This is a genomic window from Mycolicibacterium stellerae (genome assembly GCF_003719305.1).
Taxonomy (GTDB): Bacteria; Actinomycetota; Actinomycetes; order Mycobacteriales; family Mycobacteriaceae; genus Mycobacterium; species Mycobacterium stellerae.
Window position 1 is genome coordinate 1 of sequence record NZ_RARC01000030.1, and the last position, 54,013, is coordinate 54,013.

Below are 54,013 nucleotides of genomic sequence, written 5' to 3' on the forward strand. Positions count from 1 at the left end.
CGCCGCGTCAACTCGGCGATCGCGGCCAGCCGGCGCGCACCGGCGATCGCCTCCTGGCGCACCCCATCCTCGATCGCGGCGATGACGTCTGCATCGCTGGCCGCCGCGAACTCCGAATCGAACATATGTACGAATGTACTCTGAGTCCCAGACGAAACCACCAGGTCAACCGCTGCCTGTGGATGAAATTACGACTGTGGATAACTCAATCGGCGGGCCGCGAAAGGCGCACCAGCGGAATCGTGCGATCGCCCGCTCTGCCTTCATAGTCGCCGTAGCCGGCATACATATCGAGCGCGAGGTCCCACGCTCGATCACGCTCGGCGGGGTCGGTGATTTCGGTGGCCATATAACTACCGCTGCGCGAGCCCGCGAGCACCTCCACCTTCGGGTTCGCGACCAAGTTCCGGTACCAGGCCGGGTGCGTCGTCCTGCCGTAGTTCGACGCGATCAAGATGAGATCATCGCCGTCGGTGAGGTACAGCAGCGGAAGCGTGCGCGGCTGGCCGGTCTTGGCGCCCGTCGTCGTGAGCATCATGACGGGAACGGGGTACACCGAGCTGACCCGCCCTCCGGTGAGGCGCAGCAGCGGCGGGTCCAGCCGCGGTGCGATCTGCTTCATGTACCAATCGCCGACCGGCATTCGCGCGAACTTCTCCAACGTTCGCTCGTACAGACCCATATGGCGACGCTGCTGGGGGCTCATAGCCGATTACCTTGCCAGCCCGGACGCCCTCAGGACCTGCAAAAGCGCATCAACGGCCGGGGTGAACGCGTGGTCCGCGGGCGCGGCGAAGCCGACGATGATCCCGTCGGGGTTCGGCACATCGGGACCGGCGAGTGGATGGCGCATGATTGCCAGGCCTTGCACCGTGATGCCTGCCTGGCCCGCGCGGCGCAGCACTTCGTGTTCGGTCTCGTCGGGCAGGGTCAGGACGAGGTTCACGCCCGCCGAGAGACCGCTGATGCCGACGTCGAATCCGGACAACGCCTCGACGAGCGTGTCACGCCGTTTGCGGTAGCGCATCCGCATGCGTCGGATGTGTTTGTCGTAGCTACCGCGCGCGATGAAGTCCGCCATGGTCAGCTGTGTCAGGGCGTCGACGTAGAACTGCTGCCCACCCGCGGCGTCCAGCACCGCGTCAATCATGTTGTCCGGCACCACCATCCAGCCCAGCCGCAACGCCTGTGACAGGCTCTTGCTCGCCGATCCCATGTAGATCACCCGGTCCGGGCACAACGCCTGCAGGGCGCCGATCGGCTGGCGGTCGTACCGGAACTCGCCGTCGTAGTCGTCGTCGAAAACGTAACCACCGGTGCGCTGAGCCCAGTCGACGACGGCGGTGCGACGCTCGGCGTGCAGCGGCATTCCGAACGGGCTGTGGTGCGCAGGCGTCAACAGCACCGCAGGGGTGTCCAAGCCGTCGAGTTCGTCGACTACCGCGCCACGTTCGTCGACGCCGATCGGCACCGTCGGCACGTCGAGTGCGGCGAGCGCGTCCCGGAAGATGAACAGCCCATAGGCCTCGACGGCGATCGGGCCCCGCCCGCGGAACACCTTTCCCAACAGTTCGACGGCATGGCGAACGCCTGCACACACCACGACCGACTCCGCCGACGTGCGTACGCCACGGGCCCGGGTCAGATACTCGGCCAGCGCGTCACGCAACTCCGGTCGGCCGCGGGCATCACCCATGCGGAGGGCTTCGGTTGGTGCCGTCGACAGCGCCCTGCGGGCCGACGCCGCCCATTCGGTCCGCGGGAACTCCGACACGTCGGGGGAGCCGGCCATCAGGTTGTGCACCGGTGTCGCCCGCAGGCCGCGGCCCCGCGGGGGCGCCTGCGCTCCACCCGTGTTGAGCACCCAGGTCCCCGCGCCCTGCCGTGACGCCAACCAGCCTTCGTTGACGAGTTCGGCGTACGCCTCGGCCACCGTATTGCGTGACAATCCCAGGTCGGCGGCGAGACTGCGGGACGGCGGAAGTATGGAACCGGGGGCCAGTCGACCCGACCGCACGGCGTCGCGCAGCGCCCCGAGCAGGAGTTCTCGCGTGCCGCGCGCCCCCGGCTTGATGATCTCGCGTAGGTCGAGGTGCAGGTCGCGACTACCGGAATTGGCCCATGAAGTCACCATGGGATTGAACCATGTATATGGGTCTATTCGCTCTACTCTCGAAGACATGACACAGACACTCGAAACCCAGAAGGTCGCCGACAAGCGACTGAAGATCTACAAGTCCTCGCCGGAGTTGCTCGACGCGATGATGGCGCTGAGCACCGCGTCCGCCAGGGATGTCGAGCCCGAACTCGGCGAGCTCATCAAGATCCGCGCCTCGCAGATCAACCACTGCGCGTTCTGCCTCAACATGCACCTCGTCGACGCCCGCAAGCACGGTGTCAGCGAGCAGAAGCTGGACGTGCTCGCCGCGTGGGAGGAGGCGGGTGACCTGTTCAGCGAGAGGGAGCGTGCGGCACTCGCCCTCACCGAGGCGATCACCGAGATCGCCGATGGAGTCCCCGATGACGTGTACGCCCGGGCCGCCGAGGTCTTCGACGACCGCGAGCTCGGCCAGGTCATCGCGATGGCCGTGACGATCAACGCGTGGAACCGAATCAACGTGACGGTCCGCACGGCGGTGCCCCGCCGCTGATACTGAAGGGGATGGACACCCGGTCCGGTGCGGAGATCGTCGTCAACGGCGACGTGGTCGACAAACTGCATCGGCCGGGCACAAACCCGATCGCATTGCGAACCCGGCTCCGAATCGCCGCGGAGTCGGGTTCTTTTCTGTCTCCGCTCAGCACGTCCCCACAGCCGGTGGATGCGCGGTGGCGCACTAGCTGGCCACGGGTGGAAACCGTTGTGCCACAACCCGACCACTTGCCGTGGGCCGAGGCGGGTCGGCTACTCGCGCAACTGCACACCGAATCGATGCCGGCGCGGGTGCCGCCGCACGGGTGGCCGCAGCGGCTACGACGTGCCGTCGACATTGCCCGCGAACACGACGTCATCCGTCAAGCGGCCGCCGCATTGCCCGCCGCGGCCTGGCGCGGTGGCTCATCGGGCCGGCCGTCGACGTTGGTGCACGGCGACTGGCATCTGGGCCAGCTCGGCAGGCGATCAGCGACCGAGCCGTGGCTGCTGATCGATGTCGACGATCTCGGTGTCGGCGATCCGGCATGGGATCTCGCCCGCCCCGCCGGCTTCTGGGCCGCGGGCCTGATCCCCGACGACGACTGGACGCAGTTCCTCAACGCGTACCGCGACGCGACCGGCCCCGCGCTGCCCGACGGCGACCCGTGGCCGGTGCTCGAGCCGTTCGCGCGAGCGGCTGTCGTGGCGGCCGCAGCCAATCATCCCGACGATGACCTGCTCGTCGCGGCGTGCGCCAGGATGGGCTAGCTGGAGAAGAACAGCCTGCCGAAGCCCTGCTTGCGGTAGTGCTTGTTGCCGCGGTGCCCCCAGCCCGGGCCGTAGTCGTACCCGTAACCGGGCTGCTGTTGCGGGGGCGGCGGTGGCGGTGCGGCCGAGACGAACCGGTTCTCCATCTGGGTGAGCGATTCGAGCTCGCCGAAGTCCAGGAAGATGCCCTTGCAGGTGTCGCACTGCTCGAGGTGGATGCCGTTGCGTTCGTAGGTCTTCATCACCCCTGCACACTTCGGGCACAGCAGCATGTTGCCTGTAGCTGCAGGGGGCGGGGCCTTCGGGGGTTCATACGGCGGGATGGTCATGGTTCATTAACGCGCGGGCATCCTGTGAAGTGCCTGAAATCGGCTAAACCCAGTACGGCACGCGCGCGCGGTACTGCCGCATGGCGATCCCGGCGAAGACCCAGCCGACAACGGTCAGCACCAGTACCACCACCCAGTGCCGTAGCTCCTGCTCCGCACCGAGCAGCGGCGCCCGCACGATGTCGAGGTAGTGCAGCAGCGGGTTGAGCTCGACGATCTTGGCCCACTTGCCTGCGCCCTGCTGCTCGAGTGTCGCCTCGTTCCAGATGATCGGCGTCATGAAGAACAGCAGCTGCACGAGGCTGAACAACAGCGGGCTGATGTCGCGGTAGCGGGTGGACAGGATGCCGAAGCACAGCGACACCCACACGCAGTTGAGCACGATCAGACCAAGCGCAGGGATGACCGCGAGGTCGGCCCACGACCACGGCTTGGGGAAGACGATCGCGATCACCACGAAGATCACGATGTTGTGCGCGAACAGGATGATCTGCCGCCAAACCAGCCGATAGACGTGCACCGACAACGGCGTCGGCAGCTGTTTGATCAAGCCCTCGTTGGCGACGAACACGTCGGCGCCCTCGATGATGGCCGCGTTGATCAGGTTCCAGATGATCAGGCCGAGCGTGACGTAGGGCAGGTGCTCGGACAGCTCGAGCTTGAACAGCTTCGAATACAGCCCGCCCATCGCGATCGCTGTGACGCCCGTCGCGATGGTGATCCAGAACGGCCCGAGCACCGACCGGCGGTAGCGCTGCTTTATGTCCTGCCAACCCAGGTGTGCCCACAGCTCGCGGCGCGCGAACCCGTCGACGAGGTCACGCCGCGCCCGCGACATCGTCCTCGACTGTGCAGCCGCATCGGTGAACGTCATGGCTTCTCGAACCTCTCGCGCCTGCCCAAGCGCCGCAATCGAAGCCACTCTCGTAGCCCTGCGGGGTCCCTCCGGGTCACGAGAAAGTACCAGCCGTAACGCAGCCACTCCTGAAGCAGGAGCTTGCGCATTCCCGGTTGAGACTGCAGATAGCCCCTATTGCGGTAGGTGTAGTGCCGCTTGGTCGGATTGTCTGGATACTGCGCGTGCATGCGCCCACCCAGAATGGGCTTGAATTCGTCGCCGCCCTGCGGGTGCAGGTATATCGCGTGCAGGCAGGTGCCGAACGGAAGCCCGGACCGGAGAAGTCGACGGTGCAGTTCGGTTTCGTCACCGCGGAAGAACAGCCGCAGATCCGGTACACCGGTGGACTCGAGCGTGGCAGCGCGAAAGAGCGCGCCGTTGAACAGGTGCGCGATGTTCGGCATCAAGTCCGGTAGCACCGAGTCCGTGCGTAATTCGCTCACCCTGCGACGCCACACCAGGCCGCGTCGCAACGGGAACGCCAGACGCTCCGGGTCGTCGAGGTCGCAGATCATCGGCGAGACCTCTGCCAGTCCGTGCCTCTCGGCGCACGCCAACAAGGTCGCAAGCACCTCGGCGTCCTGCGGGCGGCCGTCGTCGTCGGCCAGCCAGACCCAGTCGGCCCCTAGCGCGAGTGCGTGCAGCATGCCCAGCGCGAAACCGCCTGCGCCACCGAGGTTTCGGCGGGAGCCGAGATAGGTGGTCGGCACCGGCTGGCCGGCCACCAGATCGCGCACGCGCTCGTCGTGATCGTTGTCGACGACGATGAGGTGGTCGACAGCGCGGCTCTGGGCGGTCAGCGCGTCCAGAGATTTGGTCAGCTCGTCGGGACGCCGATGCGTGACCACCACGGCGATGACGGTGTCGGTCATGTGGCTTCGCGGGCGTTCTCTTCGAGCACCTCGCGCACATGGTGGGCGGCGTCCTCGCCCTCGTATGCGCGCACCACCTCCTCGATACCGCCCGCCATCTTGATGGTGCCGTGGTCGATCCACATCGCGGTCGTGCACAGCCGGGCCAGGAACTCGTTGGAGTGGCTGGCGAAGACGAGAATGCCGGAGCGTTCGACCAGGCCCTTCAGCCGCGACTGCGCCTTCTTGAGGAATTCGGCGTCGACGGCCCCGATGCCCTCGTCGAGCAGAAGGATCTCGGGGTCGATGCTGGTGACCACGCCCATCGCCAGCCGAACCCTCATGCCGGTGGAGTACGTGCGCAGCGGCATCGACAGGTAGTCGCCGAGCTCGGTGAACTCGGCGATCTCGTCCACCTTGGCCACCATCTGCTTACGCGTCTGACCCAGGAACAGGCCGCGGATGATGATGTTCTCGAAACCCGATATCTCGGGGTCCATGCCGACGCCGAGATCGAATATCGGTGCGACGCGACCCGTCACGGTCGCGACGCCGCGGGTCGGCTCGTAGATGCCCGACAGCAGGCGCAGCAGCGTCGACTTGCCCGCACCGTTGTGGCCGACCAGACCAACGCGGTCGCCAAGCTCCAGCGACATCGTGATGTCCCGCAGCGCCTCGATGACGACGACGTTGGACTCGTTGCGTCCGATCGTGCCGCCCGCCTTGCCGAGGAACGCCTTCTTCAGGGAGCGTGCCTTCGCGTCGAAGATGGGGAACTCCACCCACGCGTTGCGCGTCTCGATATGTGGTGCTGCCACCCAGACCGCCGCTACAGGTACTGCCCGGTCCCGGGCGCGGTGGGCCCGCGCTGACCGGGCGCGCTCATGCCGGGGGGCAATGCACCCTGGCGCATCTGCTCCAGCTGCTGACGGGCCGCCATCTGCTGGGCGAACAGCGCGGTCTGGATGCCGTGGAACAGCCCCTCCAGCCAGCCCACCAGCTGCGCCTGAGCGATTCGCAGCTCGGCGTCCGAGGGAACGGAGTCCTCGGTGAACGGCAGGGTCAGTCGCTCCAGTTCGTCACGGAGTTCGGGTGCCAGCCCGTCCTCTAGCTCGCGGATGCTCGTCTTGTGGATATCGCGCAGCTTGGTGCGGCTGGCGTCGTCCAGGGGTGCGGCTCGGACCTCCTCCAACAGCTGCTTGATCATCGTGCCGATGCGCATCACCTTGGCAGGCTGCTCGACCAGATCGGTCAGCGACTTGCCGTCGGCATCATCGCCTGGCTGCACTATCGGCCCATCGCCGCCGATGATCTCGATGTTGTCGTCGTCGGTGTTCGCACTCATTCCGCTCCGCATTTCCCTTACGCGCCGCGCCATTCATAGATGCGGGCCTCGCCGTTGTCGTAGATCATCTCCCACGACCGTGATTTCTCTAGCGACACTAGCCCGTCTGGCATCGCGAACTTCAGCACCACCGGTGTGCTGGTGAGCACGTACCGGATATTGAGCGCTTTCACCGCCTCTGCGATGCGCGGGTCGGTGTCGGCGTCGTCGGCGTAAGCCCAGAAGATGAAGCGGTGGTAGCCGGGTCCCTGTTGGACGGGGAAGTCGTAGTGCGTCCACAGCGGATGCAGCCCCGAAACCGCATACATCCATGCCGTTCCGTCGGTGTTCGCGTTGCCGATCACGGTGTCGCGCGCGCCGGGCAGGGTTGCGAGGTAGGCGAACGCTTCGAGGTCCTTGTCGTCGATTATCACCGAGTCGTACTTCTCGCCGAACAGGAACTTGTGCCGCGGCACGTAGGCGACGGCGGTGACCACGGTGACGAGGATCAGCGCGGCGGCGATTGCACCGTTCCAGACTCTCGGCCGCCCCTTGTCGCCCGTGAGCAGGCGAATGCCGCGGACGGCGGCGCTGACCGCCGCGAACAGAGCAAGGCCTGCGGCCGGGGCCAGCAGCATCGCCACCACGGCCGAGAGCCTGCGCGGGTCGCTGTAGAAGAGGTCGCTGAACTTGCCGGTGAGCGTGCCGAGCGGGCCGCCGAACGGCGCCGACGAGTGCACGATGCAGACGACCAGCCCGAGCCAGACGACTAGCGGCCACCAGACTTTCTTGGCGAGGAAGATCACCGCGCCGACGCCGGCCGCCACGATCAGCACCCACTGGATGGGGAAGTCGTTGAGGTGGCGGGTGTGCTGCACGACGGCGTCGATCAGGCCACGCTTCTTACCTTCGTGGGTGACGAACGCGTGCCCCTCGATGATCTCGGCCTGCTGCAGCACGCCGACGAACTGCGGTAGCAGCAGACACACCGTTGGCACCGCGATGAGGGCAAGCGCGATGAAATCCGGGAGCCTGCCGCGAACCGGATGCCACAGTGCGTCCACCAGCCACCAGGCCACCACGAACAGGACTGTCACCACGCCGCCGGTGATGTGCACCGAAAAAACCCCGAGCAACGCCAGCACGGCCAGCGGGATGCGGTCACGGTGGCGGACCGCCGACATCACCAACGCCATCGTCGGCACGGCGACGCCGTACGCGGCGAGGTTGGGCATCGATGCGGTGTCGAACTCGACGTAGGGGATCGCGGTGAAGGACGCCGAAAGCGCCGCCGCCGTCGCGGCCGCTCCTGCGGTCTGCCACTCGGTGAACTTGGCGCGCAGCAGCTTCCAGGTCAGGGTCGCGGCGCTCACCGGGAACAGCCAGACCGCCACCGCGAGGGAGTTGATCGTGTAGGCGGTGGTTGGCGCGGCACCGGTCAGCTGACTGAACACCGCGGCGACGGCGTGGAAGGTCGACGGATAGTAGAGCGCGTCATGGGTTTCGACGTTGCGCAGCTCGCCCATGTGGGTCGGTGAGGCCTGCCCGGTGTCGAGGATGTACCGGACGGTGTTGGCGTGCCACACGGCGTCCCATGTACTCGGTATCGACTGCCAGTGGGGTAGTCCCTTGACCGCCGCCAACCCGATCAGGGCGGCGCCGAGCAGGACGCCCGCGGCGACGACGAACGCGGGCCCTCGGGAGGGCGCCAGCGCCTCGGCATCTCGATCACGGTAGCGGCTCAGCAAATTCGGCAAACAAGCGGCGACCGCCGTGACCACAGCCAGAGCAAAGAACGCTGTCCACGCGTTCCACGGGATTCCGACGGCGCCGAACGGGACAATCGCCAGCGCGACGACGCCGTAGGTCAACGCGGGCCCCGTGGCGATTGCAACCGATGCGGGCACTCGAGCGGCGCGCGCGACGATGGCTCCGGGCGCTACCAGCACCAACACCGCTAGTAGCACTTCGAAGGCCAACCTCACTGCACTAGTATGGCTGCCCAGGTGACCCTGTCCGGCACTGCCCACACCGGTGTTGGGCACCCACAGAACGCGGTCGGTTTGCGGACTTCACAGGCTCTCTAAGGTGGCTGGCATGGCATACGACGTCGCCCGGGTGCGCGGACTGCATCCGTCACTGGGCGATGGGTGGGTGCATTTCGACGCCCAGAACGGCATGCTGCTACCCGACTCCGTTGCCACCACCGTGTCGACGGCGTTCCGGAACTCGATGACGACGACGGCCGGACCGCATCCGTCCGCCAAGCGAAGCGCCGCTGTACTCGAGGCGGCCCGCCAGGCGGTTGCCGACATGGTCAACGGGGATCCGCGCGGTGTGATCCTCGGGGCCGACCGGGCCATCCTGCTCAACTCGTTGGCCGACGCATCGTCGTCACGGGTCGGATTAGGCTATGAAACGGTCGTCACCCGGCTGGACGACGAGGCAAACATCGCGCCCTGGCTACGTGCGGCGAATCGGTATGGCGCCAAGGTGAAATGGGCCGAAGTCGACATCGAAACCGGCGAGCTGCCGATCTGGCAGTGGGAGAACCTGATCACCGAGGCGACCCGGCTGGTCGCGATCACCTCCGCTTCGGCGACCTTGGGCACCGTCACCGATCTGCGGGCCGCCACCAAGCTGATGCACGCAGACGGCGGCCTGGTGATCGTCGATCATTCGGCGGCCGCACCGTATCGCCTCATCGATATCGACGAGATCGATGCCGACGTCGTCGCTGTCAACGCCCTCGCGTGGGGCGGCCCGCCTGTCGGCGCACTCGTGTTCCGCGACCCCGACGTCATCAGCTCGTTCGGTTCGATCGCGCTCAGTCCGTATGCCACCGGCGTCGACCGCCTGGAGATCGGTGCGCATCAGTACCCGCTGCTGGCCGGCCTCGTCGCCAGCATCGAATACCTCGCTTCCCTTGATGAGTCGGCAAAGGGGACCCGACGGGAACGGCTCGCCGTCTCGATGGATTCCGCGTCGTCGTATATGGCGAGGCTGTTCGACTATCTGTTGATGTCGCTGCGGTCGCTGCCGCTGATCATGGTGATCGGTAAACCCGAGACGACGATTCCCGTGCTGAGCTTCGTGGTCAGGGAAGTGCCCGCGGAAGCCGTTGTGCAGCGGCTGGCGGACAACGGTGTGCTGGCGATCGCCAACGCGAGTTCGCGGGTGCTGGACGTGATCGGCGTCAACGACATCGGCGGTGCGGTCACGATCGGCCTCGCGCATTACTCGACGACCGCCGAGGTCGACCAGCTGATTCGCGCGCTGGCGTCGCTCGGCTGACTCGGTATCTTCGTCCGGCTAGCCGTCCACGCGCAGCAATACCTTCCCGGACACATCGCCGGAATTCAGCAGTTCATGGGCGGCCGCCGCCTGGTCGATCGGGAACTCCGCACCGATGATCGGACGGACACGGCCGTCGGCGACCATCGGCCACACGTTCTCGACGGTTGCGGCGACGACCTCGCTCTTGCTGCTCGGACCGGCCACCGGCCTGCCCCGCAGCGCGGTGGCGATCACCCCGGCCCGCTTGCCGAGCAGCTTCGCCACGTTCAGCTCGGCCTTGATACCGCCCTGCATGCCGATGATGACGAGCCTGCCGTCGTTGGCGAGCGCGTCGACATTTCGGTCAAGGTAGGAGGCGCCCATGATGTCGAGGATCACGTCGGCACCGGCGCCGTCCGTCGCATCGCGCAGCCGCGCCACGAAGTCCTCTTCGCGGTAGTTGATCAGGATCTCTGCGCCGAGTTCCTTGCACAGGTCGAGTTTCTGGGTCGACCCGGCGGTCACCGCGACTCGGCAGTCGAGCGCCCGCGCGACCTGGATGCCGTGGGTTCCGATGCCGCTGGCCCCGCCGTGAAACAGCGCCACGTGGCCGGCCGTCAGGCCTGCAGTCATCACCACGTTGGACCACACCGTGCACGCCACCTCGGGAAGGGCGGCCGCATGGGGCAGCTCGACGGCGTCCGGCAACGGCATCAGCTGACCCTCGGGCACGGCCACGAACTCGGCGTAGCCGCCGCCCGCCAGCAATGCACAGACGGGTTGCCCGATTTGCCAGCGATCGACTTCTTCGCCAACCTCGGCGATGGTGCCCGAGACCTCGAGACCCAAGATGTCGCTGGCTCCGGGTGGAGGTGGATATTTGCCTGCGGCCTGCAGCAGGTCGGCTCGGTTGACACCGGCGGCGCTGACCTGCACCACAACCTCACCTGCAGCGGGGCTGACGTCTGGGACTTCTTGCCAAACCAGGCGGTCGGATGAATGAGCGATGATCGCGCGCATTTCTAAAACCCTACCGCCCGCGGATTCTCGCCCTCGGCTATGCGTATGTCGTTTACCATGCCGAAGATGGAGGGCATGATTGCCGGGCGTACGGCTGGTGATATGCCCGGCCTGGACATCGCCGAACAGCGGTCGTGGCAAAACTTTCTCGACTCGGCACTGCGCATGTACGCGACCCTGAACCGGGCGTTGGTGGAGGCGCACCGGCTGACCCTCAACGATGTGCGTCTGCTGGACATCCTGGACAGATCGCCGACGGGTTCGGCCCGCATGGGTGATCTGGCCGAGGGGCTGATGTCACTGCCGAGCCGGGTGACCCGACAGATCCGCCGGTTGGAGGTGGCGGGCCTGGTGCGCCGTGGCGCCAGCCCCGACGACGGCCGCGGCGTGCTGGCCACCATCACCGACGAAGGCCGCCTTTCGGTACGCAAGGCGATGGTCACGTACGGGGATGGGGTGCGCGAGAACTTCCTCGGCAAGCTGTCGCGGCCCCAGATCGCCGCGATGGGCGAGAACTGCCGTCGCATCAGCGTCGGGCTCAAGGAAGCCCCGTCGGCCGCGAAGGTCGGAAGGGTCTGACCCTTTAGGCTTACAGATGGTGGCGTGGCAGAGCGGCCTAATGCACTCGCCTTGAAAGCGAGAGACGGCCAAGACCGTCCGGGGGTTCAAATCCCTCCGCCACCGCCGCGCCGCTCGATCGGTTCGAGGTAGATGAACGCAGGGCCCGTCCAGGGTGAGCTCATGTACCAGTTCGGCAGGCCGGGCGGGAAACCGTCTCGCGACCAGGCCAACCGGTATTGCGCAGGCCGCGGTCGCTGGCTCCGGTCGAGCCGGGAGAAGTTGGCCTCCAGCAGGAAGCGCATCACCGGCCCGGCCTCGCGGATACGTTTCTCGATCAGCGGCAGCGTCCGTCCCGGGTCGGAGAACACGTCGACCACCGAGCAGTCGCACGCATAGGCGACGGTGCCGATCTCGGGCGGCGACTTCACGGTGGCATCGCCGACCAGCTCGCCGATTTCGTCCCCCGCGGCCATGTACTGCTCGGGGATCGCCCAGTTGCCGAAGATCACCGGATGCGCCCATGGCACGCCGAGGCCGCGGAAGGACACGACGGCACCGACGGTGAGCGCCACTGCCACGGCGACGGGGGCGGCGTGCCGCACTGCAGGGACGCCCGTCGGCACTGCCCTTCTGAGGACCAGGGCGAGCCCGAATACACCGGTCACCCCGAGCGCGACCGTCGCCGTCACGTAATACCAGTGGTAGGGCGGAACCCCGAGCAGGCAGTACGCGCCGTAATCCGCGAGACCGCCGAGCCCAAGCGCCACCAGCGGCCAATGCTCGGTGGGCAGCCTGCCGCGCAGGCCGATCGCCAACATGCACAGCACCGTGAGCAGGCCGACGGCGGCGGGGACGAGGGCAAGGCACAGCGGCAACGTCATGCCCCCCTGCCACATCTTCCACAACCCGTTGGCGAACGTCGCGTCGCCGAACGACTTCTGCAGCGTCTTGATCACCAGGGTGGTCGGTATAGCGGAGCCGAAGTGGTACCAGCTGAACACCCACCACGGCAGCGCCAATACGAGTGCGGTGGCAGGGGCCACCCAGAAGCGCCGCCGCAGTGCCGGGGTTGCCAGATACATGATGGCGACAACGATCGCCAGGTCGGGCCGGGTCAGCACGAGCAGACCCGCCAATACCCCGAACGCGGCCCGGCGACCGTGGACGGCCTGCGCGGTCAGCCCGGTGAGGAACGCGGCAATGGGGACGACCTCCAGCCCGATCGCCGAGTTCACGAATGGGTTGGCGAAGACCACGAGGAGCGCGGCGAGCGACCAGGCACCCGAGACGTTGAGCCGCCGCGCTACCTGGGCCGCCCACACGGCCATCACCGCCGACAGTGCGGCGGTGAGGATCCCAAGCCCGACGACGGGCCGAAACGCACCGGTCACAGCGCTGATCCAGGTGGCCACCGCCAACAGCATCACGTTCAACGGTGAGGTCGCGGTGTTCGACTCCTCGGTGGGAATCATTCCCCAGTGCAGATGTTCGGCGACGTTGCGGGCGTAGCTCAGCGTGATGTAGGCGTCGTCGATCAGGCCCCGGTACGCGGCGAACATGACGACCGCGCCCGCCAGTGCCCCGGGCAGGGCCCACCACAAGTCGCGTCGGGTGGTCGCGCCCGGATCTTCGGTCGTGGCCATCGCCGGGGATCCTATGTGTAGGGCTACGGTTGTCGCATGCTTGACCGGTTCAAGGTGGCGGCCCGGGAGAAGTTGCAACGAGCGATTGCGGAAGTCGTGGCTGCCGAGCAGGCCCGAGCCCGAGCGGAGTTGGCCGATCAGCACGCCGAGGTGGTCGCCGCGCTCGACCGCGTGAACGAGTCGATTCGCGCCGTCGTCACCCGCATCGCGGACACCGAATACCGTGCTCGACGGGATCTTTCCTACGCGCAGGACGCCCGGACCGCGCAGGACAGCGCGGACTTCGTTGGTGAGCACATGTCCAAGTCGAAGGTGTTCTGGGAGCCACCGGACACCCTGCGATTCGCTCTCGGTGAGATCAAGGGGCCGGGACTGGCTCTCGAGTTCGGTGTTGCCACCGGCAACACGCTGAAGATCATCGCCGAGACGGTCGCAGGCGACCGCAAGGTCGTCGGGTTCGACGTGTTCACCGGCCTGCCCGAAACCTGGCGCACGGGGTTTCCGGCAGGCGAGTTCGCGCAGGAACCACCCGACGTTGCCGGCGCCACAGTGGTGGCGGGCCTTTTCGAAGACACCCTGCCCGCGTTCCTCGCCGACAACGACGAACCGATCGCGTTCGTGCATGTCGACTGTGACCTGTACTCGTCGTCGAAGACTGTGCTGGATCTGGTAGCCGACCGGCTCACGCCCGAAGCGGTGTTGGTGTTCGACGAATTCTTCAACTACCCGGGCTGGCGCCAGCACGAGTATCGGGCCTGGACCGAATTTATCTCTCGCACAGGACGATCGTTTGAGTATCTGGCGTACACGGGCAACAACGAACAGGTCGTGGTGCGCCTGCACTGATCAGCTGTTGTAGAGCCGCGCCCAGTTCTCCCGGCTTATCAGCTCAGGAAGTGCCTGCCGGTATTGCTCCTGCAGCGCCGGGGCCTCTGCTCGGAGCTGTCTGAGCGCCTTCGTCATTCGTTTGGTCAACTTGCCGAGCTTGCGCTTGTCGCGTAGTCGAATCCGCACACCTGATTGCGAGGCATCCGTCACCACTGCTTGGTCGAACAACGAGACGTGCCACCACTGATTGTCTTCCGCGGCGATGGCAACCGGTCCGGGGATGGTGCGCCCGAGCCACTGGAACAGCCAGCGTTTGGCCAGCACGAGGTTGACTCGTTCCTTGCGGGGCAGTGGGCCGCGCGGGTGGATTCGTGGGACCGCGCCGGTGAGTTCCCCGATCTCGACCGCCGGGTGGACGACGGTTTCGGCGAACTCCTTGCGCTCGGTGCGGATTGCGGCCAATGCGGCGGCACCGCCGTCCCGCAGCACCTCGGGGCCGGCCAGGAAGTCCTCGATTCCGCGAATCATCGTGTAAGCCATGCCGTATTGCATCGATACGAGACCTTCGGTGATCTCGCGTGCCAGCCAATTACCGGTCGTCTTCGCATCGATGGTGCCGTGCAGCGCATGGGTGATCAGCGAGTTGCGGACGCTGAAGTAGCGGAAGAACTCGTCGCGGTCCTTCCAGTCGAAGTCGGCATGCCAGACGCCGGCGTTGGGCAACGTCGTCGTCGGGAATCCGGCGTCCAGGGCGCGCAGCCCGTACTCGATGTCGTCCCACTGGAAGAACATCGGCAGGGGCAGCCCGACGGCGGCGATCACTTCCGACGGGATGAGACACGACCACCACGCGTTGTACTCGGCGTCGATGCGCTTGTGCTGCTTGTATTTGGTCATATCCGACTTGTGCAGTGCCCTTGGCGCCCACCGGCCCGCCCGCAGCCGTGGGAGTTGAGTCTGCTCGGCGCTGACATGCAGCTCGCGGGTGTTCTTCAGGTAGAGCATCTGTGCGCCGACGATGGTCGGCGACGGCGTCAGGTTCGCAAACGCGTTGAGCCGCAGGATCGTCTCCGGCTCGCAGAGGATGTCGTCATCCATCAGGATCACGTTCGCGTGATCGGCGACGCTGGAGATCTCGTACATGCCACGCGAAAAGCCGCCCGCTCCACCGAGATTCGGCTGCCGCAGATAAACGAGCTTGTCACCTAGTTGGGCGGTGACCTCGTTGAACAACGGGCGCGTCTCGACCGCATCGGTGCCCTGGTCGACGACGTAGATCGCGTCGATGCCCGCCAGCAGGCCCTTGTCACCTGCGACGGCCGCGACGTTGGTGGCGCAGTCGTCAGCCCTGTTGAAGGTGCAGATGGCGATCGCGGCAGGCCGGATGGTCGGCGGAGCAGGAGCCGTCCACTCCAGATCGGTGATGGTCACCGGTCCGCCGATTGCGGTGCACTCCATCCACAGCGCCCCGCCGTCCACATACTCGTTCAGCGCGGCCGTCAGCACCACGGTGCCGGTGCTGTCGACCTCTGCGCTGTCGATGGTCCTGGCGCCGCCGTGGATATCGGAGCCGCGAAGCAGCACGCGGGCATGCGTCGACGTGTCGAACACCAACTTCAACTGAACCTCGCCCGCAGTGGTCCAGCGCTGGAAGTAACTGGCAGGCAGCCTGCCGAAGTAGGTGTTGGTGTCGACGGTCGCGCCCTGTTCCAGGTTTAGCGCATAGCGCTCCCGGTGCGCCCGCCCGTTGACGATCCGCGCGTACATATCGTCGGTCACCTGCGCGCTGGGGCCGGTGAATAGGCCACGCGCCACGACGAGCCGGTCGGGTGCGGCGTGCTCGGTGAGCGTCCGCTTCAGCGCGTCGGGGGTCGCCTGGCCCGGCTGGGCCGCCCCGCGCTCGGTCATGCTGCTCCTACTGCTTGAAATCCCCCGACGGAGCCTAACAAGCTTCGAGGATCCCCTTAAGTCGGGCGAGATCGTTGCTGGTCGCGCGCCTGATGGCGGTCGCCAGGATCGGGGGAGCCAGCCCTGTGAAGGCCGTCGGTTCTCCGCGGTTGCGCACGGTCACCCACGTTGCGTCGTCATCGGCGTCGGCCCAGGCGTAGGTCGTCTCCATGCGAAACGGGTTCTCGTCGGATCGCATGACCAGTCGTTCTGCGGCGACGAAGTCGAGAACTTCGTAGATGTACTCCAGCCTGCGGCCGAGGAATTCGCTGGTGAAGCGGAACCGGGAGCCGACAGCCAACGGCGGGTCCGTCTCCCATTGCACCGCTTTGATATTGGCGCACCAGGCGGTGACGTTGTCGGGGTCGCAGCAGTACCCGGCGACGTCGAGACGCGCCCGGTCGATCGTCGTATGGACCTCGACATCGACCGTCATCGGGCCGCCCTCGCAAGCACTCGGACTCCCGCATCGATCTGGGTCTCGGTGAGGTTGGCGTAGCCGAGCAGCAGCCCAGGTGGGGCCGCCGCGGGGTCCGCGTAGCAGGGTGCGAGTGGCTCGACGTGCACTCTCATGGCCGCCGCCCGCCGGACCATGTCGGCGATCGGATATCCGTCGGGAAACCGAACGGTGAGGTGGACGCCCGCGGCGGCACCGAGCACCGTCGCCTGCGGAAGGTGTCGGGCCAGGGCGGCCAGCAGCGCGTTGCGACGGCTCAGATATCGGCGGCGCATCTGGCGTAGATGGCGGTCGTAGCCGCCGGTCGTCAGCAGCGCGGCGAACGCGATCTGGTCCATCACCGAACTCCCGGTGTCGGCAAGGCCCTTCGACAGCCTGATCGTGCCGACCAGGTGCGGGGGCAACACCATCCAGCCGATGCGCAAACCCGGCGCGAGTGTCTTGCTCGTGGAGCCGACGTAGATCACCCGGTCCGGTGCGATGCCCTGCAACGCGCCGACGGGCGCGCGGTCGTAGCGATACTCGGCGTCGTAGTCGTCCTCGATGACCAGATGACCGGCGCGGGCCCATTCCACGAGTGCGGTGCGTCGCGCTGCCGAGAGCACCACGCCGGTCGGCGACTGGTGCGCCGGGGTGGTCAGAACGGTCTGCGCGCCGCTGTCGGTCAGTGCGACGATGTCGAGGCCGTCCTCGTCGACCGGCACGGCGACCGGCTCGATACCGTTGTGCCGCAACACCATGCGATGCAGCCAGAAGCCGGGGTCCTCCATGGCGATCGGCAGCTCGCTGCCCTGCAACGCCCGGCCGAGCAGCGCGATCGCCTGCGTCGCTCCCGAACAGAGCACGATGTGTTGTGCGTCGGCTTGCACGCCGCGGGTGCGCCGCAGATAGTCGGCGATGGCGACACGCGCCGCAGGCAGCCCTTGAGGTTCGACGTAACCGAAGGCGTCCGAACCGATTTCGGCAAGGCCGGTTCGTAGCGCGCGCAGCCACGCGGTGCGGGGGAAGCTGCTCAGATCCGGCGAGCCGGGCAGGAAGTCGACGTCGTATCGCCGCGTCGCCTCCGCGTACTGCGGTGCGCTGGCCGCTTCGACGGTCGCCACCCGGGTGCCTGAACCGTGCTTGCTCGAAAGGAAGCCTTCGGCGACCAGCTGGCTGTAGGCGTCGACCACGAGCCGTCGCGACACCCCGAGGTCCGCCGCCAGCACGCGGGTCGACGGCATCCGCGACTGCGGGGTCAGCCTGCCGGTGCGAATGGCGGTCCGCAGGCCGTCGGCGAGTTGGCGGTGTAGCGGCTCGACCGAGGCGCGGTCGAGCTCGAGCAGTAGCTCTGGACCAGAAGTGGTACCCGAAACAGCCATGAAAGTGGTGCCTATCTTGAGGCCATTGACGAACTAGCGTGAACGTATGTCAACGACATCTACGCGCGCAAGGGCCGGGTTTGGCCCGCGCATGCGAGGAGCGGAAATGGTCAAAGTGACCTTGATCGTCTTCGGGCTGTACGCCCTCGGCATCGGGCTGTTCATGCTGTTTCTGCCCGGCGCGTTCTTCGACACTCTCGGCACGTTCGGGGTTCGCAACGATCACTACATCTTCGACAACGCCACGTTCGAAATACCGCAGGGCCTGCTGCTGCTTGCGGCCGTTCGCCGGATGTCGTGGCGGGTACCGGCCCTGGCGTTCGCCACCCTGCACTGGGCGCTGCACTCGATCAGCCACATCGTCGACCCGCACCACGGCGCGGGCGATTTGATCGGCTGGCTCGAGGCGGGCGGCCTCGTGGCGACCACGGTGATCCTGGCGTTCGCGCTGCGCGCCAGCATCGGTGCCGAGAAAGTTGGTGAGCGCTGATGCGTGTGCTGGTTGCGGGCGCCACCAGCGTTCCGGGCCTGCCCCTGCTGCGCGAGCTCACCGCCCGTGGTCATGAGGTCACCGGCCTCACCCGATCGGCGTCCAAGACGGCGCAGATCGAAGCTGCGGGTGCCAAGCCGGTGGTGGCAGATGTGTTCGACGTCGACGACATCGGCAAGGTGGTCGCCGACGCCCGGCCCGACGTCGTGGTGTCATTGCTCACGACGCTGCCGAAGTTGGGCCCGAAGCGGCTGAAGGACTTCGAGCCGGCCAGGAAGCTGTGGAGTGCAGGCGCTTCGAACCTTGTGGCCGCCGCGCAGAGTGCAGGGGTGCGCCGGATCGTCGCTGAGTCGGTGATCTTCGCTTACGGCTATCCGACCACCGGGCCCGCCGTGTTGGACGAGACGGACCCGTATCCCGGGCCGCCGCCGAAGGGCGGGGATGACATGCTGGCGGCGCTGCGCGGGATGGAGCGCAACGTGTTGTCGTCGGGCGAGCACAGCGACACCGAGGGAATCGTGTTGCGGTACGGGTGTTTCTACGGACCGGGTGTTCCGCACGACGAGCTGTTCGTGCGGCTCGCGAAGTGGTGCATGCTGCCCGCGATGACCGGTAATGGGATCGTGTCGTGGATCCACATCGACGATGTCGTCAGGGCGACGGCCGATGCCGTCGACCACGGTCGCGGCGGCCAGTTGTACAACATCGTCGATGACCGGCCGCAGCGCTTCGGCGACTACGTCCGCGAGCTTTCGGCGAAACTGCATCGGCCACCGCCCATTCCGATCTCGCATCGGCTGGTGGGCCTTGTCGCCTCGTATCCGGCGACCGCGTTCGGCACGACCTGGCTACCGCTGTCCAATGCGAAGGCCAAGGCCGAGCTCGGCTGGACGCCTATGCCTCGGGTCTGACTACTCCCCGGTGAAGTTCGGCGCCCGCTTCTCGAACGTCGCGGTGATGCCTTCGGTGAGGTCTTTCGACGGCAGCATCGCCGAGTTCCACACCGCGACGTAGCGCAGGCTTTCCGAGACCCGCGCGATGCGCTGCTGATCCAGCACGTCCTTGATACCGCTGATGGTCAGGGGCGGGTTGGCGGCGATCTCGGCGGCGGTTTCGTGGGCGGCCGCCAGCGACGCGTCGGCGTCGTCGTAGACGTCGTTGACGAGGCCGATCTTCTCGGCCCGCGCGGCGTCGATGTTCTTACCCGTCAGCGCCAGCTCGCGCAGGTGACCGTCGTTGAGGATCAGGGGCAGCCGCGCCAGGCTCCCGACGTCGGCAACCATGGCCAGCTTCACCTCGCGCACCGAGAACTTCGCGTCGGCGCTGGCGTAGCGGATGTCGACGGCCGAGATCAGGTCCACCCCGCCGCCGATGCACCAGCCGTGCACCGAGGCGACGGTCGGGGTGCGGCAGTCGGCGACGGCGTTGATGGCGCCCTGCATGCGCAGGATCGTGGCGTGGAAGTCGGCCCGCGGTCGCGCGGAACCGCCGCCCTCCATGACACCGGACAACGTCCCTCCCATCGCGGGCAGGTCGAGGCCGTAACTGAAGTTCTTGCCCGACCCGGTCAGCACGATGGCGCGAACGTCGCGGTCGGCGTCGAGCTTGGCGAACACCTGGGGCATCTCCGCCCAGAACGCCGGCCCCATCGCATTGCCCTTGCCGGGCCCGACCAGCGTCACCTGTGCGACCTGGCCATGCAGATCAACCGTCACGGATTCGTATGCGTCACCCATGACTGGAGAGGCTAGCCACTCACGGCGGCGACCCGCCGAGCACCACCTCTTTGACGACCGCGCTTGGCAGGAATCCGCACATGGTCGTCGCCATCAGCCCTGCGACCAACTCCGATTCCGGGGTGGTGTTGCCGCTGTCCTTCAGGATCGCTTTGATGACGGCCTTCTGCTGCGCCTCGTCGAGCTTGGTGAACTCGCTGCACTTCATGGTGTCCCAGCCGGCAGGAGCGGGGACGTCGGGAACGTTGGTGTTCCCCGGCAGGGGCAAGCCAGGGATCTGCGGAAGGCCAGGAATGCTCGGCAGGCCGGGGATACCGGGGAAGCCGGGCTCAGCCGACGGTGTCCGCGTCGACGGCGACTCGATCGGCGGTCCCGGTTCGGTGGTCTGTGCGACCACGCCCTCGGTGGTGCGAGAGCACCCGGTGGCCATGCCGACCGCGAGCAATATCGCGGCCGTCACCCGCAGATGGGTTCTCATCTGCGCAACGATAGGCCCACGCGCGTCGTAGCGTGGGCATCATGCCCGCCGATTTGCCTGCCGGTCCGGATTCGCCGCCGACCGATGAACTCGACAGCGCGGAAGCCGCCCTGAGTGTGCTGCAGTACGTGCTTCACCCGATCGCCAACGACGACTGGTCCAAGCAGACGCCGTGCCGAGAATTCGACATCGCCACGCTGACCGACCATCTGATGAACTCCATCATCGTCATCGGCGGCGCCGCCGGAGCTGAGCCACCCGAACGTGACTCGACCGATTCGGTCGAGCGCCAAATCGTCGCCGCGGCCAGGCCCGCGCTGGACGCATGGCATCGACGCGGGCTCGACGGCAGCGTGAAGTTCGGGGACAGCGAAGCGCCCGCCAGGGTGATGGCCGGAATTCTGTCCCTCGAATTCCTGGTCCACGCTTGGGATTACGCCGCAGCGATGGGAAGCACGGTTAATGCGCCCGACTCGCTGGTGGACTACGTGTTGGGGGTGGCGCGGCGCGTCATCACACCGCAGGGGCGCACTTCGGCAGGTTTTGACGACCCGATCGATGTGCCCACCGACGCGAGCTCACTGGACCGGCTATTGGCCTACACCGGTCGCAGCCCCAGCGGCTAGTCTCGGTGCGCTATGCCGATTTTGCACCCAGGGTCGTGGTCTGAGTAGATGCACAGCCCTCAGCGCGAAATCGCGGGGTTGGCGTTCCAGCCCTTCGCGAACTCCAGGAACGCGTCGTTCTCTTGGTGCGAAGCGACCGTGACCCGCACGCCGTCGTCGCCGTAAGGCCGGACGATGATGCGGCTGTTGGCCGACTCGTTCGCGAACTCCTTGGCGCGGCCGGGCAGCGGCAGCCAGACGAAATTGGCCTGTGACGGGGGGACGGTGTACCCGGCATCGCGCAGCGCCGCCGTCACTCGTGCGCGTTCGGCGATGACGGCGTCGGTGCGGGCCAACAGTTCATCGGCGGCGTCCAGCGACGCGATCGCCGCGGCCTGCGAGATGCTGGTCGCACTGAACGGCACGTAGACCTTGCCCAGAGCGGTGATGATGTCGGGATCGCCGACCGCGTAGCCCACACGCAGCCCCGCCAACCCGTACGCCTTCGAGAATGTCCGCAGCACAACGACATTGCTGTGGGCGCGGACCAGCCCGAAACTGTCGGGCAGCATGTCGTCGGTGATGTACTCGACGTAGGCCTCGTCGAGCGCGATCAAGATGTCCGACGGCACCGCCTCGACGAAGCGGGCCAACGCGTCGGGGTCGACGACGGTGCTCGTCGGGTTGTTCGGATTGCAGACGAAGATCAGCCTGGTGCGGTCGGTGACCGCGGCCAGCATCGCGTCCAGGTCGTAGGTGTGGTCGGTGAGCGGCACCTGGACGGGGGTGGCGCCCGCCGTCCGGGTCTGCAGCGGGTAGATCTCGAAGCTGCGCCAGCCGTACAGAACCTCGTCGCCGACGGTCGAGGTGATCTGGATGAGCTGCTGGCAGAGGCTCACCGACCCGCAGCCCGCCGCGACGTGCTCGGGCGCGAAGTTGACGTGCTTGGCCAGCCGCTCCTTCAACTCGACATAGCCGTTGTCCGGGTATCGGTTGAGGTTGTCGGTGGCCTTCTCGATCGCCGCCCGCACGCTCGGCAGCGGCCCGTGCACCGTCTCGTTGCTTGCGATCTTGATCGCACCTGGCACGGTCTTGCCGGGCGTGTAGGCCGGCAGATCAGCCAGTTCAGGGCGTAGACGGGCAGGCACCCGACCAGTCTATGGGTGGCCGTAATGCGCTTTGCCTGGTGGCGTTGCCCCTGTGTACTCTGTCGGATCGGCGGTAAACCGTCGGGAGGCGTGCCAGAGCGGCCGAATGGGACTCACTGCTAATGAGTTGTCGCCCTTAAAGGCGACCGGAGGTTCAAATCCTCTCGCCTCCGCCGGGCTGACACAGCCACGCACAACTGAACAGCTAGGCGCCCGTAGCTCAACGGATAGAGCATCTGACTACGGATCAGAAGGTTAGGGGTTCGAATCCCTTCGGGCGCGCTCGACTACCGATGCGGTACGCCCGTGAGCGCCAACTCGGTCATTCTGCGCGGCGCCTCGACGAGCATTGCCGACCAAGCGCTTCGCTTCGGGTGCCGCACGTGCCGCTTGTTCTTCCGAACGGCGTCCACGATGTCGTCGGCGACCTTCTCCTTGGGTACGTCGGCGGTCATGTGTAGCCGGTAGAACCGCTGGAATGATTTGGCCGTCGGTCCGTAGTCGTTCGACTTGTCCAGCAGATCGGTCGGAACCGGGCCCAGTTCTACAAGCGTCGTGCCAATGGGTAAACCGCGAAGGTCGGCGCGCAGGCCCGCCGTGAAGTGGGAGAGCGCCGCCTTGGCCGCCGAGTAGGTGACGAGTCCGGGGTACACCGCGATTCCGGCCATCGAAGAGACGTTGACGATGTGACCGCCGCCGCGCTGCAGCATCCGGGGGATCGCCTGCCTGCACAGTTCGGCAGGGGCGAGGTAGTCCAACTCGGTGGTCATGCGCAGAACGTCGTCTGGCGCTTCGGTGAACCCGGCTGGCACAGCGTTGCCCGCGTTGTTCACCAGAACATCGACCGGACCTGCTTCCTCTTCAACCCGGCCGATCAGACTCGCCACTTGGCCAGGGTCCAAGAGGTCCGCAGCGTGCGCGGTGCCGCCGAGTCGGCCGGCCACGTTGTCAAGCGCGTCCTTGTTGCGCGCCACGAGGGCCACGGTTGCGCCCGCATCGGCGAACTTGCCCGCGAGCGCTTCGCCGATACCGCGTGACGCCCCGGTGATCAGAACCCGCTTGCCATCAAGTTGCATCGTCGGAGCATAGGCACGCATGCGGATTCGGGTCCCGAATTCGTTCCGGCGCGGTCAGTATTGACCTATGACATCGAGACGGTTCACGTGTGCGCTTGCCGCGATCGCCGTCGTTGCGGCGGCCGGATGCGGGTCGGGTGACGCCGCCGATGCCGATAAGGACACTCAGTCGGCCGGCGCGAGTGGCACACCCGCCCCGAGCCAGGCGTTCGGGCCGACGTACGCCGAGGGCGTCATCGAGAAGAAGATCGGCGAGCCCGCAGGCCTCAACTGCTCCGACGACGCGGACGAACCTTGTGACCTGAACTTCAACGTGACGGCGATCCAATCGGGCGCCCCTTGCGACGCCGCCGAGCGTCTGAGACCGGATGAGCAGTTCCTCCGGTTCGACGTCGACGCGTTCTCGAGCAACGCGACGTTCGAATTCCCCGACTCCGCTGACGCGTTGCTGCTCAAGAATTGGAGTGTCGACGGAAACGGCGGAACTCTTCACGACCCCGTCGCCTATCCCGAATGCGGCAACGGCACAGCGCCGATCAGCGAACCCGTCGCGGCCGGCACACGCGTCCGCGCGAGGGTCGTCATACGCGCTCCTAAACCCGCTGAGGTGCTGCGGGTTTCGTGGCTCGAGCTGAAGTGGGAGTGGCCTGTCCCCGGTTCCGACTAGGGCGGCGGCGGTGCCACTGGCGGCGGTCCCGGCGGCGGTCCCGGTGGCGGTGGTCCCGGTGGTGGCGGCGGTGGCGGAGGCAGGAGAAACGGCGGCAGCCCGAACGGGTTGAAGACGTCGGGCGGCGGAGGCAGCAGCGCAGCATCCGGAGGCGGCGGTGGCGGCGCCTCCGGTGGGGTCGATGGGTAGTACACCGGCGCAGGGGCGACACCATTGCTGGTATTGATCGTGATGAGGAAGCCGGGTACGGCCTTGTCCTTGGGCGAGGTTCCGACGATCGCCCCCTTCGACAGGTAGCTGTCGACGGGCGAAGGTTGGTCGGCGACCTGGAAACCGGCTTCCTGCAATCGTTTACGCGCGGCGTCGAACTTCAGGCCGGTGATGCTCGGCAGCGCAACGGTCGGAGCACCGTTGACATAGCGTGGGTCGGTCGGCGGCATCGACACGGGGCCGAGCTCCTCCGCGATCGGTTTCATCGCGAGATACCAGGTTCGTGCCGGCTCGTTACCGCCGTACAGGTTTCCGTTCGAGCATCTGCGCAGCGGCCACGAGCACAGTTCGGACGGAGTCGGCGTGTCGTCGAATATGTAGTTGGCAGCGGCGTACTGGTTGGTGAACCCGAGGAACGCCGACGACCGGTGGGACTCGGTCGTTCCGGTTTTCCCTGACATCGGGAGATTCCAGCCGACCGAGCCCGCCGAACTGGCCGCCGTCCCGCTTGTGTGATCCTTACCGAGCGCGTTGGCCAGCGTATTGGCGAGGCCCTCGGGCACCACCTGTTCGCACTTCGCCTGTGGGAGTGGCACTTCGCGGCCACGACGGTCGATGATCTTGTCGATCGGGGTCGGCGGGCACCACATGCCGCCCGAGGCCAGGGTGGCTGCGACGTTCGACAACTCGAGTGCGTTGAGCTCGAGCGGCCCGAGTGTGAACGAGCCGAGGTTCTGTTGTTTGACGTAGTCGGCGAGGCTTCCCTTACTGTTGGGGTCATACTCCCTTGCGCTGCCCGGCTCGGCGTAGGACCTCATCCCCAGCCGCACCGCCATATCCACGGCGCGCGGAACACCGACCTGCGCAATCAGCTTCGCAAACGCGGTGTTCGGCGATTGAGCCAATGCGTCGGTGACGCTCATCTGGCCGCGGCCGCCGCCGCCGGCGTTCTTGACACACCACGTGCGCGGGGGACAACCGGGGGTGTTGCTGTCACCCAGCCCGGCGCCCTCGAACTTCGCGGGCACGTCGAGTTGGGCGTTGATGCCCATCCCCGCGTCCAGCGCCGCCGCGGTGGTGAAGATCTTGAACACGGACCCGGCGCCGTCGCCGACGGAAGTGAACGGCTGCGGCTGCACGGTCTGCCACGACTTGAGGTCCAGCCCGTACGTGCGGTTGTCGCCCATCGCCAGAATGCGGTGGCTGTCCCTGCCCGGCTTGATGACGCTCATGACGCTTGCGACACCGTCGAGAGTCGGGCTTGCGACCTTGTCGATGGCACGTTTGACGGAGTCCTGCACCAACGGGTCGAGGGTGGTGCGAATCAGGTACCCGTTGCGCGCCAGGTCGTCTTTTCCGATGCCTGCGCGAGCCAGGTATGACAGCGCGTAATCGCAGAAGAAAGCGCGATCGCCCGCCCCGATGCAGCCCTGAGGAAGTGGATTGGGCTTGGGCAGGATCCCCAGTGGCTTAGCCTTGGCAGCGCGGATCTCGTCGGCCTTGTCCGGGACATTGTCGATGAGGGTGTCCAGAACGAGGTTCCTTCGCGCTAGGGCCCCTTCGGGATTGGTGTACGGGTTCAGCGTGCTCGTGGACTGCACCATCCCCGCCAGCAGTGCGGCCTGCTGCCAGTTGAGGTTCGCCGCGTTGACGCCGAAGTATGTCTTGGCGGCGTCCTGCACGCCGAAGCTGCCGTTGCCGAACGACACCAGGTTCAGATATCTGGTCAGGATCTCCGCCTTCGGGAGCGCCTTGTCGAGTTCGAGCGCCATCCGCATCTCGCGCAGCTTGCGCACCGGCGTGGTTTCGACGGCGGCGCGGCGCTCGGCTTCGCTGTGGGCGTTCACCAGGAAGTTGTAGTTCTTGACGTACTGCTGCTCGATCGTCGAGCCACCACGGGTGTCGACCGCACCCCGCAGGTAGCCGGCCAGACCGGTGAGGGAGCCCTGCAGGTCGACGCCGTTGTGCACGCCGAAGCGCCGGTCCTCGATCGAGACGATTGCCAGCTTCATGGTGTCGGCGATGCGATTACCGGGAACGACCCACCGGCGCTGGGTGTAGATCCACGCGATCGGGTTGCCTGCGGCGTCGACCATCGTGGAGATGATGGGGACTTCGCCCTCCAGGACCTGAGCCGAGTCTTGCGCCGCCACGTCGGAAAGGCGGTTGGCCATCGCACCGGCGCCGCCGACTAACGGGAACACCAACCCCGCAACGATAAGACCCGCGGTCAAGATGTACAGAATCAGCTTGGCGGGCATTGCAATTGCCCTGTGCTGTCCCGTCATTCCTCTAGCGTATTCAGCGGGGCGGGCGCTGTGGCCGGTTAAGGCTTACGGATGTCGGGTTCGCCGCCGTAAGCCTCTGCGTGACGACGCAGGAAGTGTCCGATTTTGTGGAAACCCCAGCGCCGCGCGATGCCGGTGACGTTCGTCGTATCGGGGTCGCTGGCGACAAGTTCCCGGTGAGCGTGGTGCAGCCGAACCCTGCGCAGGTACTCCATGGGGGTGCAGTTGCGATGTACCCGGAACATGTTCAGCAGAGCTTGCGGTGTCACGTCGGTCGCCGCCGCGATGTCTGCCGGGGACACGTCGGTGTCCGCGTTGTCGTCGATGAATGCGGTTGCGCGACGCAACAGCACCGGTGAACTGTCGCGGCGGTCCTGGATGGTGGGCTCGGTGACGGCATTGTTGGGGAACGCGGTCAGCATCGTGGCCGCGAGATACCGGGCGACGGTTCCCGTCAGGAACGGTGCCTGCGCCGATGGGGAGTTGATCACCGTGTGCCGGATGTGGTCGATGACTTCCACGACGTGCCGACCTGCGTCTGTCGAGATCGGCGCCGACGACCTCAGCTGTACGGCTCCATCGCCCTTCGTCGGCGCGGCCACCTCGCTGAGCAGGCGTCGGTCTATGGCGATGCCGGTGAGGGTGGCCCGGTGGACGAAGCCGCCGTACGCGGTGTCATCGAGTGCGCCGATCGCCGCTGCCCCGCCCGTCGTGAACATCTGGGGCTGGTGTCCCGGCAGATGAGCTTCGATCGCACCCTTGAGTACCCGGCAGAGCAGGATCGTCTCCATCGGATCGGCTTCGTACTGAAGGTCGTAGCTGTACTCGAAGTCGTCGACGACAAGCGAGCCGATTTGTGTTCGCCAAACCCGGGTCCGAGTGGGTAGGCCGTGAGATTGTTCCCTTAATCGGACCTTGGTATAGGCAGCGGTGAGCGACTCTTCGGCCTTGCCGATGTCGCTAGTGTCAATAATGAAACTACCGGCCACGACTCCCCCCAGCGTTTCAGCCGCCACCATCCGATGGGAGCCAAGTTAGCCGGATTCAGTTCACGCGTCAAGGCTGGAAGTTTGCTAAAAGTCCGCTAACGGCGCACGCCATCCAGCAGCGTCAGCAGAATCGGGATCCGCCGACTCTCGATATCGGGATGGGAAAGCACATGCCGGAACATGGCTGCGCCGTCGAACGTATTGATCAGCACCGCGACAAGGGCCGCGAAGTTCTCTTCGCCGAACGCCTCGATCTCGTCGGCTGAAGGCACCGCGCGCGCGGCCTCGTAGATCTTCGCGACGTACGCCGTCATCACCTCCCGCAGCGTGTCCCGCAGCTTCTCATCGGTGCGGGCGGCAACCATCAGCTCGTAGATCACGGTGTTGGTGGAGTTGCCGGTCAGGTCGCGGATGATCGCAAGGACTTCCTCGATGGCAGGCTTGTCGGACGGGATGTCGGCCATCCGCTTGGCGGCCGCCTCCAGCTGTCGCCGTCCCGCCTCGTGCGCCGTCGCCGCCATCAGGTCACCCATCGTCGGGAAGTGGCGGAAGAGGGCACCGTCGGAAACCTCCGCACGCTTGGCGACGACCTTCGCCGACGTGCGGGCGTAGCCGACCTCGATGATGGAGGCGATGCTCGCGTCCAGGAGGCGGGCGATGGTGTCCTCGCGGCGCTGCCGCTGGGTTCTGGCCATGTCAGGCGGACACGGATTCCCGCGCGGGTGCACCGGCCTTCAGGAACCGTCCGGATTTGACCGTCTCTCCGTAGCCGTCGCAGAACTCACCGTCGCGGAACACCACCGCGCCGTTGACGCCTGTCGCGACGATCGCCTTGTCGTTGCGGTTCACCATGCGGGACAGGTCGCCGTAGAACGGCACCTTCTCTTCGTGGTAGCTGTCCACGGAGTCGTCGAGGCCTGCCGGGTCGATGACGACGAAGTCGGCGCGGTCGCCTTCACGCAGCGTGCCCGCGGGCAGGCCGAACCATTCGGCGACCTCGGCGGTGAGCCGGTACACCGCGTGCTCGACCGTCATGAACGGCTTGCCCGCCAGTTCGGCGTCGCGAACCCGGCGAAGCAGCTTGACGGCGAAGTTGTAGAAGGCCATGTTGCGCAGGTGGGCACCGGCGTCGGAGAAGCCCATGTGGATCGACGGTTCGATGGCGAGCGAGTCGAGGTGCTTGGGCCGGTGATTGGCGACGATCGTCGTCCAGCGCACGTTTCGTTCGCCGTTCTCGACGAGCACATCGAGGAAGGCGTCCAGCGGATGCAGTCCGCGTTCGTCGGCGATCTGCCCGAAGCTCTTGCCGATCAGGGTCGCATCCGGGCATTCGACGATGGTGGCGTCGTGGAAGTCGCGGTGCCACAGCGTGGGTCCGAGCTTCTTGCGGTCGAACGAGGCGCGGAACCGTCGGCGGTACTCCGGGTCGGCGAGCAGTTCGTTGCGCTCGATCTGGTCGCGCAGATGCAGGGCGGCGGTGCCGGCACCGAACTCCTCGAACACGGGCAGGTCGATGCCGTCGGAATACAGCTCGAACGGTACGGGCAGATGCTGGAACCGCACGAACGAGTTGAACAGCCTGTTGAGAATCCTCGTGCCAGGGCCGAATACATGCACCATGCCGGTGTTGGACTTGGCGTCGGCCGAGACAAGCAGGCTCATCCGGACACCACGCCTGCGGCCGAAAATCCGGCTGCTGGTGAGGAAGAAGTTCAACGCCTCCAGCGGGTTTTTGGTGTTGGGCGCGCTCTGCAGGATGCGACCGCGCTTGCGCAGCACCTTGATCAGCCTGCGGCGTTCGCGCCATGTCGCGAACGTCGATGGCAGTGCGCGGGAGCGGAACCGGTCGCCGTCGAGCTTGTCGATCGCCGCGTCCATGCCCGACATGCCGAGCAGCCCCGCATCGAGCGCCTCGTCGAGCAACGTCGCCATCCGCTCGAGTTCGGCATCGGTCGGCTCGACGCCCTCGGTGGTGGCGCGTTCCAGGCCCAGCACCGACGTGCGCAGGTCCGAATGCCCGAGCATGGAACTGACGTTCGGCCCGAGCGGAAGGTCGTCGAGCGTCTGGACGTATTCGGCTGGCGTCGTCCAGGTCTTGCGGGCCTCGAGGGCGCCGAGCACGAACTTGCGGGGCACGGCTTCCACGCGGCTGAAGAGGTCGGCGGCGTCCTCGGAGTCCGCATACACCGTCGACAGCGAGCAGTTGCCAAGCAGCAGGGTGGTGACGCCGTGCCGCACCGACTCCCGCAGGCCGGGGTCGAGCAGCACCTCGGCGTCGTAGTGCGTGTGCACGTCGATGAAGCCGGGGAGGATCCACTTGCCCTCGGCGTCGATGACGTCGGGGCAACCCGTCTCGTCGAGGGGTCCTGCCGACACCGCGGCCACGATGCCGTCGCGAACGCCCAGCGTGCGGCGTTGTGGGCGGGCGCCGGTTCCGTCGAACCACAGGCCGTTGCGAATAATCACGTCGAAGGGCATGCGGACGACGGTATCAAAGATAGTGAGTGCTTACAATCTTTTTCTCTGCCCGCAATCCACGAGCAGTTTTGGGGTGTCTACAGTCAGAGCTATGACGCCACCGGTCATCGCACGCTGGATCGACATCATCGAAAGCGGCCGCACATCCGAATTGGAGAGCCTGCTCGCCGAGGACGCCGTGTTCTACTCGCCTGCCGTATTCAGCGCGCAGGAAGGCCGCGACACCACCCTGGCCTATCTGTCGGCGGCAGCGAAGGTGTTCGGCGACACCGATTTTCACTACGTCGAGAAGTGGTACGGCGAGCAGTCGGCAATTCTCGAGTTCGCCGCGACCATCGACGGGAAATACGTCAACGGCATCGACATGATCCACTGGAACGACGTCGAGAAGATCGTCTCCGTCAAGGTGATGGTGCGGCCGCTCAAGGGCCTGCAGGCGCTGATGCCGAGGATGGCCGAGCTTCTCGCGCCGAGCTGACCGTGCGGTTGCTGCTGATCGCCGACACCCACGTGCCGAAGCGGGCACGCGACCTGCCGCAACAGGTGTGGGGTGAGGTGGCCCGCGCCGATGTCGTCGTGCACGCGGGCGACTGGGTGGAGCCTGCCCTGCTCGATTCCCTTGAGGCGAAGGCCGAGCGGCTCATCGCGTGCTGGGGCAACAACGACGGCGACGAGCTTCGGGCGCGGCTGCCCGAACGCGCCGACGTGACACTTGGCGGGGTGCGGTTCACGGTGGTGCACGAAACCGGTGGGTCTGCGGGCAGGGACGCGCGGATGGCCAGGCAGTACCCCAACACCGATGTGCTGGTGTTCGGGCACAGCCACATTCCGTGGGACACGACCGCGACGACGGGTATGCGGTTGCTCAACCCTGGATCGCCGACAGACCGACGTCGCCAGCCGTTCTGCACGTATATGACCGCGGTCGTCGACGACGGCGCGTTGGCCGAGGTCACCCTGCACCGGCTGGAGCATCGTGGTGCGTGACCGACCGGCCACCCTCGGCGACGTGCACAAGGTCGCCGCAGGCATGCCGCACGTCAAGCGGATCGAGGGTCCGAAGGGCAACCCCATCTATCAGGTGGGTGGGAAGTCGTTCGTGTTCTTCCGCACGCCCCAACCCGACGCCGAGGATCCAGAGACGGGCGAGCGCTGGGCCGACGTGATCATGATCTGGGTGGAATCCGAGAGCGACAAGCTGGCCCTGCTGCAGGATCCGAAATCGCCGTTCTTCACCACCGAGCGGTTCGACGGGCACCCGTCGGTGTTGGTGCGCGCCAGCGATTTAGCCGTGATCGGCAAGCAGGAGCTGACCGAGCTCATCCAGGACGCGTGGTTGTCCAGGGCGTCGAACCGCCGGGCGCAGGTGTGGCTTGCCGAGCACGGCGGCTAGTCAGTCCGCGGCGGGCACCTTGGCGTGGTTCGCGCCGCAGATGAAGATCGCCATTCGAGCGGGCTTGTCGCCCGGGTTCTACCCAGAGTTGGTAGAACTCGGAGGAGGGAGCAACGCGGGCCGCTGTGGCGCGACGGCCCCGTCGCTTGCGAACACGGACTTTCCGGACTCGTCATGCCCTTCACCACTCGACGCACACCCATGCCGCCAGTCAATCACCACGACGTGTAACCCAGCTGCCTATCTGAATACGAACCATCCCGCAGAACTCAGTTGCCGACGGTGCCGCCTTCGTCGGCAATGTTCCAGGTACACGAAATGAACGGCGTGATTGAGGTTTTCGCCCCAACTGAACCCGCATAGATGCGAATGGTGGCAGGGTCGGCAGCATGGATCAGAAGCCGCCCACCGCCGTCATCGAGTCGGCGAACCGCGCCCAATACGACAACCTGCCGTTCGGCGACACGCGTGATTTCACCGACGCGGACAGGGGATTCATCGGGGCGATGCAGCCGTGCGTCGTCAAGGCGGCCGACGGTCGGGTGGTGTGGGACAACGACGTCTACTCGTTCCTTGCAGGTGATGCGCCTGCATCGGTGCATCCCAGCCTGTGGCGCCAGAGCCAGCTTGCGGCAAAGCAGGGGCTCTACGAAGTGGTGGACGGTATCTACCAGGTTCGCGGTCTCGACCTGTCCAACATCAGCTTCATCGAGGGCGACACCGGGATCATCGTCATCGATCCGCTGGTATCCACCGAGACGGCGGCCGCCGCGCTGGCGCTGTACCGCACTCATCGCGGCGACCGGCCGGTCGTCGCGGTCATCTACACCCACAGCCACGTCGACCACTTCGGCGGTGTGCTGGGAGTGACGACGCAGGCCGATGTCGACTCGGGCAAGGTCGTGGTGATCGCACCGGAGCACTTCACCCAGCACGCCGTTCAGGAGAACGTCTACGCGGGCACGGCGATGGGGCGACGGGCCGGCTACATGTACGGAGGCGCGCTGGCGCGGGGGCCCAAGGGCCAGGTGGGCTGCGGACTGGGCCAGGTGGCATCCGCGGGTGAGGTCGCGCTCATCGTGCCGACACTGGACATCCGCAATACCGGGGAGACGCACACGATCGACGGCGTCGAAATCGAGTTCCAGATGGCGCCCGGCACCGAAGCGCCCGCCGAAATGCACTTCTATTTCCCGAAGTTCCGCGCTCTGTGCATGGCCGAGAACGCCACCCATAACCTGCACAACCTGCTGACCCTGCGGGGTGCACTCGTGCGCGATCCACACGGATGGGCCGGTTACCTGACCGAGGCCATCGACGCCTTCGCCGATCGGACCGACGTGGTGTTCGCCTCGCATCACTGGCCCACTTGGGGCAAGGACCGGATCGTCGAATTCCTGTCCCTGCAAAGGGATCTGTACTCCTATCTGCACGACCAGACCTTGCGACAGCTCAACCAGGGCTTCACCGGAATCGAGATCGCCGAGAACTTCCAGATGCCCCCGGCGCTGGAGAAGGCATGGCATGCGCACGGGTACTACGGTTCGGTCAGCCACAACGTGAAGGCGGTATACCAGCGCTACATGGGATGGTTCGACGGCAACCCCGCCCGGCTGTGGGCACACCCGCCGGAAGCCATCGGGCCGCGCTATGTCGAAGCCATGGGCGGAATGGACAAGGTCACCGAGATCGCTCGCGCGGCATTCGAACGCGGTGACTTCCGCTGGGCGGCAACGCTACTCGATCATGCGATCTTCACCGACAAGAGCCACGCTGCCGCGCGGGAGCTGTATGCCGACACGCTCGAACAGCTGGCGTACGGCGCAGAGAACGCCGTCTGGCGTAACTTCTTCCTCTCCGGTGCGACGGAATTGCGCGAGGGCAATTTCGGAACCCCGACGCAGCCCGCGTCGCCGTCCATACTGGCCCAGTTGTCACCGGAGCAGATGTTCGACACCTTCGCGATCAACGTCAACGGCCCGCGGGCATGGGATCTCGACGTCGCCGTCGACGTCACCTTCTCCGACATCGCCACCAATTACCGGCTGACGCTGCGCAACGGTGTCCTCGTCTATCGCAAGGCGCCCGCACAGGCGGCGACGGCGCAGGCGACGATCAAGCTGGCAAACAAGATGCGGCTCTTGATGTTTGCCGCGGGGGACGTCGATTCACCGGGACTCGATATCGCCGGCGATGCCAATGCGTTGCCTTCGATCATCGCCGTGGTGGACCGGCCCGACCCGGGCTTTAACATCATCGAGCCGTGACGACTAGGGCATCCCGCCGTCGACTCGGATGATCGACCCGCTGGTGTAGCTTGACGCATCGGAAGCCAGATACAAAGCGGCGCCGACGATCTCGGCCGGGTTGCCGAGCCGCTTGAGCGCGAAGTTCTGCGCGCCCTTCGTCGTCGCCGGGATGTCCCATGCCTTGCTGATATCGGTCAAGAACGGACCGGGCATCAACGTGTTGACCCGCACGGTCGGCCCGAAGGCCAGCGCGAGACCCTCCGTCAACGCATTGAGCCCCGCCTTGGCCGCCGAATAGGGCAGCTGTTCGGGCCTGGGGCGTCGCGAGCCGCTCGAGCTGACGTTGATGATCGACCCGCCACCGTCGGCCACCATGCGCTGGCCGACCAGCGTCGACAACCGGAACGGGCCCTTGAGGTTCAGGTTGATGACGGTGTCGAAGAGCTTCTCCGACACCGAATCCAGGGACTCGTACAGCGGTGACATCCCGGCGTTGTTGATCAGCACGTCGACCTTGCCGAACCGCTGATAGACGGCGTCCACCAGACCGTCGAGCTCATCCCACCGGCCGACGTGTACCTGATACGGCATGGCGGCACGCCCGGTGGCCGCCGCGATCTCGTCGGCCGTCGCCTGACACGACTCCAGTTTGCGGCTGGCGATGACCACGTCTGCTCCGCACTTCGCCGCGGCGAACGCCATCTCCCTGCCGAGACCCCGGCTACCGCCGGTGACCAGCACGACCCGGTCGGTGAGGTCGAACAGCTCGTCGGCAAAGCCCTTTTCTGAGCCCATGTCAGCCCTCCTGTGGCGCGTGCGCGGTCTCCGGGATCACCCGCGTGCAGCGCAGGGACTCGAACGCAGCGAAGCCGTTGCACACCGGGCAGGCGAATGCACGCACGAGCCATATGGTGTCACGGTGCAGTTGCTTCTCATCCGGCACGCGTTGCCGCTCCGCAGCGAACCCGGCGAGGGTTCCGATCCCGACCTGTCCGCCGACGGCGTCGAGCAGGCAAAGCGGCTGCCCGACGCGCTGGCGCGCTTTCCGATCACCCGCCTGGTCAGCAGTCCGCAGCGGCGCGCGGTTCAGACGGCGCAGCCGGTGGCCGACGCGCTCGGGCTGACGATCAACATCGACGACCGTCTCGCCGAGTACGACCGCGAGCTGGCGCACTACATCCCGATCGAGCAGATCGCCGCCGAGTATCCCCAGGAGCTGGCCCGGCTGGCCAGCGGCCACCTGCCGAGCACCGTCGACGAGGACGCCTTTCTGGCCCGCATCAGCGAAGGAATCCGGGAGATCGCCGACGCGGGCGGCCACGAGGACACCGTCGCGGTGTTCAGCCACGGCGGGGTGATCAACGGGCTGCTGCATGGCATCCTGCGCACCGAGAAGATCCTCTGTGTCAACGTCGACTACGCGGGCATCACGCGGCTGCTGTCCTCGCGTAACGGCGACCTGTATGTCGCCGCCGTCAACGGAACCGAACACGTATGGGACCTGCTCCCGCGAAATCGGCGATGGTAGACAAGTCCGGTGACGATTTCGCTGGAAGGGCTCGATCTCGCCGCCCTTGACCGCCATCTCAGGGACGTGGGCATTCCGCGCAGCGGCGAGCTGTGGGCCGAGCTGATTTCCGGCGGCCGGTCCAACCTGACGTTTCTGGTCGGCGACAACGAGTCAAAGTGGGTGCTGCGCAGGCCACCCCTGCACGGTCTGACACCGTCGGCGCACGATATGGCCCGCGAGTACCGGGTCGTCGCCGCGCTGGCCGACACCCCGGTGCCGGTCGCGCGTGCGGTCACCATGCGCAACGACGACTCGGTCGGCGGCGCACCGTTCCAGATGGTCGAGTACGTGCCCGGCCTGGTCGTCCGGCATGCCGACGACCTCGAGGCGCTGGGCGACAAAGAGACGATCAGCGGCTGTGTCGACGCACTCATCAAAGTGCTCGCCGACCTGCACGCGGTCGATCCGAATGCCGTCGGTCTGGGTGACTTCGGCAAACCAACCGGTTATCTGGAGCGCCAAGTGCGGCGATGGGGCTCGCAGTGGGATCTGGTCAAACGCGAGGACGACCCCTTCGACGCCGATGTCCGGAGACTGCATTCCGCTCTTGCAGAAGCGATTCCGGCACAGAGCCGCACCTCGATCGTGCACGGCGACTACCGCATCGACAACACCATGCTTGACGTCGATGACGCCACCAAGGTGCTGGCGGTGCTGGACTGGGAGATGTCCACCCTTGGCGACCCGATCAGCGACGCCGCGCTGATGTGCGTTTACCGCCATCCGCTGTTCAACGTGATCCACGCGAGTTCGGCGTGGGCGTCGCCGCTCATGCCTGAGGCCGACGATCTCGCCCAGCGCTATTCGGTTGCGGCCGAGCAGTCCTTGGGCAACTGGGACTTCTACATGGCGCTCGGGTACTTCAAGGTGGCGATCGTCGCGGCGGGCATCGCGTTCCGGGCGCGGATGGGCGGCGGCGTCGCGCTCGACACCGACCAAGTGGACCAGGCGGTCGGTCCGCTGATGGCCGAGGGCCTCAACGCGCTCAACCGCTGATCGGTCCCGTCGCCGAACAGGTGAAAGGCGCCGTGCGCTAAGCGCCGGGCGGAGCCGTCAGCACGGTGTAGAGCTCGGCGATGACGTCGTCACCGACGATCGCCACGTCGAACCCCGATACCTGCGGCGTGGGGTTGTCGTCGGCAACGAGGTGCCACGCGAGGTATCCAAATCCCGTCGTCTGGTACACGGGTCCTGCGGCGATGAACTGAAGCGGCCCCAGCGTGCTCTGCAGTTTCTCGGCTTTCGCGTCGAGAGCGGCATGTCCCACGCAGACGCCCTCGTCGTCCGTCCAGCGAACATCGGGCGCATAGGTCCTGGCGATCGCCTCCCGTCTGCGCTCGGGGTCGCGCTCGTTGAAAACCTCGAGCAGGTTGCTCGTCATGAGTCGTTGGATCGGTTCGGTCATCAAATCCTCCGTATTGCGTGATATATCAACCAACAGTGATCATGAGGGCATGGCGCAGCGCTCATGGCTTACGGCGACCCAGCAGCGGACCTGGGTCAACTACATGCAGGTCTATCTCCGGCTCGAGTACGAGATGAATCGGCAGCTTCAGGCCGACTTCGGGGTCTCGCTCGCCGACTACAGCGTTATGAACGCGCTGTCGGCCGAGCCGGGCCGCCGGCTGCAGTCGAGTCGGCTGGCCATCAGGATCGGTTGGGAGCGCAGCAGACTGTCGCATCAGCTTCGCCGGATGGAAGCCAGGCGGCTGGTCGAGAGGGTCGCCTCTGAGAGCGACGGCCGCGCCACTGACGCCAAACTGACGCCGCAAGGGTGGCGCCTCCTGCAAGCTGCGGCACCCAAGCACGTCGCCTTGGTCCGCGCGCTGTTCTTTTCCGACCTCGACGACGCTGCCGCGGATCAGTTGGCCGACCTGCTGGGGTCGGTCTACGAAACGATTCTTCGCAAGGGCACGCTGCCTCGGCCCGAGTGATTCGGCCACTTCGGTCATACCTGGACTTCGCCGCCGTCGACGAAGAGTTCGCTGCCGGTCATGAAGCTGCTGGCGTCGGAGGCGAGGAATGCGACCGCTGACGCGATCTCGTCGACGTGTCCGACCCGCTTCATGGGCACGCTCGCTGCCATCTCGGCAAGCAGTTCCGATTCGCCGCCTGCCGGCGCCAGCCCGGTCAACCCGGGTGTCTCGACAGGTCCGGGGACCAGGACGTTCACCCGGATGCCGCGGTCCACCAACTCGGCGGCCATCGTGCGGCCGAGCGATCGCACCGCCGCCTTCGAGGCGGCGTAGATGCCGAAGGCCGGCATCCCCTTCGATGGCGCGGTTGACCCAGCCAACACGATCGACGCGCCACGGTTCAGCAGTGGAAGCACCTTCTGCACCGTGAAGAGTGTGCCGCCGACATTGCGGTTGAACGTGTCGAGATAGTGCTCGACGGTGACATCCGAGATCAGCGCGAATTCGCCGCCGCCGGCGTTGGTGAACACCACATCGAGCTCGTGCCCATGCGCTTCGATGGCTTCGACGACCACGTCGATATCGGCGAAATTGCTCACGTCGCTCACCACACCTGTTGCGCCCAAACCAATCTGAGCGACGGCTTCGTCGAGGCGCTGCTGACTGCGCCCGGTGACAAAGACGTGGGCGCCTTCTTCGGCCAACCGGCGTGCGGCCGCCAAGCCGATGCCAGAGGTTCCGCCGGTCACCAACGCTGTCTTGTTCTGTAGAACGCCCATGCAGTCATCCTCCTCCGCTTACGTGATTGATCACGTAAATTCGACCCTATCGGGTTTGCGTGATACATCAACCAAAGGGGGGTGGACTACATTCCCCACACGCGTGGGCGGTGGCTCGCGATTAGGTGCCGGCCTTCAGGTTTCTCTTCGCGGCGCGGCGGAGTTGGATGATGCGGGAGGTGCCGACCGCGACCGTCAGCAGGCCACCACAGACGGCGGCGAAGAGGATCGCGACGCCCACCGGCAAGTTCCATTCCCAGCCGAACAGGTGGATCGTCGTGGAATCGGTGTTCTGCATGATGAAAACCAGCAGCAGGATCAATATCAGGAAGCCAACGATCAGCGAAGACCAGAGCGCCGCGGCGCGGGTGAACTTCACCGCCGATTTGGGCGACGCGAGATAGTCGCCCGGCGTGGCTGTCGGGTCCGGCGGCGCGCCCTTCGACGCGGTGGCCGGCGGCTCCGCCGGTGAGGTCATCCCGACCGGTTGCTGACCGGGAGACGCATGAGGATCGGTGGTCATGGCTCCATCTTGCCCTTTCGGGGGTCGGATGAAACAAATTTCACGGTGAATGCAAACCGCGGCGGGTCGCCGCGCATGCCGATAGGGTCCGATGAAGCTATGGGCCGAGAGGACATTGGGTATGTCGAGCGCTATGTCGAAGACACGTAGGTGGCACCTGGCGATCCTGGTGGCCGTACTGGCCATGATCACCGCGGCCTGTGGCAGCTCCAATCCGCTGGGCGGCGGCGAGATCTCCGGCGACCTCAAGTCGATCAAGGTCGGTTCGGCCGACTTCACCGAGAGCAAGATCATCGCCGAGCTCTACGCGCAGGCGCTCGAGGCCAACGGCTTCACCGTCGCCCGCCAGTTCGGCATCGGCAGCCGGGAGACGTATATCCCTGCGGTGCAGGATCATTCGATTGACCTGATCCCGGAGTACACCGGCAATCTGCTCCAGTATTTTGACAAGGAGACCACCGCCACCACCCCGGACGCGGTGCTGCTCGGGCTGCTCAAGGCGCTCCCGGGCGACCTGTCGATCCTCTACCCGTCGCCCGCTGAGGACAAGGACACGCTCGCCGTCACCGAGGCGACGGCGCAACGGTTGAACGTGAAGTCGATCGCGGATCTCGCCACACATTCCGCCGAGGTGAAAGTCGGTGCGCCCTCGGAGTTCCAGACCCGTGTCACGGGTCTGGTGGGGCTCAAGGACAAGTACGGCCTGAACATCGCGCCTGCCAACTTCATCGCGATCAGCGACGGCGGTGGCCCCGCGACCGTCAAGGCGCTGACCGACAACACCGTCACCGCCGCGAACATCTTCAGCACGTCGCCGTCCATCGAGCAGAACAAGCTCGTGGTGCTCGAGGACCCCAAGAACGTCTTCCTCGCCGCGAACGTCGTGCCACTGGTGGCGTCGCAGAAGATGTCCGACGAACTCAAGACCGTGCTCGATGCCGTCAGCGCGAAGCTGACCACCGAGGCGCTGATCGAACTGAACACCGCGGTGGAGGGCAACCAGGGCGTCGACCCCGACGAGGCGGCGGAAAAGTGGATCAAGGACAACGGCTTCGACAAGCCCGTGCAGAAGTGAGCGCAATGATCACCTTCGAGAACGTCACCAAGCAGTACCCGGACGGCACCGTCGCGGTCGACGATCTGACGCTGGAGGTGCCGGAGGGGACGTTGGCCGTGTTCGTCGGCCCGTCCGGCTGCGGCAAGACCACGTCGATGCGGATGATCAACCGGATGATCGACCCGACGTCGGGCACGCTGACCGTCAACGGCGAGGACGTCACCAAGGTCGACGCGGTCAAGCTGCGGCTGGGGATCGGCTACGTGATCCAGAGCGCCGGACTGATGCCGCACCTGCGGGTGGTCGACAACGTGGCGACCGTCCCGGTGCTGCGCGGCGAATCCCGGCGCAGCGCACGCAAAGCCGCGCTGGGGGTGATGGAGCGCGTCGGGCTCGATCCAAAGTTGGGGGACCGCTACCCCGCGCAGTTGTCGGGCGGCCAGCAGCAGCGCGTCGGGGTGGCAAGGGCGCTGGCCGCCGACCCGCCGATCCTGCTGATGGACGAGCCGTTCTCCGCGGTGGACCCTGTGGTGCGCGAGGATCTGCAAACCGAGATCCTGCGGCTGCAAAGCGAACTCCGCAAGACCATCGTGTTCGTCACCCATGACATCGACGAGGCGGTCAAGCTCGGCGACAAGGTCGCGGTTTTCGGCCGGGGCGGAAAGCTACTGCAGTACGCCGACCCGCAGTTCGTGTTGTCGAACCCGGCCAACGAACTCGTTTCGGGTTTCGTCGGCGCCGACCGCGGCTACCGGGGCCTGCAGTTCTTCCACGCGTCCGGACTGCCGCTGCACGACGTCAGGTCAGTGGCCGAGGGGGACCTCGACGCGCTCGCACTCGGGCCGCAGGAGTGGGCGTTGGTCACCAAGGACGGCAAGCCGTTCGCATGGATCAACGCCGAGGGCGTCGAGGTGCACCGCAAGGGCAGCGCGCTGTACGACAGCACGGTCGGCGGCGGATCGTTCTTCCGGCCAGACGGCACGCTGCGGCTGGCGCTGGACGCGGCGCTGTCCTCACCGACGGGCCTGGGGGTGGCGGTGGACGACGACGGCCGACTGCTCGGCGGCGTGCGAGCCGACGACGTCATCAAGCTGCTCGAAGAGCAGCGGCGCGTTCCGGAGGTGGGGTAGCCCGTGCGCTATCTCTTCACCCACCTCGACGACCTGTGGGCGCTCACGGTGATCCACCTAAGGCTGTCGCTCATCCCGATCGTGCTCGGGCTGCTGATCGCCGTGCCGCTGGGTGCGCTCGTACAACGCACGACGGTGCTGCGACGGTTGACCACGGTCACCGCGAGCATCATCTTCACGATTCCGTCGCTGGCGCTGTTCGTCGTGTTGCCGCTGATCATCCCGACCCGAATCCTCGACGAGGCCAACGTGATCGTCGCGCTGACGCTCTACACCGTCGCGCTTCTGGTGCGTGCGGTGCCGGAGGCGCTGGACGCCGTGTCCCCCGCGGTGCTCGACGCGGCCACCGCCGTCGGCTACAAGCCGCTGACCCGGATGCTGAAAGTCGAACTGCCGCTTGCTGTCCCGGTGCTCATTGCGAGCCTGCGCGTGGTCGCCGTCACCAATATCTCGATGGTGTCGGTCGGCTCGGTGATCGGCGTCGGCGGCCTCGGCACCTGGTTCACCGAGGGTTATCAGGCCAACAAGAGTGACCAGATCGTCGCGGGCATCATCGCGATCTTCGTGCTGGCGCTGGTGATCGACACCTTGATCATGCTCGCCGGTAAGGCCCTCACCCCGTGGACAAGGGCGACCGGCGCAGCCAAGGTGGCCAAGCCGAAGGTGGGCGCGGCCGCATGAACTTCCTCAACCAGGCACTGTCCTTCATCTTCACCGCCGCCAACTGGGGCGGGCCCGCGGGTCTGACCGCGCGGATCCTCGAGCACCTGCAGTACACGGTGGTCGCCGTCATTTTCTCGGCGTTGGTCGCGATACCGATCGGCATGATCATCGGACACACCGGGCGCGGCACCTTCGTCGTCGTCTCCGGTGTGAACGCGTTGCGCGCGCTGCCCACCCTTGGTGTGCTGCTGCTCGGCGTGCTGTTGTGGGGTCTGGGTCTGATCCCGCCGACCGTGGCGCTCATGCTGCTCGGCATTCCGCCGCTTTTGGCGGGCACCTATTCGGGCATCGCCAACGTCGATGCGGCGGTGGTCGACGCGGCCAGGTCGATGGGCATGACCGAGCGCAGGGTGCTGCTCCGGGTCGAGGTGCCCAATGCGATGCCGTTGATCCTCGGCGGTCTGCGCACCGCGACCCTTCAGATCGTCGCGACCGCAACCGTTGCCGCGTATGCCAGCCTCGGTGGCCTCGGCCGCTATCTCATTGACGGCATCAAGGTCCGCGAGTTCTACCTTGCGTTGGTCGGTGCGCTGATGGTGACCGCTCTGGCGTTGATCCTCGACGGCCTGATGGCTTTTGCGGTGTGGGCGTCGGTGCCCGGCAGCGGGCGGTTGCGGAATATGCCTGTGCCGTTGCTGGACGACGAAGTTGCGCTGGAATCACGCGCACCGTCGCGAGGGCGGACGGAGAGCAGTTTCTCAGCGGGCTACGAACGAGGCGGCCCGTCGCCTACGGTGGACGGGTGAGTGCAGAACAGCGCCCTGCCTGGCCGGCGATCCTCACCTGGCGCGCACACGACGTTCCGCGAATGGAGTCGGTGCGGGTACAGCTATCCAACAACCGAATCAAGGCGTATGGCCGGATCGTTGCCGCGGCCACGCCGACGCATCCGTCGTTCTCCGCATCCTACGATCTCGTCACCGACGAATCAGGGGCGACTAAACGACTCTCACTGACGGTCACCCTCGCCGAGCGCGAGCGGCAGCTGTCCATCGCCCGCGACGAAGAGAACATGTGGCTGGTTCAGGACCACGGGGGCCAGACAAACCGGGCGGCATACGACGGCGCGATGGACGTCGACGTGATCTTCAGCCCGTTCTTCAACACGTTGCCGATCCGACGGACCGGTCTCTATCAGCGCAACGATTCATTGTCGGTGCCGGTGGTCTACGTATCGCTTCCCGATCTGGCGGTGAAGCCCGTGACGATCAGCTACAGCAGTGCGGCCGACGGCATCAAGCTGCATTCGCCGGTGGCCGACACGACCGTGACCGTCGACGCTGACGGATTCATCCTCGACTACCCCGGACTGGCAGAGCGGATTTGATCACCCCGCCGGCGCGACCGGCGGCAGCCAGTTCGTCGCGCCACCCGTCTTCGCCGACGACGATCGTGGCGATCTGAGACCGACGGAAGCTGGAGTACCGCATCCGGGCGGCGTGGCCCTCCTCCACGAGCTCGGCGACCGATCCTCCGGTGGCCAGCGACCTGCGTGCCTTCTCGAGCATGTAGATCGAGCGGTCGAGCGCAGGCAGCAACTGATCGGCATTCGCTTCGCACATCGCCCGCACCAGATCCGGTGCGGTGGCCGCCACCCGGGTTCCGTCGCGGAAGGATCCGGCGGCCAGCGCGAAGGCGAGCGGCACTTCGCCTGCGGTGGCGGCCAGGGATTCGGCGAGCAGGTGCGGTAGGTGTGAGATGGCGGCCGCTGCGGCGTCGTGCTCGTCGGATTTCGCGGGCACCACAACGGCTCCGCAGTCCAATGCCAACTCCATGACCATCGCCCAGACGTCGGGGTCGACGTGGTCGTCGACGGAGACCACCCACGCGGCGCCGGTGAACAGCCCTGCGTCGCCCGCCGCCCAACCGGAGTGCGCGGTGCCCGCCATGGGATGACCGCCGACGAAGTTGGCCAGCAGCCCTGCCGACTTCACCTCACCGAGCACGGCGGCCTTGACGCTGGTCACGTCGGTCAGCGGGGAGTCCGGCGCGAGGTCGCGAACGTGCTCCAGCACGATCGGCAGTGCGGGCACGGGCACGGCCACGACGATCAGCGCGTCCGCCTTCGCCGCCCGTTGCAATGCCGTTTCGATGCTCTTCGTCGCGTCGAAACCGTCCGCGATGGCCGCCTGGACGTTTTCGAGCGAGCGGTTGTACCCGAAGACCTCACGCCCTGCCGCCGTCGCCGCACGCATCACCGAGCCGCCGATCAGGCCAAGTCCCAGCACGCAGACGGGCGGTTTCGTCACGGCATCAAGGGTGGCACACGGTCTTGTTCGCCGGACGCGCGGCTGGTGTCGGTTACTGGTCAAATGCCCTGGTCGGGGACTAGCGTAAGCGCTCATGGGACCACAGCGGGCACCCGCGAAGGACGCCGACGCGCTGGACGGCTTCGGGGTGGCCGTCGTGCGTGAAGACGGCAAGTGGCGCTGCTCGGCGATGCGTCCCGCCGCGTTGACCAGCTTGGCTGCCGCCGAAACCGAACTGCGTGAACTGCGCAGCGCAGGCGCGGTTTTCGGGTTGCTCGACGTCGATGACGAGTTCTTCGTGATCGTGCGGCCGGCGCCCGCGGGCACCCGTCTGCTGTTGTCGGATGCCACCGCGGCGCTGGACTACGACATCGCCGCCGAGGTGCTCGAGAAGCTCGATGCCGATATCGAACCGGATGACCTCGACGACGCGGAGCCGTTCGAGGAGGGCGACCTTGGGCTGCTGGCAGATATGGGCCTGCCCGACGCGGTGCTCGGCGTCATCATCTCGGAGTACGACCTCTACGCCGACGAACAGCTGGGCCGGATCGCTCGGGAGATGGGCTTCGCCGAGGAACTGGCGACGGTGCTCGACCGTCTCGATCGGTGACCGACGAAGACCTAATCCGCGCCGCGCTCGATGCCGCGCGCAGCGCAGGCCCGGCCGATGTGCCGATCGGCGCCGTCGTCTTCGGGCCCGACGGGACTGAGTTGGCCCGGGCGGCCAACGCGCGCGAGGCGCTGGCAGATCCGACGGCTCATGCCGAGATCCTTGCCATGCGGGAGGCGGCGGCGGTGCTCGGCGACGGCTGGCGGCTGGAGGGCGCGACGCTGGCGGTCACCGTTGAGCCGTGCACGATGTGCGCAGGCGCGCTGGTGATGGCGCGGGTGTCACGGTTGGTGTTCGGCGCATGGGAACCCAAGACGGGTGCGGTCGGATCCTTGTGGGACGTGGTGCGCGACCGCAGGCTGACGCATCGGCCCGCCGTCGTCGGCGGCGTGCTGGCCGACGAGTGCGCGGCGCCGCTGGAGGCGTTCTTCGCCAGGCAGCGATTGGGATAGACGGTCCGGTGTTGGGTAGGCTGCCACACGGTGGCGTGTCCGAGCGGCCTAAGGAGCACGCCTCGAAAGCGTGTGACGGGTAACCCCCGTCCGAGGGTTCAAATCCCTCCGCCACCGCCAACGTTTCCCACCCGGAGCGTCACGTTGGGTTCCGGGATTGACCTGGCGCGCCTTCGTCGCCTTGCTCAGGTTGGTGAGGAAGGGAGCCAGCGGCGCTCTCGCGCTCTTCGCCTCGAAGCGCTGCCGTCCGCGGACTATCCGATGGACTTACGGTCGGTGCTGCCTGGCTCTCTCCTTGTGGAACTCGGTAGCCCATCGCCGCCCGGACCGCGAGCACATCGCCGAGCGGTGGATTGGCCGGGTCGTCGCCGAGAAGGACGAGCGTTCCGTCGCCGACGCGGTCAATGGCTGCGGAGCCCGGCAGCGATCGGCGGTCGAAATGCGTCGGCTCGGAATCGGCGAGATACGTTGCCCAGCCAGCTGGTTGGCCGACGAGCTTTCCGAGCTTGACGCTGCCATCAGGTTGCACGACATCGGGTTCGGTCTGTGCGTCACGCGCGCTGTCGTCGAGCCAGACTGCTCGCTTGGGTTCGAAGGTCTCGATCACCGCCTGGAGGATTTGCTTCGCTGCGGACGCTGAATACCGTTGTGCTGCAGTGGATTGGTCCGGAATGTTGACGACGACCGCGCGGGGGAGACGGGCGATTCTCGAACCGGCGTTGGTCACGTTCAATGTGGCGCCGCCGTCCTTGTTCGAGTGACCGTTCCACCAGAAAACAGAGAAGCCGGCTCCTTCGGCACTGGGTTGAGCACCCGGCATCAGGCCGCGCCGCAGTCGTTGAATCAAGTCGTCGCGATCGGTGCCGACGACCGGCGCAGCCAGCGCTTCCTTCTTCGTCATCGCCTTGTCTCGCCACCCGCTCAGCAGAGGATCGATCTCGGCCAACCGCGGCAAAAGCGCGGCGATCCGCTCGGCGCACTCGTCAATCGACTCGTCGCGCACATCCCAGTACGCGCCAACGAAAGTCCCCATCAACAATTCCTCAACTCATCGGCTTCCATACGACGTCGATATTGGTGAACCCGTTCTCAGTGAGAAGCGTGCTGATCCTGTCAGCCATCTCCCTCTGCATGAAAACCCACTGGATCGGTGTGTCGCCAGCGGCGGTGGACTGGTCGACGGCCGCTTTCAAAAACTTGCTGTCCCCCTGGAACCAGGTATCCCACACGCCCTTGTCGACGAATTGCTGATAGTCGGCCTTGGCATCGATCAACATGCCGTTGGCGAAGTCGTCGAATTTCACTGCTCGAGCAGGGCCTTCGACAATATAAGCCTCGCTGATCGAGCGTCCGGTGATGAACTCCTGGTACGCCTTCGACAGACCTGCGAATCCCTCATGTGACGGCCCGAAGGCTCCGGGCCCGTGCACGGCGAGGTCGTCGAGGGCCGAGGCTGATCGGGCGGCGGCGATGTCGACGGCGTGCAGCAGAACGTTCTCGCCGGTGACCGTTGCGAGGGCGTCGGCACCTTCGCGACCGAACAATGCCCGCAGACCGAGATAGGCACCCTCGCCGCCCTTGACGAGCGGACCGACACCAACGGCAGTCGTCACCGCGGTGAGCAGCGGCTCGGCTGTCGCGATAGCCCGACCGTCGTCGAGGAATCGGGTGCCGACGAGCTTGCCGTCCTTGTAGGTGTAGTAGGCCATCGCTTTGGCGTCGTATATCTCGCCGGTGCCGTTCTTCAGGGTGCCGATCACCTGCGCGGCTTGATTAGCCGTCATGGGGCCGAAGGTGACGTTGCCGTCGGGGGTCAAGGTGACTGAGTTCGGGTCGATCTTGGAGAAGTCGGGGACCTTCCCGAGCTCATCGAGGGCGTCTGCCAGATTCTTCTTGAGCTGAGGAAGCTCGGCCATCGCCGTTAGAGCTTCGGGGCTGCCCGCACCGTGCGTGTATGCCTCCGCAGCCGCCTTGTCGATTGCCGCCTGTGCGTTGCGGACCTTTTCCATGGCGTCGAGAACGGCTTGGTCATTGGCGCGGTTGATGCCCGCCAGAACCGACGGTCCCGTTGACTCCGCCGGTGCATCCTCGTCGAGGCCGGTCTTATCGATCGGCGCCTGCGGCGCCCCAGGTATCGGAGTGGCGCCCGTCGCCATGTTGATCGCGGTAGCCAGCTCCTCGTCGACCCGCACGGCATCGGCAAGGATCTTGTCGAGTCGGCCTTGCAGCTCGGCCATCTCGGCGATGGCGATGATCATCGGAGTTTTGAAGTTCGGACCAGGTATCACCTGACTCATGACCGTGTTGATCTGATATCCGGCGGCGATCGCGTCAGCTTCCAGTCGTGCCAGATCCGACTTGACCTGTTCCATGTCGTCGGCGGCTTTTCGCGCTGCTTTGGCCACGGCCAGGGCCTCGTTGCCCTGCGCGTCCAGGTCTTTGCGGAGCTTCTCGTTGGCCTCCCGAGCAGCGACCGCCGCTTCACCACCCCACGTTCCGAACGCCGGAAGCGTCGCAATTCCGTCGGCCGCTTCGAATGCCGCCTCCGCCCTGTTGCGGGTGGCGTGGAAGACCTCGCGGACGTCCCCAGGGTCCCACCGCTCAATGTCGGCGACGGAGACGGTCACAGCCTCAGACCGCTATAGGTCGGCGCCGGTGGTCGAAGCTTCATTGCCTACGGCGGTCACGTCGGAGGTATTGCTCTCCTCTGTGCTTGTGTAACGAACCGCGGCTCCACGCAGCCCTTCGCCGTGCTGGAGCAAGTTGCCAACGAGGGTTGAGCTGTCGGTTTGCCACTTGGCTACCGCTGCGCTCAGTGCTGCCGCGGAGACCGCCGGCGTTCCTACTTGCGCCGCCTCTATGCGACCGTGAGCGGATGTGTGGCGCGCCTCGAGCTCTTCGGCGTGGTTGTCCACCTTCGTCGCTGATGTGTGCAGATCCTCTGGGACCACGCGAATCGGCCTGGGCACTGATCCTGGAACCTCCACACTCGACGGAGCACACATCCGATCAGTCAAGAATATGGCGTCCGATGAGAGCTGTTCGTACTAATTCGCGCTGCGCCGGTACCTCAAGAAGAGGTACGAGTCGCATAGCAGCGCGTGCCGGAGTTCCAGGGAAGCCGGGACATGTTGTCGGCTCGGTGTGCGAAGGCCGACGGGCTGGCTGCCTGCGAGCAGCGGCGCAATGGTGACGCAGATTTCATCGACGGCGTCCGCGTCGACGAGCTGATCGAGAAGGGTGGGGCCTCCCTCGCACAGGATCCGCTGCATGCCCAGTGCGCGAAGCTGCTTTGTCGCCGCGCCGACATCGACGGTGTCCTCGCCAGCCACCAGAAGTCGCCAGCGCGGGTCGCTGTCCAACGAATGGGCTTGCGCAGCGCTGGCACTGGTGACGAGGAAAGGGGGCGACGTGCCGTCAACGAACAACGTCGACGGCAGTCGTCCACTCTGGCTGACGACTGCGATCGGTGGTGGCGCATGTCCTCGATGTGCTCCGCGAAGGGCTTCCTGAGCCTCGGTGAAGCGGGCCGGGCCGTACCGCTCAGCGCGCGCGGTGCCTGCTCCGACCAAGACGACATCGGCGAACGCACGCAGGTCGCGCAGCAGGTTCTGGTCGGCAGGACACGACAGTGTGCCTGCGCGGCCGCCGAACGCCGCAGCGCCGTCGGCGCTGAAGATCATGTTGGCGCGCACCCCGCTCGGTGCATCGGCATAGAGCTGCGCCAGATCGCCGGGATCGGTGACGCTCGTCAGGTTCGTCATGCTTCGTGGCCCGGTGCCAGATCACGGACATCGGCGAATGAAACCCAATCGCGAGACACGTCAGCCGCGTCGCCGTCGGTGGGTTCCAACAGATGGCCCACGTGATCGCCGACGTCGAACCGTTCCAGGATGCGGCCGACGAACCAGGCCGAGGCGTCAGTCAGTATCGGCAAGCCCAAAGGCCCAGCCTCCCAAGCGCACCGGGCGAACTTGTCGACCTCGTCGCCCGTCTCACTCCCGAACAGCTGGGCGATCTCTAGATGTTTGCGCGACAGCACGTGTACGGCCAGGTGCGTGGAATGTTCGGCTATGCGGAAGGTGTGGTTTCGCTTCGAAAGGCCCACCAGGAACCGAGGGGGGTTAATGCTGGTTTGACTGGCGAACCCGACCAGACAACCCGCGGCGGTCTCATCGTCGTCGGTCGCCCCTTTGGTGGTTATCACGAACATCGGGTAGTTGAGCGCCGCGACTATCTCCTCGAACGCTTCTGATCCACTCATCGTCCGAGGATATGGGCGCGGATTACTCGTCTGCGCCTAGGGCAGCACCGTCTTCATCAACATCACGTTGTAGTCCGACCACAGCGACAGGTTGTAGTAGATCTCCTTGCCCGTCGACCACGGGTGCAGCAGCGGCGCGTAGATGCCACCGGGGAAATCGTTGGACGAGACGAGCACCTGCTCAGGACCCCATGGTCCCTGCGGGGCCGGCGCCGTCCTCGCCACCACATCGTTGTTGCCGTTGCAGTACAGCGCAAGGAACTGCTTGAGGTAGGTGTTGTACTGCACCGACATTTCGCTCACCGGGGCCGGGAACACCGGCTGCGCGGCTCCCGGATTGTTCGGCACCCAGTTCCCGCCGTCCCAGTACTCGTAGCGGCTCAGTTCCGGCACGAGGGACTGCGGTACCCGTGACACGAATGCGGGTCCGCTCCTACCCGATGGTGTCCCGTACGAATAGAGGTAGCCGTCGCCCGGCTTGAGGAACGCGCCCACCTGGAACTTCTCCCCGCCGGGAACGTACGGCACCCGAGGCGTGGCATCGGCCGACGCGGGCCGAACGCTCTGCGGGTAGACGCCCCAGTGCTCGCCGTTGTCCGGTGAGACCGCGATGGCCGAGAAGTTCGTCGTCCACTGACCGGGGCTGTCCCAGCTCCTGATCGACATGAAGCTCATGTATTGCGTTGTGCCGACCGAGATTCCGGAGGTGGGAATGATGCCCGTCTCCGACGGTGCGAACTTGATGCTGTTGACGACCTGCTTGGACAGCGCAGGCGCCCACAGCGGCGAACCGGAGTACTTGTTGTTCACCACGCCGTCGGGAATGCTGACCGTCTTCGACAGGGCACGGTCGCTCGTGCGGAACATCGTGTTGTACCGCCACTGCCTGCCCCGCACGCTGCAGTAGCCGATCGTGTCGCCGAAGGCCATCAGCACCTGGTTGTTCGCGGGATCCCCGTTGTCCCACATGATTCCGAGGTCGGTCCCGGTGATCGCGAAGCGTTTGATGGTGTCGTTGGGGCTCTGCGGTCCGGTCACCCAGCCGACGAGCGATGTTCCCGGCGGCGGGCCGGGCGCGGGCGGGGGAGCCGGTGCGGGCGCCGGCGCCGGCTGGGCGATTGCCGCGGCGTCAGGAACCGGCTGAGGTACCGGCGGCGGTGCCACTCCCGCCTGCTGTTGGACCCGCGCGGTCTGCGGCACGAACGCGCTCAGAAGCGAGCGCGACAGCCGGCCCAGGTTGGGCAGGGGCGCGCTGTCGTTGGCCTTTTTTGGACGATGCCCGATCGGGGGACCGCTGACACCGGGCACCTCAGGAGTCGCCGCGGAGTTGGGCGCCGTCGGAGGTTGGGCCTCCGCGGCGGCTCCGGTGCATGGCTCCGCGGCAGCGGGTGGCGCGACGACGATCCCGAAGACGAGCCCAACAGCGGCCGCCGACGCCACCGGTACCGATGCGATTCGAGCAAACGGCGACATGTCACACCTTTCAGGGGGCAGTACGTCGCAGTTGACGTCCCGCGCTAGCTGATGTGACGATAGTGATTGCTGGGGCTATTGGGATCAGTGATGTACCGATAGGTATCCATCCGTGACCGTGTCGATACCGTGGGCGGGCTCATTCGCGGTCGGATGCCTACCGTCGCGACTTACATGGGTGTAACTCGGCTAGAGCTTGCCTACCGCGAAAGTCGCTGCCTGATCGGTCATTCCGTTCTTGTTGTACAGGCTGTGGTTCGCGCCGTCCCCGCTGCCTGAGCAGATCGGGTCATCGGCGATACACAGGTCGATCGTCTTGGCCGCGTACAGGCCGCCGATTTCGACCGGCGGTGTCCCGATGAGCTCCATGAACTTCGGCGACGGTTTGCCGAGCAGCACTACCGCGGCAACGTGGTCGGCGACCTCGGGCGGCATCGGATCGGGCACCTCCGCGGCGTCCGCGCCGCTCGGCACGGCCTCCGAAGTGACGAAACCGGCTACGGCCGCACCCTGGGAGAACCCGCCGAGCACGATTTTCGTGTCGGGACAGGCCCCCGCCGTCGACTCGATGCGATTGGCCGCATCCCTGATGCCCTGAACAGCGGTGGGGAAATCGGTACTAGCGGGATAGTTGACCGGATAGACCGATACCGACTTGCTGGCCGCCTTGGCGCGCACCGCGTCGACGAATGACTGCCCGATCCCGCCAAGACCAGGGGGTTCGAAGGTGCCGCGGGCGAACACCACCTCGACATCGGGGCACGGCGCGGCGGCCGCGGACGGGATGGGTGTGGCGAGCAGCGCTCCCGTCGCCACCGCCGCGGCGCCGAACAATCGGGTCAGTTGGGCTGGGCTCACTCTTTCCACTCTGACACAGGTGCGCAACGCCCATTCCCGAACTAGGATCACCTGCGATGAAGCGAATCCTGGCTGCGGTTGCGCTCTCGTTTGTCGCGCTGGCCGGCGCGCCGTCGGCCCACGCCGACCAGGTCGCCTACCTGGTCAATGTGACGGTCCGCCCCGGGTACAACTTCCCGAATGCCGACGCCGCGCTCGGATACGGGTACAGCGTGTGCGACCGCGTCGGTGCGAAGACGGGTTATGCGCAACTCGTCGACGAGGTCAAGCGCGACTTCAACACCGTCGACTACTACCAGGGCGCCTACTTGATCAACCAGGCCGTCAACGAACTGTGCCCGGCGCAGATCTGGCAGCTGCGGCAATCGGCGGCCGGATACACCCTGCCCGCTTGAACATCAAAGCGGCGACGCCCGAAGGGGCGCCGCCGCTTCTGAAAGATCACTACCCGACTACGGGCAGCTGACCTCGATTTCGAAGGGCTTGTTCGCTGGCTGCATTGGGTTGGCCATGTCGATGCCGACCGCCGTGCCGGAGATCTTGTAGGTGCTGCCGTCCTTTTCGGCCTTGGCCTCACCCTGGCCCGCGTTCTCCTGGAATCCCAGCGTGACGCCGTTGACGTTGCCGAGGCCGACCGAATGAACAGTGGGGCTGTCGCCTGCGCTGACGACCGCGCCGATACCCGTCGTGGCGTCGCCGATGGCGATGTTGACGTTCTCGCCCATCGTGCTGCAGACAACCGTGCCCTGCACGGACTGGTCCTTGCCGTCGATCGTGACGGTGCTCTTGCCCTCTGCTGCGGCAGCCGAAGACGTATCTCCGCTGGTCTCGGACTTCTTTTCCGACGAACAGCCCGACAGACCGGCAACGACAATCGCCGCGCCGCCTATGGCGACCACGAACCCACGCTTCACCAGTGTTCTCCTTATTGTTGTCGCGGACCGTCGACATCGGCGGACCGTCCCACAGAGTATGGAGCGCTGCCCCCACGCGGTCTTGAGATTGCCAGAAATTTGCCTGAGCCAGAGGCCGGTGGCCGTTGCCTAGCAGGACACCTTGATCGCGAACGTGCCGCCGGTCCGGAAACTCGGGTTGTCGGTCGCGAAACCGTCGGCGGTTCCGGTGATGTCGTAAGTCGGCCCGATCATGGCGACCTTTGCGGTGCCGCCCAGTCCTGCGTTATAGCTTCCCGTGAAGCCGCCGACGTTGTTGATGCCGACTGATTCGGCCTTCAGGGTGTCCCGGTTGGAGACCATCGCGGTGACTCCCGATGTGCTGTCGCCAGTGGTTATCGTCGTCAGTGTCCCGGCCCCCACGCACTGGACGGCCTCGGTAGTGCCGGCGTCCTTCCCGTTGATGCTGATCTGCGCGGTGCCCGAGACCAGGGTTCCCGGCCGAGGGGTGACCGGTGGCGGACTCGACGAGCAGCCGGCCGTGGCGCCGACCACCAGCAGTACCGCAACGGCGATGTCGCGCTTTGTCATGACAAGAATCTAGGACGGCATCTGCCGCCGTGGCCGGCAATTGGTTGAATACACGTCGTGGCCGAGCCCTCGTTCAGTGTCGAAGCGGACCTTCCTGGACGGCTTGGACGTGCCGGTGTCATCCGAACACCGCACGGCGACATCCGCACTCCCGCCTTCATCGCCGTCGGCACCCAGGCCACGGTCAAGGCCGTCATCCCCGAGGCGATGAAACAGCTTGGCGCACAAGCTGTTCTGGCCAACGCCTACCACCTGTATCTGCAACCGGGCGCCGACATCGTCGAGGAGGCAGGCGGACTCGGCAGTTTTATGAACTGGCCGGGTCCCACCTTCACCGACAGCGGCGGGTTCCAGGTGTTGTCGCTGGGTGCAGGCTTTCGGAAGGTGCTCGCGATGGACACCGAGCGTGTTCGGGCCGACGACATCATCGCCGAAGGCAAGGAGCGGCTGGCCCGCGTCGACGATGACGGCGTCACCTTTACGTCGCACCTGGACGGATCGACCCACAGGTTCACCCCCGAGATGTCGATCCGGATTCAGCACCAGATCGGCGCCGACATCATCTTCGCGTTCGACGAGCTGACCACCCTGGTGAACACCCGCGGCTATCAGGAGCAATCGGTGCAGCGCACGCACCGGTGGGCGGTGCGTTGCCTGGCTGAACATCGCAGGCTGGCAGCCGCCGACCAGGACCGCCACCCGCAGGCGCTGTTCGGCGTGGTGCAGGGCGCCCAATACGAGGACCTCCGGCGGGAGGCGGCGCGCGGGTTGGTGTCCGTCGTCGACGACGACGGCCGCGGCTTCGACGGCTACGGCATCGGCGGGGCGTTGGAGAAGCAGAATCTCGCCACGATCGTCGGCTGGGTCAGCAGCGAACTGCCCCCGGACAAGCCAAGGCACCTGCTGGGGATCAGCGAGCCCGACGACCTTTTCGACGCCGTTGCCGCGGGCGCCGACACGTTCGACTGCGTTTCGCCGTCACGGGTCGCGCGCAATGCGGCGGTGTATTCGGCGACGGGCCGCTACAACATCACCGGTGCCCGCTACCGCCGCGACTTCACCCCCATCGACGACGAATGCGACTGCTACACATGCGCGCATTACACCCGCGCCTATATCCACCACCTGTTCAAGGCCAAGGAGATGCTGTCGGCCACGCTGTGCACCATCCACAACGAGCGTTTCATCGTCAGGCTGGTCGACCAGATCCGAATGTCGAT

60 protein-coding genes and 4 tRNA genes (1 of these 64 cut by a window edge) are annotated in these 54,013 nt (G+C 66.1%); 29 read left to right on the forward strand and 35 right to left on the reverse strand.

Annotated elements, in window-relative coordinates; genetic code table 11:
- Positions 1-205: 205 nt before the first annotated feature.
- Positions 206-706: a nitroreductase/quinone reductase family protein gene (locus D6M19_RS26755; protein ID WP_123028317.1), complete on the reverse strand. Its 501-nt coding sequence runs from the start codon at positions 704-706 to the stop codon at positions 206-208.
- Between the two features lie 6 nt (positions 707-712).
- On the reverse strand, positions 713-2,134 hold the full coding sequence (pdxR, locus tag D6M19_RS26760) for a MocR-like pyridoxine biosynthesis transcription factor PdxR (protein ID WP_123028318.1): 1,422 nt from the start codon (positions 2,132-2,134) through the stop codon (positions 713-715).
- A 46-nt stretch (positions 2,135-2,180) separates the two neighbouring features.
- On the opposite strand from pdxR (D6M19_RS26760), the gene D6M19_RS26765 reads away from it, so the two are divergent.
- A complete protein-coding gene (locus tag D6M19_RS26765; RefSeq protein WP_123028319.1) occupies positions 2,181-2,651 on the forward strand; it encodes a carboxymuconolactone decarboxylase family protein in 471 nt (156 codons plus the stop codon).
- Positions 2,603-3,403 carry a phosphotransferase family protein gene (locus D6M19_RS26770; protein ID WP_327389827.1) on the forward strand — a complete coding sequence of 267 codons (801 nt, stop codon included), beginning with the start codon at positions 2,603-2,605 and terminating at the stop codon, positions 3,401-3,403. The genes D6M19_RS26765 and D6M19_RS26770 overlap by 49 nt, the downstream gene beginning before the upstream one ends.
- Here the strand turns inward: D6M19_RS26770 and D6M19_RS26775 are convergent.
- The 6 genes from D6M19_RS26775 to D6M19_RS26800 are packed head-to-tail and all read right to left on the reverse strand — an operon-like array spanning position 3,400 to position 8,790.
- Entirely contained in the window at positions 3,400-3,732 is a 333-nt protein-coding gene (locus D6M19_RS26775; RefSeq protein ID WP_123028320.1) for a TFIIB-type zinc ribbon-containing protein, read from the reverse strand. The genes D6M19_RS26770 and D6M19_RS26775 overlap by 4 nt on opposite strands.
- Positions 3,733-3,775: 43 nt before the next feature.
- Positions 3,776-4,606: a galactan export ABC transporter permease subunit Wzm/RfbD gene (gene wzm, locus D6M19_RS26780; protein WP_123028321.1), complete on the reverse strand. Its 831-nt coding sequence runs from the start codon at positions 4,604-4,606 to the stop codon at positions 3,776-3,778.
- Positions 4,603-5,502, reverse strand: a complete 900-nt coding sequence (glfT1, locus tag D6M19_RS26785; RefSeq protein ID WP_123028322.1) for a galactofuranosyltransferase GlfT1 — start codon at positions 5,500-5,502, stop codon at positions 4,603-4,605. Before glfT1 ends, wzm begins: the two co-directional genes overlap by 4 nt.
- Positions 5,499-6,299 carry a galactan export ABC transporter ATP-binding subunit Wzt/RfbE gene (wzt, locus tag D6M19_RS26790; RefSeq protein WP_123028323.1) on the reverse strand — a complete coding sequence of 267 codons (801 nt, stop codon included), beginning with the start codon at positions 6,297-6,299 and terminating at the stop codon, positions 5,499-5,501. Before wzt ends, glfT1 begins: the two co-directional genes overlap by 4 nt.
- A gap of 11 nt (positions 6,300-6,310) precedes the next feature.
- Positions 6,311-6,826 carry a bacterial proteasome activator family protein gene (locus tag D6M19_RS26795; RefSeq protein WP_123028324.1) on the reverse strand — a complete coding sequence of 172 codons (516 nt, stop codon included), beginning with the start codon at positions 6,824-6,826 and terminating at the stop codon, positions 6,311-6,313.
- A 17-nt stretch (positions 6,827-6,843) separates the two neighbouring features.
- Positions 6,844-8,790: a DUF6541 family protein gene (locus D6M19_RS26800; protein ID WP_123028325.1), complete on the reverse strand. Its 1,947-nt coding sequence runs from the start codon at positions 8,788-8,790 to the stop codon at positions 6,844-6,846.
- A gap of 112 nt (positions 8,791-8,902) precedes the next feature.
- Between D6M19_RS26800 and D6M19_RS26805 the strand changes: the two genes are divergently transcribed.
- Positions 8,903-10,099 (forward strand): cysteine desulfurase-like protein, encoded by a 1,197-nt coding sequence (locus tag D6M19_RS26805; RefSeq protein ID WP_123028326.1) that lies wholly within the window; start codon positions 8,903-8,905, stop codon positions 10,097-10,099.
- An 18-nt stretch (positions 10,100-10,117) separates the two neighbouring features.
- Here D6M19_RS26805 and D6M19_RS26810 read toward each other — a convergent pair whose 3' ends face one another.
- Positions 10,118-11,101 carry an NAD(P)H-quinone oxidoreductase gene (locus D6M19_RS26810; protein WP_123028327.1) on the reverse strand — a complete coding sequence of 328 codons (984 nt, stop codon included), beginning with the start codon at positions 11,099-11,101 and terminating at the stop codon, positions 10,118-10,120.
- A 66-nt stretch (positions 11,102-11,167) separates the two neighbouring features.
- Between D6M19_RS26810 and D6M19_RS26815 the strand changes: the two genes are divergently transcribed.
- Entirely contained in the window at positions 11,168-11,680 is a 513-nt protein-coding gene (locus tag D6M19_RS26815; RefSeq protein ID WP_123028395.1) for a MarR family winged helix-turn-helix transcriptional regulator, read from the forward strand.
- 18 nt (positions 11,681-11,698) lie between these two features.
- Positions 11,699-11,785 (forward strand) — tRNA-Ser (locus D6M19_RS26820).
- Here the strand turns inward: D6M19_RS26820 and D6M19_RS26825 are convergent.
- Positions 11,767-13,305: a hypothetical protein gene (locus tag D6M19_RS26825; protein ID WP_123028328.1), complete on the reverse strand. Its 1,539-nt coding sequence runs from the start codon at positions 13,303-13,305 to the stop codon at positions 11,767-11,769. The two genes, D6M19_RS26820 and D6M19_RS26825, sit on opposite strands and share 19 nt — an antisense overlap.
- A 36-nt stretch (positions 13,306-13,341) precedes the next feature.
- On the opposite strand from D6M19_RS26825, the gene D6M19_RS26830 reads away from it, so the two are divergent.
- The gene (locus D6M19_RS26830) at positions 13,342-14,151 is read left to right on the forward strand and encodes a class I SAM-dependent methyltransferase (protein ID WP_123028329.1); all 810 of its coding nucleotides are present in this window, start codon (positions 13,342-13,344) and stop codon (positions 14,149-14,151) included.
- On the opposite strand, the gene D6M19_RS26835 is transcribed toward D6M19_RS26830, so the two are convergent.
- The 3 genes from D6M19_RS26835 to pdxR (D6M19_RS26845) are packed head-to-tail and all read right to left on the reverse strand — an operon-like array spanning position 14,152 to position 17,898.
- Entirely contained in the window at positions 14,152-16,041 is a 1,890-nt protein-coding gene (locus D6M19_RS26835) for a glycosyltransferase (protein WP_123028330.1), read from the reverse strand.
- 34 nt (positions 16,042-16,075) lie between these two features.
- A complete protein-coding gene (locus tag D6M19_RS26840) occupies positions 16,076-16,516 on the reverse strand; it encodes an SRPBCC family protein (protein WP_123028331.1) in 441 nt (146 codons plus the stop codon).
- Positions 16,513-17,898: a MocR-like pyridoxine biosynthesis transcription factor PdxR gene (gene pdxR / locus D6M19_RS26845; RefSeq protein ID WP_123028332.1), complete on the reverse strand. Its 1,386-nt coding sequence runs from the start codon at positions 17,896-17,898 to the stop codon at positions 16,513-16,515. The genes D6M19_RS26840 and pdxR (D6M19_RS26845) overlap by 4 nt, the downstream gene beginning before the upstream one ends.
- Before the next feature lie 106 nt (positions 17,899-18,004).
- Between pdxR (D6M19_RS26845) and D6M19_RS26850 the strand changes: the two genes are divergently transcribed.
- Positions 18,005-18,388, forward strand: coding sequence for a hypothetical protein (locus tag D6M19_RS26850; RefSeq protein WP_123028333.1), 384 nt, complete (start codon positions 18,005-18,007; stop codon positions 18,386-18,388).
- Positions 18,388-19,299 (forward strand): NAD-dependent epimerase/dehydratase family protein, encoded by a 912-nt coding sequence (locus D6M19_RS26855; RefSeq protein WP_123028334.1) that lies wholly within the window; start codon positions 18,388-18,390, stop codon positions 19,297-19,299. Before D6M19_RS26850 ends, D6M19_RS26855 begins: the two co-directional genes overlap by 1 nt.
- Here the strand turns inward: D6M19_RS26855 and D6M19_RS26860 are convergent, their stop codons facing one another.
- Both D6M19_RS26860 and D6M19_RS26865 read right to left on the reverse strand, forming a co-directional pair.
- Positions 19,300-20,124, reverse strand: a complete 825-nt coding sequence (locus D6M19_RS26860; RefSeq protein WP_123028335.1) for a crotonase/enoyl-CoA hydratase family protein — start codon at positions 20,122-20,124, stop codon at positions 19,300-19,302.
- A gap of 19 nt (positions 20,125-20,143) precedes the next feature.
- A complete protein-coding gene (locus D6M19_RS26865; protein ID WP_123028336.1) occupies positions 20,144-20,602 on the reverse strand; it encodes a hypothetical protein in 459 nt (152 codons plus the stop codon).
- A 41-nt stretch (positions 20,603-20,643) separates the two neighbouring features.
- Here D6M19_RS26865 and D6M19_RS26870 point away from each other — a divergent pair, with 41 nt between their 5' ends.
- Positions 20,644-21,228, forward strand: coding sequence for a TIGR03086 family metal-binding protein (locus D6M19_RS26870; protein WP_123028396.1), 585 nt, complete (start codon positions 20,644-20,646; stop codon positions 21,226-21,228).
- Between the two features lie 59 nt (positions 21,229-21,287).
- Here the strand turns inward: D6M19_RS26870 and hisC are convergent, their stop codons facing one another.
- The gene (hisC, locus tag D6M19_RS26875) at positions 21,288-22,355 is read right to left on the reverse strand and encodes a histidinol-phosphate transaminase (RefSeq protein WP_123028337.1); all 1,068 of its coding nucleotides are present in this window, start codon (positions 22,353-22,355) and stop codon (positions 21,288-21,290) included.
- Positions 22,356-22,439: 84 nt separating this feature from the next.
- Here hisC and D6M19_RS26880 point away from each other — a divergent pair.
- Positions 22,440-22,528, forward strand: a tRNA-Ser gene (locus D6M19_RS26880).
- A 36-nt stretch (positions 22,529-22,564) separates the two neighbouring features.
- Positions 22,565-22,637, forward strand: a tRNA-Arg gene (locus D6M19_RS26885).
- Between the two features lie 5 nt (positions 22,638-22,642).
- On the opposite strand, the gene D6M19_RS26890 is transcribed toward D6M19_RS26885, so the two are convergent.
- On the reverse strand, positions 22,643-23,431 hold the full coding sequence (locus D6M19_RS26890) for an SDR family NAD(P)-dependent oxidoreductase (protein ID WP_123028397.1): 789 nt from the start codon (positions 23,429-23,431) through the stop codon (positions 22,643-22,645).
- Positions 23,432-23,498: 67 nt separating this feature from the next.
- On the opposite strand from D6M19_RS26890, the gene D6M19_RS26895 reads away from it, so the two are divergent.
- Entirely contained in the window at positions 23,499-24,098 is a 600-nt protein-coding gene (locus D6M19_RS26895) for a hypothetical protein (RefSeq protein WP_123028338.1), read from the forward strand.
- On the opposite strand, the gene ponA2 is transcribed toward D6M19_RS26895, so the two are convergent.
- From ponA2 to D6M19_RS26915, 4 genes are all read right to left on the reverse strand, one after another.
- Complete coding sequence (ponA2, locus tag D6M19_RS26900; RefSeq protein WP_123028339.1) at positions 24,095-26,596, reverse strand: transglycosylase/D,D-transpeptidase PonA2; 2,502 nt, start codon at positions 26,594-26,596, stop codon at positions 24,095-24,097. The genes D6M19_RS26895 and ponA2 overlap by 4 nt on opposite strands.
- Before the next feature lie 38 nt (positions 26,597-26,634).
- Positions 26,635-27,585, reverse strand: a complete 951-nt coding sequence (locus D6M19_RS26905) for a helix-turn-helix transcriptional regulator (protein ID WP_164478708.1) — start codon at positions 27,583-27,585, stop codon at positions 26,635-26,637.
- Positions 27,586-27,680: 95 nt separating this feature from the next.
- Entirely contained in the window at positions 27,681-28,280 is a 600-nt protein-coding gene (locus D6M19_RS26910; RefSeq protein ID WP_123028341.1) for a TetR/AcrR family transcriptional regulator, read from the reverse strand.
- Position 28,281: 1 nt separating this feature from the next.
- Positions 28,282-30,063: an N-acyl-D-amino-acid deacylase family protein gene (locus tag D6M19_RS26915; protein WP_123028342.1), complete on the reverse strand. Its 1,782-nt coding sequence runs from the start codon at positions 30,061-30,063 to the stop codon at positions 28,282-28,284.
- A 91-nt stretch (positions 30,064-30,154) separates the two neighbouring features.
- On the opposite strand from D6M19_RS26915, the gene D6M19_RS26920 reads away from it, so the two are divergent.
- The 4 genes from D6M19_RS26920 (at position 30,155) to D6M19_RS26940 (ending at position 33,723) form a co-directional block, all read left to right on the forward strand.
- The gene (locus tag D6M19_RS26920; protein WP_123028343.1) at positions 30,155-30,541 is read left to right on the forward strand and encodes a nuclear transport factor 2 family protein; all 387 of its coding nucleotides are present in this window, start codon (positions 30,155-30,157) and stop codon (positions 30,539-30,541) included.
- A 2-nt stretch (positions 30,542-30,543) separates the two neighbouring features.
- Complete coding sequence (locus tag D6M19_RS26925) at positions 30,544-31,050, forward strand: metallophosphoesterase family protein (protein WP_123028344.1); 507 nt, start codon at positions 30,544-30,546, stop codon at positions 31,048-31,050.
- On the forward strand, positions 31,043-31,456 hold the full coding sequence (locus D6M19_RS26930) for an MmcQ/YjbR family DNA-binding protein (RefSeq protein ID WP_123028398.1): 414 nt from the start codon (positions 31,043-31,045) through the stop codon (positions 31,454-31,456). The genes D6M19_RS26925 and D6M19_RS26930 overlap by 8 nt, the downstream gene beginning before the upstream one ends.
- Positions 31,457-31,845: 389 nt before the next feature.
- Positions 31,846-33,723 (forward strand): alkyl/aryl-sulfatase, encoded by a 1,878-nt coding sequence (locus D6M19_RS26940; protein WP_123028345.1) that lies wholly within the window; start codon positions 31,846-31,848, stop codon positions 33,721-33,723.
- A 3-nt stretch (positions 33,724-33,726) separates the two neighbouring features.
- Here the strand turns inward: D6M19_RS26940 and D6M19_RS26945 are convergent, their stop codons facing one another.
- Positions 33,727-34,500, reverse strand: a complete 774-nt coding sequence (locus D6M19_RS26945) for an SDR family NAD(P)-dependent oxidoreductase (RefSeq protein WP_123028346.1) — start codon at positions 34,498-34,500, stop codon at positions 33,727-33,729.
- 124 nt (positions 34,501-34,624) lie between these two features.
- Here D6M19_RS26945 and D6M19_RS26950 point away from each other — a divergent pair, with 124 nt between their 5' ends.
- Together D6M19_RS26950 and D6M19_RS26955 are read left to right on the forward strand one after the other, a co-directional pair.
- Positions 34,625-35,233, forward strand: coding sequence for a histidine phosphatase family protein (locus D6M19_RS26950; protein WP_123028399.1), 609 nt, complete (start codon positions 34,625-34,627; stop codon positions 35,231-35,233).
- 9 nt (positions 35,234-35,242) lie between these two features.
- Positions 35,243-36,271, forward strand: a complete 1,029-nt coding sequence (locus D6M19_RS26955; protein ID WP_123028347.1) for a phosphotransferase family protein — start codon at positions 35,243-35,245, stop codon at positions 36,269-36,271.
- A gap of 37 nt (positions 36,272-36,308) precedes the next feature.
- On the opposite strand, the gene D6M19_RS26960 is transcribed toward D6M19_RS26955, so the two are convergent.
- A complete protein-coding gene (locus tag D6M19_RS26960; RefSeq protein WP_123028348.1) occupies positions 36,309-36,680 on the reverse strand; it encodes a nuclear transport factor 2 family protein in 372 nt (123 codons plus the stop codon).
- Positions 36,681-36,729: 49 nt separating this feature from the next.
- On the opposite strand from D6M19_RS26960, the gene D6M19_RS26965 reads away from it, so the two are divergent.
- Positions 36,730-37,209, forward strand: coding sequence for a MarR family winged helix-turn-helix transcriptional regulator (locus tag D6M19_RS26965; RefSeq protein ID WP_123028349.1), 480 nt, complete (start codon positions 36,730-36,732; stop codon positions 37,207-37,209).
- Positions 37,210-37,223: 14 nt separating this feature from the next.
- Here the strand turns inward: D6M19_RS26965 and D6M19_RS26970 are convergent, their stop codons facing one another.
- Positions 37,224-37,970: an SDR family oxidoreductase gene (locus tag D6M19_RS26970; RefSeq protein WP_123028350.1), complete on the reverse strand. Its 747-nt coding sequence runs from the start codon at positions 37,968-37,970 to the stop codon at positions 37,224-37,226.
- 121 nt (positions 37,971-38,091) lie between these two features.
- Entirely contained in the window at positions 38,092-38,493 is a 402-nt protein-coding gene (locus D6M19_RS26975; RefSeq protein WP_123028351.1) for a LapA family protein, read from the reverse strand.
- Positions 38,494-38,626: 133 nt separating this feature from the next.
- Here D6M19_RS26975 and D6M19_RS26980 point away from each other — a divergent pair, with 133 nt between their 5' ends.
- From D6M19_RS26980 to D6M19_RS27000, 5 genes are read left to right on the forward strand one after another with little or no spacing between them, the layout of a single operon-like run.
- On the forward strand, positions 38,627-39,568 hold the full coding sequence (locus D6M19_RS26980) for an ABC transporter substrate-binding protein (RefSeq protein WP_123028352.1): 942 nt from the start codon (positions 38,627-38,629) through the stop codon (positions 39,566-39,568).
- Positions 39,569-39,573: 5 nt separating this feature from the next.
- Complete coding sequence (locus D6M19_RS26985; protein WP_123028353.1) at positions 39,574-40,680, forward strand: ABC transporter ATP-binding protein; 1,107 nt, start codon at positions 39,574-39,576, stop codon at positions 40,678-40,680.
- Between the two features lie 3 nt (positions 40,681-40,683).
- Positions 40,684-41,361, forward strand: coding sequence for an ABC transporter permease (locus D6M19_RS26990; RefSeq protein ID WP_123028354.1), 678 nt, complete (start codon positions 40,684-40,686; stop codon positions 41,359-41,361).
- Positions 41,358-42,149, forward strand: a complete 792-nt coding sequence (locus D6M19_RS26995) for an ABC transporter permease (RefSeq protein ID WP_123028400.1) — start codon at positions 41,358-41,360, stop codon at positions 42,147-42,149. The genes D6M19_RS26990 and D6M19_RS26995 overlap by 4 nt, the downstream gene beginning before the upstream one ends.
- Positions 42,146-42,730: a putative glycolipid-binding domain-containing protein gene (locus D6M19_RS27000; RefSeq protein ID WP_123028355.1), complete on the forward strand. Its 585-nt coding sequence runs from the start codon at positions 42,146-42,148 to the stop codon at positions 42,728-42,730. Before D6M19_RS26995 ends, D6M19_RS27000 begins: the two co-directional genes overlap by 4 nt.
- Here the strand turns inward: D6M19_RS27000 and D6M19_RS27005 are convergent.
- Positions 42,693-43,652, reverse strand: coding sequence for a prephenate dehydrogenase (locus D6M19_RS27005; RefSeq protein ID WP_268812336.1), 960 nt, complete (start codon positions 43,650-43,652; stop codon positions 42,693-42,695). The two genes, D6M19_RS27000 and D6M19_RS27005, sit on opposite strands and share 38 nt — an antisense overlap.
- 94 nt (positions 43,653-43,746) lie before the next feature.
- On the opposite strand from D6M19_RS27005, the gene D6M19_RS27010 reads away from it, so the two are divergent.
- From D6M19_RS27010 to D6M19_RS27020, 3 genes are all read left to right on the forward strand, one after another.
- Complete coding sequence (locus D6M19_RS27010) at positions 43,747-44,262, forward strand: tRNA adenosine deaminase-associated protein (protein ID WP_123028357.1); 516 nt, start codon at positions 43,747-43,749, stop codon at positions 44,260-44,262.
- On the forward strand, positions 44,259-44,714 hold the full coding sequence (locus D6M19_RS27015; RefSeq protein WP_123028358.1) for a nucleoside deaminase: 456 nt from the start codon (positions 44,259-44,261) through the stop codon (positions 44,712-44,714). The genes D6M19_RS27010 and D6M19_RS27015 overlap by 4 nt, the downstream gene beginning before the upstream one ends.
- 29 nt (positions 44,715-44,743) lie before the next feature.
- A tRNA-Ser gene (locus tag D6M19_RS27020) sits at positions 44,744-44,834 on the forward strand.
- Positions 44,835-44,853: 19 nt separating this feature from the next.
- Here the strand turns inward: D6M19_RS27020 and D6M19_RS27025 are convergent.
- The 7 genes from D6M19_RS27025 to D6M19_RS27055 all read right to left on the reverse strand — a co-directional run bounded on the left by D6M19_RS27025 (position 44,854) and on the right by D6M19_RS27055 (position 51,309).
- Positions 44,854-45,747 carry an Imm52 family immunity protein gene (locus D6M19_RS27025; protein ID WP_123028359.1) on the reverse strand — a complete coding sequence of 298 codons (894 nt, stop codon included), beginning with the start codon at positions 45,745-45,747 and terminating at the stop codon, positions 44,854-44,856.
- 10 nt (positions 45,748-45,757) lie between these two features.
- Positions 45,758-47,341, reverse strand: a complete 1,584-nt coding sequence (locus D6M19_RS27030) for an Rv0964c family protein (RefSeq protein ID WP_123028360.1) — start codon at positions 47,339-47,341, stop codon at positions 45,758-45,760.
- A 12-nt stretch (positions 47,342-47,353) separates the two neighbouring features.
- Complete coding sequence (locus tag D6M19_RS35335) at positions 47,354-47,719, reverse strand: WXG100 family type VII secretion target (RefSeq protein ID WP_123028361.1); 366 nt, start codon at positions 47,717-47,719, stop codon at positions 47,354-47,356.
- A gap of 42 nt (positions 47,720-47,761) precedes the next feature.
- Positions 47,762-48,478, reverse strand: coding sequence for a pyrimidine reductase family protein (locus tag D6M19_RS27040; protein WP_123028362.1), 717 nt, complete (start codon positions 48,476-48,478; stop codon positions 47,762-47,764).
- On the reverse strand, positions 48,475-48,978 hold the full coding sequence (locus D6M19_RS27045) for a flavin reductase family protein (protein WP_123028363.1): 504 nt from the start codon (positions 48,976-48,978) through the stop codon (positions 48,475-48,477). Before D6M19_RS27045 ends, D6M19_RS27040 begins: the two co-directional genes overlap by 4 nt.
- A gap of 36 nt (positions 48,979-49,014) precedes the next feature.
- Positions 49,015-50,451 (reverse strand): glycoside hydrolase family 183 protein, encoded by a 1,437-nt coding sequence (locus tag D6M19_RS27050; RefSeq protein ID WP_123028364.1) that lies wholly within the window; start codon positions 50,449-50,451, stop codon positions 49,015-49,017.
- Between the two features lie 189 nt (positions 50,452-50,640).
- The gene (locus tag D6M19_RS27055) at positions 50,641-51,309 is read right to left on the reverse strand and encodes a cutinase family protein (protein WP_123028365.1); all 669 of its coding nucleotides are present in this window, start codon (positions 51,307-51,309) and stop codon (positions 50,641-50,643) included.
- Between the two features lie 56 nt (positions 51,310-51,365).
- Between D6M19_RS27055 and D6M19_RS27060 the strand changes: the two genes are divergently transcribed.
- Entirely contained in the window at positions 51,366-51,704 is a 339-nt protein-coding gene (locus D6M19_RS27060; RefSeq protein WP_123028366.1) for a DUF732 domain-containing protein, read from the forward strand.
- A gap of 57 nt (positions 51,705-51,761) precedes the next feature.
- Here the strand turns inward: D6M19_RS27060 and D6M19_RS27065 are convergent, their stop codons facing one another.
- Together D6M19_RS27065 and D6M19_RS27070 are read right to left on the reverse strand one after the other, a co-directional pair.
- Positions 51,762-52,223, reverse strand: coding sequence for a lipoprotein LpqH (locus D6M19_RS27065; protein ID WP_123028367.1), 462 nt, complete (start codon positions 52,221-52,223; stop codon positions 51,762-51,764).
- Positions 52,224-52,352: 129 nt separating this feature from the next.
- Positions 52,353-52,793 (reverse strand): lipoprotein LpqH, encoded by a 441-nt coding sequence (locus tag D6M19_RS27070; protein WP_123028368.1) that lies wholly within the window; start codon positions 52,791-52,793, stop codon positions 52,353-52,355.
- A gap of 57 nt (positions 52,794-52,850) precedes the next feature.
- Between D6M19_RS27070 and tgt the strand changes: the two genes are divergently transcribed.
- Positions 52,851-54,013, forward strand: partial view of a tRNA guanosine(34) transglycosylase Tgt gene (gene tgt, locus D6M19_RS27075; RefSeq protein ID WP_123028369.1) — the 5' portion only. Its footprint extends 61 nt past the window's final position; only the first 1,163 of its 1,224 coding nucleotides appear in the window; the start codon lies at positions 52,851-52,853; its stop codon lies off the right edge, out of view.

Excerpts from the sequence above, each read along its gene's own strand:
- D6M19_RS27070 (WP_123028368.1), bottom strand. The coding sequence starts at position 52,793 with ATGACAAAGCGCGACATCGCCGTTGCGGTACTGCTGGTGGTCGGCGCC.
- D6M19_RS26835 (WP_123028330.1), bottom strand. The coding sequence starts at position 16,041 with ATGACCGAGCGCGGGGCGGCCCAGCCGGGCCAGGCGACCCCCGACGCG.
- D6M19_RS27045 (WP_123028363.1), bottom strand. The coding sequence starts at position 48,978 with ATGAGTGGATCAGAAGCGTTCGAGGAGATAGTCGCGGCGCTCAACTAC.
- D6M19_RS27010 (WP_123028357.1), top strand. The coding sequence starts at position 43,747 with ATGGGACCACAGCGGGCACCCGCGAAGGACGCCGACGCGCTGGACGGC.
- ponA2 (WP_123028339.1), bottom strand. The coding sequence starts at position 26,596 with ATGACGGGACAGCACAGGGCAATTGCAATGCCCGCCAAGCTGATTCTG.
- D6M19_RS26865 (WP_123028336.1), bottom strand. The coding sequence starts at position 20,602 with ATGAGAACCCATCTGCGGGTGACGGCCGCGATATTGCTCGCGGTCGGC.
- D6M19_RS27025 (WP_123028359.1), bottom strand. The coding sequence starts at position 45,747 with ATGGGGACTTTCGTTGGCGCGTACTGGGATGTGCGCGACGAGTCGATT.
- D6M19_RS26755 (WP_123028317.1), bottom strand. The coding sequence starts at position 706 with ATGAGCCCCCAGCAGCGTCGCCATATGGGTCTGTACGAGCGAACGTTG.
- D6M19_RS26840 (WP_123028331.1), bottom strand. The coding sequence starts at position 16,516 with ATGACGGTCGATGTCGAGGTCCATACGACGATCGACCGGGCGCGTCTC.
- D6M19_RS26815 (WP_123028395.1), top strand. The coding sequence starts at position 11,168 with ATGGAGGGCATGATTGCCGGGCGTACGGCTGGTGATATGCCCGGCCTG.
- D6M19_RS26920 (WP_123028343.1), top strand. The coding sequence starts at position 30,155 with ATGACGCCACCGGTCATCGCACGCTGGATCGACATCATCGAAAGCGGC.
- D6M19_RS26980 (WP_123028352.1), top strand. The coding sequence starts at position 38,627 with ATGTCGAAGACACGTAGGTGGCACCTGGCGATCCTGGTGGCCGTACTG.
- D6M19_RS26830 (WP_123028329.1), top strand. The coding sequence starts at position 13,342 with ATGCTTGACCGGTTCAAGGTGGCGGCCCGGGAGAAGTTGCAACGAGCG.
- D6M19_RS26910 (WP_123028341.1), bottom strand. The coding sequence starts at position 28,280 with ATGGCCAGAACCCAGCGGCAGCGCCGCGAGGACACCATCGCCCGCCTC.
- D6M19_RS26965 (WP_123028349.1), top strand. The coding sequence starts at position 36,730 with ATGGCGCAGCGCTCATGGCTTACGGCGACCCAGCAGCGGACCTGGGTC.
- D6M19_RS26850 (WP_123028333.1), top strand. The coding sequence starts at position 18,005 with ATGGTCAAAGTGACCTTGATCGTCTTCGGGCTGTACGCCCTCGGCATC.
- D6M19_RS26890 (WP_123028397.1), bottom strand. The coding sequence starts at position 23,431 with ATGCAACTTGATGGCAAGCGGGTTCTGATCACCGGGGCGTCACGCGGT.
- D6M19_RS27040 (WP_123028362.1), bottom strand. The coding sequence starts at position 48,478 with ATGACGAACCTGACGAGCGTCACCGATCCCGGCGATCTGGCGCAGCTC.
- D6M19_RS26970 (WP_123028350.1), bottom strand. The coding sequence starts at position 37,970 with ATGGGCGTTCTACAGAACAAGACAGCGTTGGTGACCGGCGGAACCTCT.
- D6M19_RS26985 (WP_123028353.1), top strand. The coding sequence starts at position 39,574 with ATGATCACCTTCGAGAACGTCACCAAGCAGTACCCGGACGGCACCGTC.
- D6M19_RS26915 (WP_123028342.1), bottom strand. The coding sequence starts at position 30,063 with ATGCCCTTCGACGTGATTATTCGCAACGGCCTGTGGTTCGACGGAACC.
- D6M19_RS26855 (WP_123028334.1), top strand. The coding sequence starts at position 18,388 with ATGCGTGTGCTGGTTGCGGGCGCCACCAGCGTTCCGGGCCTGCCCCTG.
- D6M19_RS26860 (WP_123028335.1), bottom strand. The coding sequence starts at position 20,124 with ATGGGTGACGCATACGAATCCGTGACGGTTGATCTGCATGGCCAGGTC.
- D6M19_RS26995 (WP_123028400.1), top strand. The coding sequence starts at position 41,358 with ATGAACTTCCTCAACCAGGCACTGTCCTTCATCTTCACCGCCGCCAAC.
- D6M19_RS26825 (WP_123028328.1), bottom strand. The coding sequence starts at position 13,305 with ATGGCCACGACCGAAGATCCGGGCGCGACCACCCGACGCGACTTGTGG.
- D6M19_RS26975 (WP_123028351.1), bottom strand. The coding sequence starts at position 38,493 with ATGACCACCGATCCTCATGCGTCTCCCGGTCAGCAACCGGTCGGGATG.
- glfT1 (WP_123028322.1), bottom strand. The coding sequence starts at position 5,502 with ATGACCGACACCGTCATCGCCGTGGTGGTCACGCATCGGCGTCCCGAC.
- D6M19_RS27050 (WP_123028364.1), bottom strand. The coding sequence starts at position 50,451 with ATGTCGCCGTTTGCTCGAATCGCATCGGTACCGGTGGCGTCGGCGGCC.
- D6M19_RS26940 (WP_123028345.1), top strand. The coding sequence starts at position 31,846 with ATGGATCAGAAGCCGCCCACCGCCGTCATCGAGTCGGCGAACCGCGCC.
- D6M19_RS26765 (WP_123028319.1), top strand. The coding sequence starts at position 2,181 with ATGACACAGACACTCGAAACCCAGAAGGTCGCCGACAAGCGACTGAAG.
- D6M19_RS26805 (WP_123028326.1), top strand. The coding sequence starts at position 8,903 with ATGGCATACGACGTCGCCCGGGTGCGCGGACTGCATCCGTCACTGGGC.
- D6M19_RS26895 (WP_123028338.1), top strand. The coding sequence starts at position 23,499 with ATGACATCGAGACGGTTCACGTGTGCGCTTGCCGCGATCGCCGTCGTT.
- wzm (WP_123028321.1), bottom strand. The coding sequence starts at position 4,606 with ATGACGTTCACCGATGCGGCTGCACAGTCGAGGACGATGTCGCGGGCG.
- pdxR (WP_123028318.1), bottom strand. The coding sequence starts at position 2,134 with ATGGTGACTTCATGGGCCAATTCCGGTAGTCGCGACCTGCACCTCGAC.
- D6M19_RS26870 (WP_123028396.1), top strand. The coding sequence starts at position 20,644 with ATGCCCGCCGATTTGCCTGCCGGTCCGGATTCGCCGCCGACCGATGAA.
- D6M19_RS35335 (WP_123028361.1), bottom strand. The coding sequence starts at position 47,719 with ATGTGTGCTCCGTCGAGTGTGGAGGTTCCAGGATCAGTGCCCAGGCCG.
- D6M19_RS26795 (WP_123028324.1), bottom strand. The coding sequence starts at position 6,826 with ATGAGTGCGAACACCGACGACGACAACATCGAGATCATCGGCGGCGAT.
- D6M19_RS26945 (WP_123028346.1), bottom strand. The coding sequence starts at position 34,500 with ATGGGCTCAGAAAAGGGCTTTGCCGACGAGCTGTTCGACCTCACCGAC.
- D6M19_RS27060 (WP_123028366.1), top strand. The coding sequence starts at position 51,366 with ATGAAGCGAATCCTGGCTGCGGTTGCGCTCTCGTTTGTCGCGCTGGCC.
- pdxR (WP_123028332.1), bottom strand. The coding sequence starts at position 17,898 with ATGGCTGTTTCGGGTACCACTTCTGGTCCAGAGCTACTGCTCGAGCTC.
- D6M19_RS26960 (WP_123028348.1), bottom strand. The coding sequence starts at position 36,680 with ATGACCGAACCGATCCAACGACTCATGACGAGCAACCTGCTCGAGGTT.
- D6M19_RS26810 (WP_123028327.1), bottom strand. The coding sequence starts at position 11,101 with ATGCGCGCGATCATCGCTCATTCATCCGACCGCCTGGTTTGGCAAGAA.
- D6M19_RS26775 (WP_123028320.1), bottom strand. The coding sequence starts at position 3,732 with ATGACCATCCCGCCGTATGAACCCCCGAAGGCCCCGCCCCCTGCAGCT.